Annotated in this window: 64 protein-coding genes, 6 pseudogenes and 2 riboswitches (2 of these 72 cut by a window edge); of the genes and pseudogenes, 58 read left to right on the plus strand and 12 right to left on the minus strand. The window is 34.4% G+C overall.

Annotation, left to right across the window (positions count from 1 at the left end):
- Together ACQKNI_RS00955 and ACQKNI_RS00960 are read right to left on the minus strand one after the other, a co-directional pair.
- Positions 1-11: the start of a DUF1292 domain-containing protein gene (locus ACQKNI_RS00955; protein WP_003271045.1), read on the minus strand. Its footprint begins 271 nt before the window's first position; 11 of the gene's 282 nt are visible here — the first part of the coding sequence; the start codon lies at positions 9-11; the stop codon falls past the left edge of the window.
- Between the two features lie 158 nt (positions 12-169).
- Positions 170-850: an NAD(P)H-dependent oxidoreductase gene (locus ACQKNI_RS00960; protein ID WP_088229720.1), complete on the minus strand. Its 681-nt coding sequence runs from the start codon at positions 848-850 to the stop codon at positions 170-172.
- A gap of 129 nt (positions 851-979) precedes the next feature.
- Here ACQKNI_RS00960 and ACQKNI_RS00965 point away from each other — a divergent pair, with 129 nt between their 5' ends.
- The gene (locus ACQKNI_RS00965; protein ID WP_088229719.1) at positions 980-1,363 is read left to right on the plus strand and encodes a winged helix-turn-helix transcriptional regulator; all 384 of its coding nucleotides are present in this window, start codon (positions 980-982) and stop codon (positions 1,361-1,363) included.
- A gap of 314 nt (positions 1,364-1,677) precedes the next feature.
- On the plus strand, positions 1,678-2,154 hold the full coding sequence (locus tag ACQKNI_RS00970; protein ID WP_098356804.1) for a hypothetical protein: 477 nt from the start codon (positions 1,678-1,680) through the stop codon (positions 2,152-2,154).
- Positions 2,155-2,233: 79 nt separating this feature from the next.
- Here ACQKNI_RS00970 and ACQKNI_RS00975 read toward each other — a convergent pair whose 3' ends face one another.
- Positions 2,234-3,547, minus strand: a complete 1,314-nt coding sequence (locus ACQKNI_RS00975; RefSeq protein ID WP_427282104.1) for a histidine--tRNA ligase — start codon at positions 3,545-3,547, stop codon at positions 2,234-2,236.
- A 343-nt stretch (positions 3,548-3,890) separates the two neighbouring features.
- On the opposite strand from ACQKNI_RS00975, the gene ybaK reads away from it, so the two are divergent.
- The 12 genes from ybaK to ACQKNI_RS01035 all read left to right on the plus strand — a co-directional run bounded on the left by ybaK (position 3,891) and on the right by ACQKNI_RS01035 (position 17,143).
- On the plus strand, positions 3,891-4,367 hold the full coding sequence (ybaK, locus tag ACQKNI_RS00980) for a Cys-tRNA(Pro) deacylase (protein ID WP_088229717.1): 477 nt from the start codon (positions 3,891-3,893) through the stop codon (positions 4,365-4,367).
- Between the two features lie 595 nt (positions 4,368-4,962).
- Positions 4,963-5,160, plus strand: coding sequence for a hypothetical protein (locus ACQKNI_RS00985; RefSeq protein ID WP_002096482.1), 198 nt, complete (start codon positions 4,963-4,965; stop codon positions 5,158-5,160).
- 155 nt (positions 5,161-5,315) lie between these two features.
- Complete coding sequence (locus ACQKNI_RS00990; RefSeq protein WP_000717614.1) at positions 5,316-5,618, plus strand: hypothetical protein; 303 nt, start codon at positions 5,316-5,318, stop codon at positions 5,616-5,618.
- A 622-nt stretch (positions 5,619-6,240) separates the two neighbouring features.
- Positions 6,241-7,860, plus strand: coding sequence for an S-layer homology domain-containing protein (locus ACQKNI_RS00995; protein WP_088229716.1), 1,620 nt, complete (start codon positions 6,241-6,243; stop codon positions 7,858-7,860).
- A gap of 330 nt (positions 7,861-8,190) precedes the next feature.
- Positions 8,191-8,294, plus strand: a riboswitch (purine riboswitch).
- A gap of 162 nt (positions 8,295-8,456) precedes the next feature.
- Positions 8,457-9,335 carry a 5'-methylthioadenosine/S-adenosylhomocysteine nucleosidase gene (locus ACQKNI_RS01000; protein WP_427282105.1) on the plus strand — a complete coding sequence of 293 codons (879 nt, stop codon included), beginning with the start codon at positions 8,457-8,459 and terminating at the stop codon, positions 9,333-9,335.
- A 260-nt stretch (positions 9,336-9,595) separates the two neighbouring features.
- Complete coding sequence (gene rraA, locus ACQKNI_RS01005) at positions 9,596-10,075, plus strand: ribonuclease E activity regulator RraA (RefSeq protein WP_088229714.1); 480 nt, start codon at positions 9,596-9,598, stop codon at positions 10,073-10,075.
- Between the two features lie 340 nt (positions 10,076-10,415).
- Positions 10,416-12,173, plus strand: coding sequence for a DUF4430 domain-containing protein (locus ACQKNI_RS01010; RefSeq protein ID WP_427282106.1), 1,758 nt, complete (start codon positions 10,416-10,418; stop codon positions 12,171-12,173).
- A gap of 56 nt (positions 12,174-12,229) precedes the next feature.
- A complete protein-coding gene (locus tag ACQKNI_RS01015; RefSeq protein ID WP_098253136.1) occupies positions 12,230-13,027 on the plus strand; it encodes a DUF4430 domain-containing protein in 798 nt (265 codons plus the stop codon).
- A gap of 22 nt (positions 13,028-13,049) precedes the next feature.
- Complete coding sequence (locus ACQKNI_RS01020) at positions 13,050-13,928, plus strand: energy-coupling factor transporter transmembrane component T (protein WP_088229711.1); 879 nt, start codon at positions 13,050-13,052, stop codon at positions 13,926-13,928.
- A complete protein-coding gene (locus ACQKNI_RS01025; protein WP_427282221.1) occupies positions 13,907-15,562 on the plus strand; it encodes an ABC transporter ATP-binding protein in 1,656 nt (551 codons plus the stop codon). The genes ACQKNI_RS01020 and ACQKNI_RS01025 overlap by 22 nt, the downstream gene beginning before the upstream one ends.
- The gene (locus ACQKNI_RS01030) at positions 15,535-16,236 is read left to right on the plus strand and encodes an ECF transporter S component (protein WP_427282107.1); all 702 of its coding nucleotides are present in this window, start codon (positions 15,535-15,537) and stop codon (positions 16,234-16,236) included. The genes ACQKNI_RS01025 and ACQKNI_RS01030 overlap by 28 nt, the downstream gene beginning before the upstream one ends.
- A 184-nt stretch (positions 16,237-16,420) precedes the next feature.
- Positions 16,421-17,143 carry a YwiC-like family protein gene (locus ACQKNI_RS01035; RefSeq protein WP_427282108.1) on the plus strand — a complete coding sequence of 241 codons (723 nt, stop codon included), beginning with the start codon at positions 16,421-16,423 and terminating at the stop codon, positions 17,141-17,143.
- A gap of 32 nt (positions 17,144-17,175) precedes the next feature.
- On the opposite strand, the gene ACQKNI_RS01040 is transcribed toward ACQKNI_RS01035, so the two are convergent.
- The gene (locus tag ACQKNI_RS01040; RefSeq protein ID WP_000554029.1) at positions 17,176-17,367 is read right to left on the minus strand and encodes a hypothetical protein; all 192 of its coding nucleotides are present in this window, start codon (positions 17,365-17,367) and stop codon (positions 17,176-17,178) included.
- Positions 17,368-17,490: 123 nt separating this feature from the next.
- Positions 17,491-17,589, plus strand: a riboswitch (SAM riboswitch).
- A gap of 99 nt (positions 17,590-17,688) precedes the next feature.
- Between ACQKNI_RS01040 and ACQKNI_RS01045 the strand changes: the two genes are divergently transcribed.
- The 3 genes from ACQKNI_RS01045 (at position 17,689) to ACQKNI_RS01055 (ending at position 18,979) form a co-directional block, all read left to right on the plus strand.
- Positions 17,689-17,949: a hypothetical protein gene (locus ACQKNI_RS01045; RefSeq protein ID WP_000171472.1), complete on the plus strand. Its 261-nt coding sequence runs from the start codon at positions 17,689-17,691 to the stop codon at positions 17,947-17,949.
- A 204-nt stretch (positions 17,950-18,153) separates the two neighbouring features.
- Entirely contained in the window at positions 18,154-18,591 is a 438-nt protein-coding gene (locus ACQKNI_RS01050) for an SWIM zinc finger family protein (protein WP_098253132.1), read from the plus strand.
- A 25-nt stretch (positions 18,592-18,616) separates the two neighbouring features.
- On the plus strand, positions 18,617-18,979 hold the full coding sequence (locus ACQKNI_RS01055) for a group-specific protein (RefSeq protein ID WP_427282109.1): 363 nt from the start codon (positions 18,617-18,619) through the stop codon (positions 18,977-18,979).
- Positions 18,980-19,148: 169 nt separating this feature from the next.
- Here the strand turns inward: ACQKNI_RS01055 and ACQKNI_RS01060 are convergent.
- Together ACQKNI_RS01060 and ACQKNI_RS01065 are read right to left on the minus strand one after the other, a co-directional pair.
- Positions 19,149-19,532: pseudogene (locus ACQKNI_RS01060) on the minus strand (TIGR00366 family protein); the annotation flags it as partial.
- Positions 19,522-19,671: a TIGR00366 family protein gene (locus ACQKNI_RS01065; RefSeq protein WP_170933744.1), complete on the minus strand. Its 150-nt coding sequence runs from the start codon at positions 19,669-19,671 to the stop codon at positions 19,522-19,524. The gene ACQKNI_RS01065 and the pseudogene ACQKNI_RS01060, both read right to left, overlap by 11 nt.
- Before the next feature lie 86 nt (positions 19,672-19,757).
- Between ACQKNI_RS01065 and ACQKNI_RS01070 the strand changes: the two genes are divergently transcribed.
- A complete protein-coding gene (locus tag ACQKNI_RS01070) occupies positions 19,758-19,883 on the plus strand; it encodes a hypothetical protein (protein ID WP_222127083.1) in 126 nt (41 codons plus the stop codon).
- Positions 19,884-20,166: 283 nt separating this feature from the next.
- A complete protein-coding gene (locus tag ACQKNI_RS01075; protein ID WP_427282110.1) occupies positions 20,167-21,918 on the plus strand; it encodes a GMC family oxidoreductase in 1,752 nt (583 codons plus the stop codon).
- A 485-nt stretch (positions 21,919-22,403) separates the two neighbouring features.
- Here the strand turns inward: ACQKNI_RS01075 and plsY are convergent, their stop codons facing one another.
- Both plsY and ACQKNI_RS01085 read right to left on the minus strand, forming a co-directional pair.
- Complete coding sequence (plsY, locus tag ACQKNI_RS01080) at positions 22,404-23,036, minus strand: glycerol-3-phosphate 1-O-acyltransferase PlsY (protein WP_427282111.1); 633 nt, start codon at positions 23,034-23,036, stop codon at positions 22,404-22,406.
- A 116-nt stretch (positions 23,037-23,152) separates the two neighbouring features.
- Positions 23,153-23,347 (minus strand): annotated as a pseudogene (locus ACQKNI_RS01085) (3-hydroxyacyl-ACP dehydratase FabZ); the annotation flags it as partial.
- A gap of 64 nt (positions 23,348-23,411) precedes the next feature.
- On the opposite strand from ACQKNI_RS01085, the gene ACQKNI_RS01090 reads away from it, so the two are divergent.
- The 3 genes and pseudogenes from ACQKNI_RS01090 to ACQKNI_RS01100 form a co-directional block, all read left to right on the plus strand.
- Positions 23,412-24,401 (plus strand): ketoacyl-ACP synthase III, encoded by a 990-nt coding sequence (locus tag ACQKNI_RS01090; RefSeq protein ID WP_070144492.1) that lies wholly within the window; start codon positions 23,412-23,414, stop codon positions 24,399-24,401.
- 175 nt (positions 24,402-24,576) lie between these two features.
- Entirely contained in the window at positions 24,577-25,944 is a 1,368-nt protein-coding gene (locus ACQKNI_RS01095) for a short-chain fatty acid transporter (RefSeq protein ID WP_098253127.1), read from the plus strand.
- Between the two features lie 96 nt (positions 25,945-26,040).
- A pseudogene (locus ACQKNI_RS01100) lies at positions 26,041-26,237 on the plus strand (IS4 family transposase); the annotation flags it as partial.
- Positions 26,238-26,683: 446 nt separating this feature from the next.
- Here ACQKNI_RS01100 and ACQKNI_RS01105 read toward each other — a convergent pair.
- From ACQKNI_RS01105 to ACQKNI_RS01115, 3 genes are all read right to left on the minus strand, one after another.
- Positions 26,684-27,943 (minus strand): serine hydrolase domain-containing protein, encoded by a 1,260-nt coding sequence (locus ACQKNI_RS01105; protein ID WP_427282112.1) that lies wholly within the window; start codon positions 27,941-27,943, stop codon positions 26,684-26,686.
- Positions 27,944-28,043: 100 nt separating this feature from the next.
- Positions 28,044-29,243 carry an MFS transporter gene (locus ACQKNI_RS01110; protein WP_088229697.1) on the minus strand — a complete coding sequence of 400 codons (1,200 nt, stop codon included), beginning with the start codon at positions 29,241-29,243 and terminating at the stop codon, positions 28,044-28,046.
- A gap of 15 nt (positions 29,244-29,258) precedes the next feature.
- On the minus strand, positions 29,259-29,675 hold the full coding sequence (locus tag ACQKNI_RS01115) for a MarR family winged helix-turn-helix transcriptional regulator (RefSeq protein ID WP_140417284.1): 417 nt from the start codon (positions 29,673-29,675) through the stop codon (positions 29,259-29,261).
- Positions 29,676-29,849: 174 nt separating this feature from the next.
- Between ACQKNI_RS01115 and ACQKNI_RS01120 the strand changes: the two genes are divergently transcribed.
- The 5 genes from ACQKNI_RS01120 to ACQKNI_RS01140 all read left to right on the plus strand — a co-directional run bounded on the left by ACQKNI_RS01120 (position 29,850) and on the right by ACQKNI_RS01140 (position 33,266).
- Entirely contained in the window at positions 29,850-30,767 is a 918-nt protein-coding gene (locus ACQKNI_RS01120) for an intracellular short-chain-length polyhydroxyalkanoate depolymerase (protein ID WP_140417300.1), read from the plus strand.
- A 60-nt stretch (positions 30,768-30,827) separates the two neighbouring features.
- Entirely contained in the window at positions 30,828-31,052 is a 225-nt protein-coding gene (locus ACQKNI_RS01125; protein WP_088229694.1) for a hypothetical protein, read from the plus strand.
- Positions 31,053-31,163: 111 nt separating this feature from the next.
- On the plus strand, positions 31,164-32,360 hold the full coding sequence (locus ACQKNI_RS01130) for an MFS transporter (protein ID WP_088229693.1): 1,197 nt from the start codon (positions 31,164-31,166) through the stop codon (positions 32,358-32,360).
- Positions 32,344-32,544, plus strand: coding sequence for an NETI motif-containing protein (locus tag ACQKNI_RS01135; RefSeq protein ID WP_000166302.1), 201 nt, complete (start codon positions 32,344-32,346; stop codon positions 32,542-32,544). Before ACQKNI_RS01130 ends, ACQKNI_RS01135 begins: the two co-directional genes overlap by 17 nt.
- A gap of 263 nt (positions 32,545-32,807) precedes the next feature.
- Positions 32,808-33,266: a VOC family protein gene (locus ACQKNI_RS01140; RefSeq protein WP_088229692.1), complete on the plus strand. Its 459-nt coding sequence runs from the start codon at positions 32,808-32,810 to the stop codon at positions 33,264-33,266.
- Positions 33,267-33,395: 129 nt separating this feature from the next.
- On the opposite strand, the gene ACQKNI_RS01145 is transcribed toward ACQKNI_RS01140, so the two are convergent.
- Positions 33,396-34,478, minus strand: coding sequence for an S-layer homology domain-containing protein (locus ACQKNI_RS01145; protein ID WP_088229691.1), 1,083 nt, complete (start codon positions 34,476-34,478; stop codon positions 33,396-33,398).
- Positions 34,479-34,844: 366 nt separating this feature from the next.
- Here ACQKNI_RS01145 and ACQKNI_RS01150 point away from each other — a divergent pair, with 366 nt between their 5' ends.
- From ACQKNI_RS01150 to ACQKNI_RS01300, 31 genes and pseudogenes are all read left to right on the plus strand, one after another.
- On the plus strand, positions 34,845-35,267 hold the full coding sequence (locus ACQKNI_RS01150) for a hypothetical protein (RefSeq protein WP_088229690.1): 423 nt from the start codon (positions 34,845-34,847) through the stop codon (positions 35,265-35,267).
- Positions 35,268-35,294: 27 nt separating this feature from the next.
- On the plus strand, positions 35,295-35,600 hold the full coding sequence (locus tag ACQKNI_RS01155; RefSeq protein WP_088229689.1) for a WXG100 family type VII secretion target: 306 nt from the start codon (positions 35,295-35,297) through the stop codon (positions 35,598-35,600).
- A 22-nt stretch (positions 35,601-35,622) separates the two neighbouring features.
- A complete protein-coding gene (locus ACQKNI_RS01160; protein ID WP_088229688.1) occupies positions 35,623-36,342 on the plus strand; it encodes a DUF5081 family protein in 720 nt (239 codons plus the stop codon).
- Entirely contained in the window at positions 36,342-36,665 is a 324-nt protein-coding gene (locus tag ACQKNI_RS01165; protein ID WP_088229687.1) for an MFS transporter, read from the plus strand. The genes ACQKNI_RS01160 and ACQKNI_RS01165 overlap by 1 nt, the downstream gene beginning before the upstream one ends.
- A 32-nt stretch (positions 36,666-36,697) precedes the next feature.
- Complete coding sequence (locus ACQKNI_RS01170; RefSeq protein ID WP_088229686.1) at positions 36,698-38,506, plus strand: ADP-ribosyltransferase; 1,809 nt, start codon at positions 36,698-36,700, stop codon at positions 38,504-38,506.
- Between the two features lie 48 nt (positions 38,507-38,554).
- Positions 38,555-39,334, plus strand: coding sequence for a hypothetical protein (locus tag ACQKNI_RS01175; protein WP_088229685.1), 780 nt, complete (start codon positions 38,555-38,557; stop codon positions 39,332-39,334).
- A 19-nt stretch (positions 39,335-39,353) separates the two neighbouring features.
- Positions 39,354-40,067, plus strand: a complete 714-nt coding sequence (locus tag ACQKNI_RS01180) for a pentapeptide repeat-containing protein (protein ID WP_088229684.1) — start codon at positions 39,354-39,356, stop codon at positions 40,065-40,067.
- Between the two features lie 186 nt (positions 40,068-40,253).
- Entirely contained in the window at positions 40,254-40,385 is a 132-nt protein-coding gene (locus ACQKNI_RS01185; RefSeq protein ID WP_255294744.1) for a DUF6572 domain-containing protein, read from the plus strand.
- A 105-nt stretch (positions 40,386-40,490) separates the two neighbouring features.
- On the plus strand, positions 40,491-41,147 hold the full coding sequence (locus tag ACQKNI_RS01190) for a hypothetical protein (protein WP_071759443.1): 657 nt from the start codon (positions 40,491-40,493) through the stop codon (positions 41,145-41,147).
- Between the two features lie 32 nt (positions 41,148-41,179).
- Entirely contained in the window at positions 41,180-41,752 is a 573-nt protein-coding gene (locus ACQKNI_RS01195) for an AHH domain-containing protein (RefSeq protein ID WP_249278310.1), read from the plus strand.
- Complete coding sequence (locus ACQKNI_RS01200; protein ID WP_070146731.1) at positions 41,749-42,243, plus strand: cytoplasmic protein; 495 nt, start codon at positions 41,749-41,751, stop codon at positions 42,241-42,243. Before ACQKNI_RS01195 ends, ACQKNI_RS01200 begins: the two co-directional genes overlap by 4 nt.
- A gap of 585 nt (positions 42,244-42,828) precedes the next feature.
- Positions 42,829-43,614 carry a recombinase family protein gene (locus ACQKNI_RS01205; RefSeq protein WP_088229682.1) on the plus strand — a complete coding sequence of 262 codons (786 nt, stop codon included), beginning with the start codon at positions 42,829-42,831 and terminating at the stop codon, positions 43,612-43,614.
- 156 nt (positions 43,615-43,770) lie between these two features.
- A complete protein-coding gene (locus tag ACQKNI_RS01210; protein ID WP_088229681.1) occupies positions 43,771-45,006 on the plus strand; it encodes an IS110 family transposase in 1,236 nt (411 codons plus the stop codon).
- A 258-nt stretch (positions 45,007-45,264) separates the two neighbouring features.
- Positions 45,265-45,546, plus strand: a pseudogene (locus ACQKNI_RS01215) (hypothetical protein).
- A gap of 18 nt (positions 45,547-45,564) precedes the next feature.
- Positions 45,565-46,263 (plus strand): SMI1/KNR4 family protein, encoded by a 699-nt coding sequence (locus ACQKNI_RS01220; protein WP_088229680.1) that lies wholly within the window; start codon positions 45,565-45,567, stop codon positions 46,261-46,263.
- Between the two features lie 384 nt (positions 46,264-46,647).
- A pseudogene (locus ACQKNI_RS01225) lies at positions 46,648-46,722 on the plus strand (AHH domain-containing protein); the annotation flags it as partial.
- A gap of 63 nt (positions 46,723-46,785) precedes the next feature.
- A complete protein-coding gene (locus ACQKNI_RS01230; protein ID WP_088229679.1) occupies positions 46,786-47,760 on the plus strand; it encodes a hypothetical protein in 975 nt (324 codons plus the stop codon).
- Between the two features lie 16 nt (positions 47,761-47,776).
- Positions 47,777-48,232 (plus strand): DUF6630 family protein, encoded by a 456-nt coding sequence (locus ACQKNI_RS01235; protein ID WP_088229678.1) that lies wholly within the window; start codon positions 47,777-47,779, stop codon positions 48,230-48,232.
- Positions 48,233-48,363: 131 nt separating this feature from the next.
- Positions 48,364-48,564 (plus strand): annotated as a pseudogene (locus ACQKNI_RS01240) (cytoplasmic protein); the annotation flags it as partial.
- Positions 48,565-48,684: 120 nt separating this feature from the next.
- Positions 48,685-49,395 (plus strand): SMI1/KNR4 family protein, encoded by a 711-nt coding sequence (locus tag ACQKNI_RS01245; protein ID WP_427282120.1) that lies wholly within the window; start codon positions 48,685-48,687, stop codon positions 49,393-49,395.
- 16 nt (positions 49,396-49,411) lie between these two features.
- Positions 49,412-49,879, plus strand: coding sequence for a DUF2004 domain-containing protein (locus tag ACQKNI_RS01250; protein ID WP_427282121.1), 468 nt, complete (start codon positions 49,412-49,414; stop codon positions 49,877-49,879).
- A gap of 28 nt (positions 49,880-49,907) precedes the next feature.
- Positions 49,908-50,363, plus strand: a complete 456-nt coding sequence (locus ACQKNI_RS01255) for an immunity protein YezG family protein (protein ID WP_427282122.1) — start codon at positions 49,908-49,910, stop codon at positions 50,361-50,363.
- Positions 50,364-50,431: 68 nt separating this feature from the next.
- Positions 50,432-50,899, plus strand: coding sequence for an Imm30 family immunity protein (locus ACQKNI_RS01260; RefSeq protein ID WP_088229674.1), 468 nt, complete (start codon positions 50,432-50,434; stop codon positions 50,897-50,899).
- A gap of 12 nt (positions 50,900-50,911) precedes the next feature.
- Positions 50,912-51,451 carry a T6SS immunity protein Tdi1 domain-containing protein gene (locus ACQKNI_RS01265; protein WP_088229673.1) on the plus strand — a complete coding sequence of 180 codons (540 nt, stop codon included), beginning with the start codon at positions 50,912-50,914 and terminating at the stop codon, positions 51,449-51,451.
- An 85-nt stretch (positions 51,452-51,536) separates the two neighbouring features.
- Positions 51,537-52,022 (plus strand): immunity protein YezG family protein, encoded by a 486-nt coding sequence (locus ACQKNI_RS01270; protein WP_088229672.1) that lies wholly within the window; start codon positions 51,537-51,539, stop codon positions 52,020-52,022.
- Between the two features lie 525 nt (positions 52,023-52,547).
- Positions 52,548-54,326, plus strand: a complete 1,779-nt coding sequence (locus ACQKNI_RS01275; RefSeq protein ID WP_427282124.1) for a VaFE repeat-containing surface-anchored protein — start codon at positions 52,548-52,550, stop codon at positions 54,324-54,326.
- A gap of 234 nt (positions 54,327-54,560) precedes the next feature.
- The gene (locus tag ACQKNI_RS01280) at positions 54,561-54,836 is read left to right on the plus strand and encodes a hypothetical protein (protein WP_088229670.1); all 276 of its coding nucleotides are present in this window, start codon (positions 54,561-54,563) and stop codon (positions 54,834-54,836) included.
- 177 nt (positions 54,837-55,013) lie between these two features.
- Entirely contained in the window at positions 55,014-55,484 is a 471-nt protein-coding gene (locus ACQKNI_RS01285) for an Imm30 family immunity protein (protein WP_088229669.1), read from the plus strand.
- A gap of 254 nt (positions 55,485-55,738) precedes the next feature.
- Positions 55,739-56,194: a YrhA family protein gene (locus ACQKNI_RS01290; RefSeq protein ID WP_088229668.1), complete on the plus strand. Its 456-nt coding sequence runs from the start codon at positions 55,739-55,741 to the stop codon at positions 56,192-56,194.
- 60 nt (positions 56,195-56,254) lie between these two features.
- A complete protein-coding gene (locus ACQKNI_RS01295; protein WP_088229667.1) occupies positions 56,255-56,752 on the plus strand; it encodes an ankyrin repeat domain-containing protein in 498 nt (165 codons plus the stop codon).
- Positions 56,753-56,843: 91 nt separating this feature from the next.
- A protein-coding gene (locus ACQKNI_RS01300) for an Imm30 family immunity protein (protein WP_427282125.1) crosses the window boundary here: on the plus strand, positions 56,844-57,245 show its 5' portion. 72 nt of this gene lie beyond the right edge of the window; 402 of the gene's 474 nt are visible here — the first part of the coding sequence; the start codon lies at positions 56,844-56,846; its stop codon lies beyond the right edge, outside the window.

A 57,245-nucleotide genomic window follows, 5' to 3' on the forward strand; every position in this document is an offset into this window, starting at 1 on the left:
GACATATTCATTCTCCTCCTGTTCGGCTCTAAAAAATAGAGCACTCAAACTGTATACATACTAACATATCTTTCCATGAAAAAACAAATTCATACGTAAGAAAACAACTGATTCTTCTTTAGTATGAGTATACAGCTATTAGGAGCATTATTTTTTGCGTGCTATATTACTAAATCCATTCAACAATTTTATCTGTAGTCTGTCTTGTTTTATCACGCTTTGGCTCTTCTTTACGGTAACCAAAGGCAACCATAACAGATACTTCAAGATTATCGCCCTGTATAATGCCTTCTTGACGAAGTAAAGAGTCTACTTTCTCTTTATCAAATCCTTCTATTGGACAAGAGTCAATGCCAATTTGAGCTGCACTCGTCATCATATTACCTAAAGCAATATAAGTTTGCTTAGATGCCCAATCAAATACAGCCCGGTCGGATTGTAATAAGTTAAAATCTGATTCCTGGAACTTTTTGAAGAATTCATATCTAATTTTTTGAGTGTCTTCAGGTAATCCAATAATATCGTTCATCATATATTTAATATACTCTGCATCATAATGCATATCTTTAATGTTTCTTGAAAGAACAATGACAAAGTGACTAGCTGTTGCAAGCTGCCCACCAGCGCCCCATGAATACGGTTGTAGTTTTTCTCTTAATTCTTTATTTTGTACGACAAGAAATTTCCAAGGTTCATATCCAAAAGAAGAAGGAGATAATCTTCCTGTTTCTAAAATAAATTTAAAATCTTCTTCTGAAATTTTCTGCATAGGATCGAACTCTTTACATGCATGTCTGAAATGAAAAGCCTCCATAATTTTTTCTTTTGTCATTTGTTTTGTATTTGTCATAAAAGTTCCTCTTTTCATTATTTTATTTTTGTAAGTAAATTATATTTTTAAAGTAACATAGAAACAAGTACGCACATTTATGTGGTATAGTATCAAAAAAGATACTATTGATAAGGGAAGGGATTTCTTATGGATTGTGCAAACGAAAATAATATAAATCACCCATTTTTAAATAAATATTCTTGTCCAGTCGAAGCGATGGTTGAGGTGATTGGAGGGAAATGGAAAGGGGTTATTTTGTATCATTTATTAGATGGTAAAAAGAGGTTTAATGAATTAAAGAGATTAAAACCTAATATCACACAAAGAATGTTAACACTGCAGCTGAGAGAACTTGAAGCAGATGGCATCATACATCGTGAAGTGTACCGTGAAGTGCCTCCAAAAGTAGAATATTCGTTAACTGAGCTTGGTGAATCACTTCGTCCAATGATTCTATTAATGTTGGAGTGGGCAACTCATAATATGGAGAAAGTTTTGGAGAGTAGGAATGCACAAAATAATAGTAAATAGTTGAATTTGGTATAGTAGAGAGAACGGATGAGAAGTGATGTTAAGAAATAACATTATTGCACTGCGGATTCATCTTTTTGTTGGCGTTTTCATGTGGTTATTATCAAATTTCACAACAGATATATTAAATACGCGTAGTTTTTAGTGGATTATAATTATTTTATGTAAACTGATTTTCGAGTTGCTCTCATCTATATAAAAACTTGTATACGAGATTCTATAATGGTAGGACGGCACTTTTAGTTTAACGGATAATACATCCATTGTTTTTAGGGAACAGTAATTCAAAACTTAAAACAATGGAGGTTATATTAATGAAAAAAGTGCTTTTTTCTTTCTTTTGTATATTTTGTTTCGTAATTGGAAGTTCTTTCACTGTTCATGCTTTTTCTCCAAAGCAGTTACCGATTTCTCAAACGTCAGATCGATGGAAAATTGAAATTAAGCAACCTGATAAAAAACCTGGCTTAGTGACAGCTAAAAAGGATGTTTTTAATACGTATGGTTTCGAGGTTAAGGATATAGGGAAGGACGCTTATCATGTAACTGTTGAAGTATTTCGAAATGAACCAGATTCCCAGACGAAGTATGAGCTTTTCACTTCTAAAAAAGATCATGTGTTAAGTAAAGAAGTTGCTTTTAATCATGCGAATTTTCCTATATCGGTTCAGTCTGATGAACTTGAAGTTATTATAACTTGGCAAGAAAAGCCTTCTAGAATGCTAAAAGATGGAGAAAAAGATTGTGAGGCGGAAAGAAAATATAAACAGACATTTATATTTAAACATTAATAAATAACAGTAAAAACTCCATTATTATTAAATGGAGTTTTTTAGCTTACATAGCTTATGTTTTAGGAAGGATTCACAGTTATAACTTAATGGGTATATTACAATAATTATTAAATGTATTATCTTTCAAAGAAGAAAGGGGAACCTTCACCTCACTACCTTCCTTCATATTCCGCAGCACAACAGTGTCTGTACTAAGTTCTTCTTCCCCAATAATAAGTACATAAGGGATGTTCTCTTTATTGGCGTAATTAAGGGCACGTTTTAATTTACGTCCTGCTAGTTCGAGTTCGACTTTTAAGGAAGTTGTAGAACGTAATTGCTGGGCGATTTGTAAGCATTGTAATTCTGTTCCGAGCGGGATGATAAATAAATCGGCTGTAGATGATGTAGTTTCTTTTTGTGATAGTGCTGTATAAATAACATCTAAACCGAATGAAATACCGACTGTTGGATAGTTCATATTATCACCACGGAATGCTCCGATAATATTATCGTAACGACCGCCACTACCGATGCTGGATGTAATTGATCCATCTTTTAGGAAGATTTCATACACGGTACCTGTATACATTGTGAGTCCCCGTGCTAAAAATGGATTGAATATAGCATTCTCATTTATTCCAAGAGCGATCAAATATTGCTGTAATTGTTGCAATTCGTTTACTCCATCTGTAACGAGTTGGTTATTGAAAGCTTCTTTAAAGTCAGCAATTGTAAGCTTTAGACAAGATAAAACGGTATTACATATCGTATCAGCCATTTCTTCAGTAATTCCGCGCTCTAATACATCTTTTCGTACACCACCTATCCCAATCTTTTCGATTTTGTCTAATGATAAAATGACGTCACTCATTAGTTCAGTAGGGATATTAATAGCCTGGAGAATACCGTTTAACAACTTTCGGTTATTATATTGGATCGTTACTTCTAAGTTTAACGTTCGGAACAGTTCAAACGCCATACTCATAAGTTCAGCTTCTGCCATGACAGACTCAACACCGACTATATCAACGTCACATTGTATGAATTCACGGAATCTTCCTTGTTTAATTGGGCCATCTCGAAATACTTTTCCAATTTCATAACGTTTAAAAGGGAGGCGGATGTTCGGATTCATTGCCACGACTTTTGCGAATGGAATTGTTAAATCGTAACGTAAGGCAAGTTCACGTTTTCCTTGATCCTGAAGTGTATATATTTCTTTTAATATTTCATCGCCACCGCCGTACTTGTAAGACATAAGCTCATACATATTTAACGTTGGTGTCTCTAACGGTTTACAGCCATAACGTTCAAACGTATCTTCACATGCTCTTTTAATTTTATTTCGTAGTACTTGTTCCTCTGGTAAATAGTCTTTCGTTCCTTTTACATTTTTCATTTCCATCATAATCACTCCTTTTTAAAATTAAAAAAAGCTATGCAGGTATAAAAAATACCCACATAGCTTTATGAACGCTTCGTGGGTCAACAGGAAAAGCCCTGTACCCACGAAGAAAAATTTTTCTTCGGATACACGGCGTTACGTATGATGATGAAGTTGGAAAGAAGTATTAAAATTTCGCATTACAAATCTCTCCTTAACATAAGTTTTTCCAAATTATATCAGATGTTTTTTGAATTATCAATATTTTTAGTTTTGAAATATACGTGAAGTTATGTAGGAGAAATGGAAAAGGGTGTATAATAAAAGAAAACTTAATAATATGAAATAACCTTTTAAGGAGACCACTATGAAAAAAGATAAAACAAATGCGATGCGAATATTAGATAAAGAAAAAATTGAATATTCGATGATGTCATATGACTCTGGCGATGGGAAAATTGATGGCGTATCAGTAGCTGAGAAAATTGGACGAGAAGTGAGAGAAGTATATAAAACGTTAATTGCTCAAGGGAATAGTAAAAATTATCATGTGTTTATCATTCCAGTAGATGAGGAATTGAATTTAAAAACTGCGGCAAAAGCAGTAAGTGAAAAGAAAATTGAAATGATTGCTGTAAAAGATATTACGAAAGTGTCAGGATACATTCGTGGCGGTTGTTCGCCAGTCGGAATGAAGAAGTTATTTTCTACATGTATTGATGAGAGTGCTCAATCACTTGAAACGATCATTGTAAGTGGAGGGAAAATCGGTATACAAATTGAGCTGAAAGTTGAAGACTTGGCGAAAGTGACAAGAGCGCAGTTTGGTGAAGTAACGAAGTAGATATACATAGGGAAAAGAAGTTTTAGTTTTATTGAATTTAGATAATAATTTATAGGATAGTTAGTCCATTGTAGGGCTGATCGTCCTTTTTATTTACATGCCTAGATTAAATCTGAAAAGATTGAATGTTCAGTTTAATTTAGGCGTGTAATATGAATCATTTGTTTGGTTTTGGGAGGACGACAAAATCTCGGTGCGAGGACTTTAAATAAACGAGCAGAGTTACTCTTAAAGATAGACAAGTGACGGGGGAGTGTTAATGGTGGTTCAAGAAATACCCATAAGAAAGCATGTATTGGGGGCCAGTATTTTGGGGTAATCCTACGCTAAGAGTATGCAAGATTTTATACAGTTTTTTGGCTAATCAAGTAACAAACAAGAACACTAAAACCGCGTTAGGATAGGGATGTATAAAAAATGTATAGATTCATAGAACTAAAAAAGAAGATTCCCTTGTGAGAGCAGGGTTCTCCTTTTTCCTTGCTACTGATAATAGGACGTTATGTTAACCTCACATGTATAGAATATACAAGAAAAACACGATACATCACTTTTTGTAAATGGTGTAATAAGGAAAAAACGAGGTGAAAAACTAATGGACGACTCTATGTTTGCGTTTCGAGTTGTTTTCAATGCACTAACATCATTCTTTTCCAACGGGGTCTGGGTCGTTTTGTTCTTCTTCTTGTTAAATAAAACGTATGAAAACAAAACTTTCAAAACAGCATCGAGTATTATTACTGTTGTTGTCTTAGTATTTTATTTGTTTTATTGCATTCGGAATAGCATGTAATGCCTTTCTTTGAATAAGGTAGGGAAATCCCCCAGTATCCAAGACTAAATTTTACCCATACATCATTTTTTGGATCTAGCTCTTGAAGATAAAAACTATTTAATTTTCAAGGAACAGTTATTAACTTAAAACTTATTATACGAGGAGGGTGTATCATGAAAAAAATATGCTTTGTATTAATTGTCGACGCTGGTATAAATTATGGTTCAATATTTTCTCTACCATTTTTAAGGAATCAGGATGATTTGAAGGAATATTTTTCTAAGTATTATGATGTTTCAATTAATTATATTAGGGATAAAAACTCAGTTGACTATTTGGTAGTTCCCAAACCGTGTCCACCTTTTGATAATGAAAATAATCTTCCAATAATTGAAGTACCAGCAATCTTATTTATGGAAAAGGATTTTGAAAAAATAAAGACTTATATAGACAATTATTTTTCTAATAACTCATAAAGAAAATAAAAGTACAGTAAAAAGAAGTCCAATAAAAAAACGAGTGGCGTAGAATATTTCTATTAATCATTCGTTTTTTATTATATTTACATATATTTTTTAAAAGAGGATTATAGACGTTCTGAAAAAAATTAATTATAACAAGAACAGTGTTCGTGCTACTATGGGGTTTACTTTACTTCCAATAACGATAATTATGTAAATAATCTATTCACCGGATTCTCATAGAAACCTGTGGTGAGATGAAATTTTTGATTTTGCAGCACTTCAAAATCTTAGCTAGATGGCTATGTATCGGTACCCACAATAAAGTTTCACTTTATAGAAAAGATTAAAAAAATGTGAATTTCATAGAAAAAGAACGACATATGAAGTAAAATGTTATGTATTGTTTTATCCATTTCGATGGTTGAAATGGATAAAACTATTTTAGTTTCTATCATTCTCTTTAATAATTGTTTGAAATGTTCTTACATATTGATTTATCTGGGAGAATGTATAGATTTCGATTGATTATATGTAATGAAAAATGAAGGTGTTATGTAACTATTAGGATGTACATTAGAAGAAGTGTGAGGAGGAAGGTATATCTATTAAAATAGCGAGATATACTAAATTAAATATGAGTATTAGATTGAATAAAAAAGTAGTAGCATTAACAGCAGGACTAACGGTATTATCCTCATCGATGGTATCGTTTGCAGAAGAACAACCATCTGTAAATAACAATCAATCTATAAGTGTTCAGGAACAAAGCGGGACAGATCAACTTCAAGTATCAGAAGAACAAGTTTTAAAAAGTATTGAAGAAAGTTTTGAAGGGGTAGATGGACGCGGTGGAGGTACTGTCAATAATAAGAAAGTGGACAGTCTTCAAAGTTCAGAAGGTATTTATGAAGAAACGGGTACATTAACGGTTCCTCACAATTCAGGTAGAACAAAGCGTAGTTTTGCTTTCTCAGCACCTACAGTTTCTAGTACGATAAACGGGGTTCCATTCACGGAATGGATTGTTCCAGCAGGTAACGAGAATATTCGCCCTCAAAATCATATGATTCCAAAGTATATTACAATTCATGAGACTGATAATAAAAGCGTAGGAGCAGGAGCTAAAAGCCACGCTCAATACTTATATAACCAAGCAGTAGGGGAAACAGACCGAGCTGCATCATGGCACTTTACAGTAGATGATAAAGAAATTTATCAACACTTACCATTAAACGAGAACGGATGGCACGCAGGAGATGGTGATGGGCCAGGTAATAGAGAATCTATTGCAATTGAAATTGCAGTTAATAGTGATGGTGACTACAATAAGGCAGTCGATAACGCAAAGAAACTTGCAGCTTATTTAATGAAAGAAACGGGTGTACCATTAAACAACATCGTAAAACATCAAAAATGGAGTGGTAAAAACTGTCCCGATATGATGATTAATAGTGGACAATGGGTTCCATTCGTAAATGGCGTTGAAGGATATTATAATAAATTTTATCAACCGACAGACGATATAACGGGAGGTTGGTATGAATCGGCTATTCGTGATTTGAATAGAAGAGGTATTATGGTAGGAGAAGGAAACGGCATTTTTGCGCCTAATAGATCTGTAACAAGAGCTGAGTTTGCGCAATTAATCTCGAATTCTTTAAGTCTTCCAGCTGGAGATGCGACGTTTAAAGATTTAAATGATGCAAATTCAACTTTACGAGATGGTATTAAACGTTCTGCAAGTGCAGGCATCATTTCTGGTAGAGGAGACGGTAATTTTGATCCTAACACACCTATTACAAGAGAAGAAGCAGCGGTCATTGTAAATAAAGCTTTACAGTATAAAGGAATAAATGGACCATTGGTAAACTTACCATTTGCAGATAAAGATCAAATTATCTATAAAGAAGCTGTACAAAGATTATACGGCTTAGGTATTGTAACAGGTATGGGAGATAACATGTATGTCCCTAAAGGAACAACAACTCGTGGTGAAACTGCAGCATTTATTTTAAACATGCTTCAAGTTATTGAAACTGGGAATGTTCAAAAAGGAATTGGTACGGTTGAAATAAATGGTATTGGGGTAAATGTTCGCAGCGGAGCAGGATCTAGCTACTCTGTTGTTAGAAAAGCAAGCAAAGGTGAAAAAGCTACAGTATACGAAGAAAAGAATGGTTGGCTAAGAATTGGTACAGATGAGTGGATTTATAATGAGCCTAGCTACATCGTCTATACGAAAGATAAAAATTAAATAGTTAAGAAGTAAGTCATACATCACATATTTCATGTATTCCCAGGCAATGGACAGCATTTTCTCCATTGCCTGTTTTTGTGTTTCAGTTTTTTAATAGTTATATAGAAATTTGAAATGGAGTTAGAAGGAAGAGTAATTGTCTGTAAAATATTGGACGTTTTAGGTTGGTTTAGTATATGGATATTTAAGTTTTTACGTGATTTTACATTTGTAAATGAGGGTTTTCGTTGTTTGATGGCGATAAAAACGAACGTTATTAAAATATTTCTGAAAAACATTCATATTTTAATTGCAAATATACAAAAAGTTTGTTATATTACCAATATAATAATTTTAAATAACATCACTCGTATATACTCGGTAATATGGTCCGAGCGTTTCTACCTAGTTCCCAATGAAAGAACTGGACTACGGGTTAAAGTATTCGGTCGCTCTATGCAATGTGCGCTACCGATTTATAATTTTGCATATGCTTAATTAACTTTGACTACCGTAGTTCTAGAAAGTAGAGATTCTTCTACAATTTCTAGAACTTTTTTGTTTGGACCAAAGCATCGAGTATAGAAAACAACAAGAGAAAGAGGAGATTATTTATGAAGAAGAATACGTTAAAAAAATGTGCTGCCCTAGTAACTACTGTTGCATTGTCATTCTCGATACTTGCGGGATGTAATGCGAGTCCGAAACAAGTTGAGGCAAAAAGCAATCAAAAACCAATCTTAATTCAAGGGCCAATGCCGATAGAAGCTGAAAATTTTGCAAAAAGATTAAAAAATGTGAAAGAAGAAAAGTCTGGAACTTTCGTATTTTATAAAGGAACTGTCGATAATTATCCTGTCATCGTAGCGAAAACAGGTAAAGGAATGGAAAATACAGCAGCCGCTACAGCAGTGGCTATTGAAAAATATAAGCCTCAGGCGATTATTAACCAAGGAACATCAGGTGGACATGATCCAAATTTAAATGTATTTGATATCGTTTTAGGAAAACAAGTAGCAAACATAGGTTCATTAAAAACAACAAATATGGATGAGAATCAAGGGATTGAGCCGACAAAATGGATATCTATGGACTTAATGGCTTCTGAAGGAAGTGCAGGAGAAGATCCAAATGCTGAGAAAGTCCGATACTACGAGGGAGATAAGGATTTACTTGCAGTAGCGAATGCGGTAAAAGACACATATACAAAAGGTAAAGTAGTTGAAGGTACGATTGGCTCAGCAGATGTTTGGAATAATGAAGTGGATAGAATTAAATGGTTCCATACAAAATACGGTACATCTGTTGAAGAAATGGAAGGCGCTGCAGCAGCGCAAATCGCAAAAGCGTATGACGTACCATTTTTAGGAATTCGAGTATTATCTAACAATAAAACGAACGGCGGAAAATACAATCCAAACACAGCAGCGGCAAATCAAGAATATGTATATGAAGTAGTTAAAAAGTATATCGATACGTTGCCAAGTAAATAACATTATTTCTAGTAAAGAAAGGCTAAGTAACCCCGACATGAACGACAAAAGTTGTTTGTTTCGGGGTATTTGCTGTTTTCTTATTCACTACTAAAGTAGTTCGTAACGTTTCAATAGTATAGAAGTTTTTGCTGAAGCAAATTGCAATCTAGTTTTCTAAGATCGTTCGTCTACATACAAATTATTGCAACAATAGACAGGGAAACGAAAATAATCCAAGAATAAGTTATATAGAAAGAAAAAGGAAAAGAGGGAAAAAGATGTGGAAAACTACGGATCTATGTGATGAGTTTGAAAAAGAATTACAAATATGCCGCCAGTCTTTTCGGTCTTTTGGGAAGAAAGAACAATTCCACGGGAAAATTGCAACGGTAAAAGTGAAGGATGATAATGTACTAGTGAAGGAAGGATTGCAAACATTACCAGAAGGAACGGTATTAGTTGTTGATGGAGGAGCTTCTACGAATTGTGCGTTACTCGGCGATAATTTGGCAGCTATTGCGGAAGAAAGAAAGCTGGCAGGGATTATTGTGAATGGATATGTTCGTGATTCTAGTGAACTAAAGAATATTAATATTGGTATTTTAGCGTTAGGAACGATGCCAAATAGAAGTGTAAAAGAAGGAAAAGGCGACAGGAATATTTCATTACAATTTGGAGGAGTAGAATGGAAGCCAAATGAATATGTTTATGCGGATGAAGATGGGGTTATTATTAGTGAAAAGAGTTTGCATAGTTAAGAGATTAGAAAGTTATTATTCTTACAAAATAAATCCGATAAAGCGTGGACAAAATCCTTTGTCAATAGTAAAATAATACAGAAATTTATAATTTACAGAATGTATAGGTTTATCGTTTTACGATAACTTAAATGGAAGTTAGTTTTGCCTAGAAAAGTGAATGTTATCACAATGATACGTTCATAAACGAAATTATTTTTCCTATACAAATATAGCCGCAAATGATGCGGGTAGGAGGTGTTGTGCATTTTTGTTCGGCACTTACAAAAAAAGAGTGTCAATCGCACGCCCTTGAAGGGCCTTTTTTTGTGTAAATGGTAGTAAGGGAGGAAATTTTGGGATGGCAACATTAAAAAAATGGCTGCTTACGTCGTTAATGGCAGTTACACTTGTATTTGTTTCTTTTGCGAATACAGTACATATTACGTTTGCTGAAGGAAATACAGCAAAACTTGCAATTATTGGTGAATCACAAAAAGGCATTATGTTATGTCCGAAAGAAGAGCAAATTGAAGATGGGGAAACAGCTTTAAGTTTGCTGCAAAAAGTCATGGGGGACAAAGTAACATCTGAAACGATGTCGTTTGGAACGTATGTAAAAGGCATTGACGGCTTAATGGCTGGGGACACAAGCGGTTGGTTGTATGATGTAAATGATAAAGCTGCACAAGTTGGGGCAGATAGTTATAAATTAGAGTCTGGAGACGTTATTGTATTCCGCTATGTTTCAGACTGGAGCAATATGAGTCAAGAAACATTACAACAAACATTAGATAAATTTGGAACTTGTAAAACTGTTGAAGAACCAAAGACAGATGATCCAAAGCAAGAAAAACCAGAAGAACCAAAGACGGATGATCCAAAGCAAGAAAAACCAGAAGAACCAAAGACGGATGATCCAAAGCAAGAAAAACCAGAAGAACCAAAGACAGATGATCCAAAACCAGAAGAACCAAAGCAAGAGAACATTCAAGTTCCTGCAGCACAAGTAAACGAAGCAATTTCTAAAACGTCTGAAAAGATGTTACAAGATGGAATTGAAAGTGATTGGGTAGCTTTAGGACTTGCTCGTTCTGGTAAGAATGTACCAATTGAGGCGCAATTAAATTACGTTAAAGCAGTAACAGAAAAAGTAGAAAAGCGTGTGAATCGTTTTTCAGCAACAGATTTAGCTAGAACGATTATTATGATGAATGCAATGAATGCAGATCCTAAAAAGGTAGGAGAACATAACTTAGTTCAAAAATTGTATGAATCAGATAAAGTGAATTCTGTTACAGGTTATGCATTTGCTTTACTTGCATTTGATACGAAGAAATATGAGATTCCAGTTGAATCAAAATGGAATCGAGTTGCGTTAGTAGAGTCACTTTTAAACACGCAACACACAGATGGTGGCTGGACTTATGATAGTGCAAGCAGTAAAGAAAGTGCTAGTAGCGTTGATGTAACGGCTATGGTGTTATCAGCATTAGCTCCTTATCAAGAGCGACCAGATGTGAAACCAGCTGTGCAAAAAGCTGTTGCGTATTTATATAAAGAGCAGCTAGAAAATGGCGGGTTTTCTGCAGATGGACAAGAAAATTCAAATAGTACTGCGCAAGCAATTATTGGATTATCACTTGTTAAAGATGTAGATCAAAATCGTCTTCACAAGGCAATGCAAAATCTACTGTCATATCAACTTCCAAATGGTGAATTCAAATGGTTACCAAGTGATCAAAACGGTAGTGGAATAGCTACAGAGCAAGCATTATTAGCTTTAATTCAGTTTAAAGAGCCTGGGAAATCGATTTATGATTGGTCAAATGTATCTGTCACTGAAATAGATACAAAACCTAATGTGGATTCAGAAAAAGTTGTAGTAGAAAAAGAAGTTACTGAACAACCACAAGAAGAAAAACAAGTGCAACAAGAAACAAAAAATGAAAATGTAAAAGTTGTTGTAGATAACGAACCGGCTAAAAATAAAAAATCCGGAAATGATAACATGCTACCAAAAACAGGAGCATCTTCTCATAGTGCGGCTGCAGAAGTAGGTATGGGTGTATTATGTATTGCTTCTGCATATGTATTATGGAGACGTAAAGCAGCTTAACAAAAATTAGGAGCAATCATTTGCTCCTAATTTTCGTATGAAAGGTGAGAGATAAGATGAGTAAGGTGAAATGGTTCATTTCTTTAATGCTTTCGCTCGGGCTACTTGCCGGATGTGAAGAGGCGGCTGTACAGCCAGAGAAGAAGGTAGAACCAAAGCAAGAAGAGGTAGCGAAACAAGAAGAACAAAAAGATAAAGTAAAACCGGAAGAAAAACAGGCTGAACCAGAGCAAAATAAGCAAGAAGAGCAAAAAGAGAAACAAGAACAAAAAGTAGAAGAGAAGCCTCAGGAACAACCAGAAGTAAAGAAAGAAGAAAAGCCTCAGGAACAACCGGCTGCTACGAAACAACCAGAACAACAAAAAGCACAAGAAGAGAAACAACAGCAACCGAAAGCGCAAGAAGTAAATGAAGAAGCGAAGGTTGTGAATCAGCCGAAAGAAACACCGAAGCAGGAGCAAAAGGTTGATCCGAATAAAGAGGAGAAAACGATACCGACTCCGGCAGTACCAACTCCTGAACCAAAAAAACCAGATCCAATACCAGAACCTAAAGCAAAACAAGTTACTATTTCCGTAAAAGGTAATGAAGGATACTTATTAGGTGCGAAAAAGATTGATGTACAAGAAGGCGATACTGTTTATAAAGTATTGCAGCGTACAGGATTAGATGTGGATGCGATGGGCTCTAAAGACGGTATTTATGTAAAAGGGATTAATGATTTATATGAAAAAGATATTACCGCTACTAGTGGATGGAAATATCGTGTGAACGGTTCGTTTCCAAACCATAGTGCTGGTGTAGTGACAGTAAAACCAGGAGATACAATCGAGTGGGTGTTTGTATTAAAATAAGAAAGGCATTCGGTAAAGGACTATGAAAATAAGTTTTTCTTCTTTACATCCTTTTGTGAATTTTTTCTATTATATCGGGGTGATGATACTATGTATGATGTGTCTTCATCCTCTTTTTTTAATTGGAGCAATACTATTAATCGTTATGTTAAATGTGATGCAAGGGAATAGCGAAAAGATAAGAAAAATGTTACCGGGCACAATCGTCTTCTTTTTTATGGTGATTTTATTTAATTCGTTATTAACGCATAGAGGCCGAACTACGTTATTCTGGTTAGGTGATAGCCGTATTAAGCTTGAGGCAATTATGTTCGGACTAGTAATGGGATTATTACTAGTTGCGATTATGTTCACGTTCGCGTCGTATAATGATATTATTTCAAGTCATAAATTTTTATATTTGTTTTCTAGAATTTCACCGAAAGTTGCATTGTTAACGATGATTACAGTAAGGTTTGTGCCGTTGTTTATTAGGCGGTTGCAGAAAATTACACTCGTACAAAAAACGAAAGGTGTACAAGTTGATGCAGGTTCCATTATTGAACGCGTGAAAAATGGTATGCAATTGTTGCAAGTGTTATTAATTTGTTCGTTAGAAGATGCACTGCAAACGGCCGATTCTATGCAAGCTCGTGGATTTGGTGTAACGAAGCGTACAACGTATATTCGATATAGAATGGAAAAACGCGATTGGTATATGCTCAGTTATTTAATAATTCTATTTATAGCTGCTGTCATCTTTAGTAATTATGGCGGAGGAAAATTAATTATTTATCCGAAAGTCGAATCTATGCTATTTCAGCAATACGACGGGATGATGTTTGTAGTATTTACGATGTTTATTAGTTTACCAATTATGATGGAAGGAAGGGAGTGGATATGGTGGCGCATGCAGAAATAAACAATTTATCATTTGTATATGCTGATGAAAACGAATACGCGTTACAGCATATTTCTCTTTCTGTTCAAAAAGGTGAGTTCATTACACTTGTGGGCGGATCGGGTTCTGGGAAGACGACTTTATTAAAACATTTTAAAAAGGAGTTACTTCCAATCGGTACGCGTTCGGGAGAGTTGTTTTATGAAGGTGTTTTATTAGAGGGAGTACCAGATTTATTATCTGCACAAGAAATTGGAATGGTGTTTCAAAATCCAGAAAACCAGCTCGTAATGGATACAGTGATTCAAGAATTAGCATTTTCTTTAGAAAATATCGGGTTACCATCTCATATTATTCAAAAACGAATAGCTGAGCTTATTAGTTTCTTAGGATTTCAAGATTTATTGCACCAATCTGTTCATACGCTATCTGGCGGGCAAAAGCAACTTGTCAATTTAGCTGCGGTATTAGTTATGCAGCCGAAACTACTATTATTAGATGAACCGACAGCGCAGTTAGATCCGATTGCTGCAAAAGAGTTTTTAGGATTGTTAAAGCGTATTAATGAAGAGCTTGGAATTACGATTATTTTAAGTGAACATCGTTTAGATGAAGTAATACCACTCGCAACGCGCGTCATTTGCATGAATAACGGCCGAATCGTGTATGACGGTAGTCCGAAAACGGTTGTATCGAATATGTGGGAAGTAGAAAAGTTCCGTCCATTTATTCCGCAAATTCCAAGATTGTTTTTAGAGTGGAATGCGAAAGATATTCCGTTTACAGTGCGAGAGGCGCAAATGAAAATGAATGATTTTTCAGCAATATCATATGTATATGAGCCAATAGCACAAAGTGAAAAGCAAGAAATTATTTTAAGTGCAGAGCATATATCTTTTCAATATGAAAAAAATAGTCCGCTTATTTTACGAGATTTAACAGTATCGATCGAGAAAGGAAAATGGGTAGCTCTTGTTGGAAAAAATGGTACAGGTAAGTCTACACTTTTGATGATTTTAGCGGGGTTACAAAAAGCGAGAAGAGGGAAAGTAAAGTGGAATGGGAAAGTGATACATAAAATTGATTCGAAAGAACGGTTTAAAAGGATCGGGTATGTATCGCAGCATCCATATTATCATTTTACATTTGATACAGTGTGGGATGAAGTGTATGAACGTGCACGGGAATTATACGGAGAACAAGGAAGAGAAATGGCAGAACAACAGCTTAAAAAGTTTTGGCTATATGCGCTTAAAGAACGCCATCCGCATGATTGTAGCGGGGGAGAGCAACAATTACTCGCGTTATGTACAACGTTATTGTCAAAGCCAACGTTATTATTACTGGATGAACCGACAAAGGGATTGGATCCATGGAAGAAAGAGAGAGTAGGAGAGCTATTTAAGAAGCTGCAAAAAGAAGGTACAACGATTGTAATGGCAACGCATGATATTGAATTTGCGGCGAAATACGTGGATCAATGCATGATGTTATTTGATGGAACAGTTATTATGAATGATGCACCGAAAGAATTTTTTAGTGGTAACTTCTTTTATACAACATCTATCAATCGATTCATTCGAAAAGAATTGCCATATGCATTAACGTGGGAGGATGTGTACGAAGCGTGTCCAAACGATATGTTGCATTCATAATATGTATTTTTGCGCTACTAATAGGTACATTACTCTTTACAACACTTATTATGGACGGTTATTACATGGTAAGTAGTTTGTTTGTATTAGCTATTATTATGTTACCATTCTATATCCGCTTTGAAAGAAAGGCGTTTGTTTCACGTGAAATTGTTCTCGTTGCCGTATTAGCGGCAATAGCAGCAGTTAGCCGCGTACCATTTTCGATTTTACCGAGTGTACAACCGACTTCTTTCGTTATTATCGTTTCTGCAATTGTGTTTGGGAGTGAAACTGGTTTTATGATCGGTGCAACAGCGGCGATTGTGTCTAACATCTTTTTAGGACAAGGTCCGTGGACGCCGTGGCAAATGTTTTCGTGGGGTATGATTGGCTTCATAGCAGGATTACTCCGAAATACATTTTTGATGAAAAAACTATGGGGACGACTCATATATGGATTTGCCGTTGGATTTCTATTTGGCTGGATTATGAATTTTTGGGGTCTTCTTGGGTTTATACAGGAAGCAACGTGGGAAACAGTTATTGCTTACTATACTGCAAGTTTTTATTTCGATCTTAGTCACGCGATATCGAATGTTATTTTTCTACTACTATTTAGTACATCTTGGATTACGATTCTTACAAGATTTAAAAGGAAATATGGCATATTAGATAAGCATAACATGGCATAGAAAAGCATACTCTTATAAGGTAGGGTCGCGACTTACATATTCGTTTGCCTCTTTCATGCTTCTTACATATTGTAAGGAGCATTTTTTGTTGTCAAAAAATAGATCTAATATATATCCGTTATTATATAAAATTATTTGTATAATAGTAGGTGAGAACTATTTTCAAAAGGGAGGTGTATAGTTAATGAAGTTAGTTATTCCGAAGCAACATGGTGCATGGGCCATGCTTGTTATACCGTTTCTATTAAGTGTCATACTTGGGAAACCTACCATTTATCATATTCCATTGTTTTTAGCGTGGTTCTTTATCTATTTAGCAACGTATCCATTTCTCATGTACATAAAGCAAAGACGAAAAAAAGAGTTTTTACACGCTGCAATTGTGTATTTTATGATTGCATTCATATTTGGAATGATTTCTTTATTATATGAATGGCGAATTCTTTTATTCGTAGTAGTCATGATTCCATTGTTTATTGTAAATATGTATTACGCTCGTCAAAAGAATGAAAGAGCATTACTAAATGACATTAGCGCGATTATTGTTTTCTGTATCGGTGGTTTAGTCAGTTATTATTTTTCAATGAAACTCATAGATACAACAGCATTATTCATTGCGCTTATTTCATTTTTATATTTTTTAGGAAGTACGTTTTATGTAAAAACGATGATTCGTGAGAAAAATAACCCGAAATATCGTCTTATATCTTGGGGGTATCATATTGTATTAACGATTATCATTTTTACTATGAATCCGTGGTGTTCTCTTATTTTTGTACCAAGTGTTATTCGAGCAATTGTGTTGTATGGCAAAAAAATCTCTATCATAAAAGTAGGAATTTTAGAAATTGTTAATTCTGTATATTTTCTAATCATAACGGCAATAATAATGAAGTATGCCATTTGAAAAAGCTTCCCACCGTATGATGGGAAGTTTTTTCAATCTTGTTCTAAAATGTGAACGGTGTAATCGCAGCGTTGAATAGCTTGTTCGATCGCATAAAGGGATTGTTCAATACGAGCGCGATTAAAATCTTTTTCAACAGTCTGTAGTGCTTCTTCTAAACAATGTTTTGCTTCTTGTAATGATTGAAAAGAATCTTGTACATATCCACGGGCGTTTTGATGCATTTCATACTCCTCCTTGAATGTTCATATATGTATAGTATGAACAGTAAAAAAGAAAATATAATTTGTTATATTTGTTTGACAATTAAAGTGAAATTACGTATAGTTAATTTTAAAGTGAATATTTTCTTATCCAGAGAGGTGGAGGGACTGGCCCGATGAAACCCAGCAACCGCGATGCAGGTGCTAATTCCAGCAGAACATATTTGTTCTGGGAGATAAGACGAAGATATACGTAACTTCTTCTTATCGGAGAGGTTTTTTTGTTGCAAAAAAAACCGATTACGAAAATTTATATTAAGAAGAAAGGGGTTGCGCATTACTGTGACACTCGAAAAATACGTAAAACTGCGTAGTACAGTTTATGAATATATGATAGAGCAAGATAAGCCAATATCATTGTTAGATATTCAAGAACATATCGTTTCGCATCATGAAGGAAAATTCACGAAAAAGATGTTACATCAATTTTATTTATCAAGGCTATTAGACGAACTAAAACTGGATGGGAAAATTACTTTAGCTGATGATGAATATCTCTATGCTGAAAAAGGGGTATTTTATAAGGCGAGAAAAGGGAGCTAGGCTCTCTTTTTTTTGAAGTATGTAGTGTAAAAGACTGCTAAAGCAGCCTGATACAGGGAATGGTGTTGAGTGTGTAGTGTCAAAGATTGAATGTGCCTGAAAGAGGCACTTCGTATCGGCTGCAAATGAAAAGAGACACCTCCGCCGAATAGGTGTCAGTCGTTTTGTCATATAGACTCGCTATTTGACAGTTATTAGAATAACATGCAGGTTTTTTTAAGTCAAAAGGGAATTAAAGGAAGAGGTGCAAGTATGTACGCTTACTTATTAAAAGATATAACGAAATGGATTCCAAAGTATATTATAGATAGAGGATATGAATATTACGAAGATGGGCATGTAGAAGATGTTGAAATACACGATAAGAAAGTATTTGCTTTTGTTACTGGAAATGCAGGAAACTATGAAGTAATTATTGATCTAGAAGATTTCGCAGAAAGTAGCTGCGAATGTCCGTATGAGAATCTTTGCAAGCATATGGCGGCAGTTGTTTATGATATTCAACATGTAGGTGAGAGTACAGTTAAAGAGAAACTGGAAGATTTAGAAAAAGAGGAGTTACTTACAGTATTAAACCGATTGTTGCAAAGTTCGAAAAACGTGCAAGTTGTAGAGAAGATGTTAAAGAAGGGGAAGCTTTAACTATGAAAGAAAAGGCTCGTACATTATGAATGAACTTGATCGTATTATAAAGTGTTGTCAGTATGATGATGAACTTTTTCGGACGTACATTACATGTTTACTTCAATTGAAGAAATGTAGCGAAGTGTTCGGGCAAGTTCAAATACAATTAAGAAATGATTATTTAATACGAGGCATTTGTGAAAGAGAAGTGGATGAGGTGGTACGGGGAAGTAAAGAATATGAAATGTATTTTCTTCCTAAAGTGTTACGGTGGGATTTCTTAAGGGGAAATCCACATCTAATTGAAAAAGTATGTGAAGATTTTTTTGCATTTGAGTCATTACATCTTACGGAGATAGGGTGGGAAACGATTATAAATTGCATGGGAAATAAAGTGAAACTTTAATCAGTGGGGGTTTTGTTCTTCCCACTGATTATTAGTTGAACCAATCGGGCATTTACGGGCAGTTGATCTCACACCTAACTGCTTTGCGTATGGATGAGAGTTTACTGCCCGTTAATGCGGGGTAAATAATTTATTATGTAAAAAAGCTAGTATAAAACTAGCTTTTTATTTAAATAAATAAGAAGCATAGACTAATGATAAAACCAGCATATAGTAAGTTAACAACGCAAAATCCCATAATATCACGAGCACCTAAACCAGCTATCGCTAATGCTGGTAATGCCCAGAAAGGTTGAATTAAATTCGTCCAAGCATCGCCTCGCGTAATGGCCATCGCTGTTTTTGCAGCAGGTACACCAAGTTCAGCGCCAGCTGGAATCATAATTGGTGCTTGTACAGCCCATTGACTGCCACCAGATGGAACGAAAATATTAACGATGCCAGCACTTAAAAATGTAAAGAGCGGGAAAGTCGTTTCGTTTGAAATGCTAATAAAGAAATTAGAAATAGCTCCGCCAAGTGAAAGTCCTTCACTATTTGCCTCAATGATTAATCATCTCAACCGGTGTTTGGTGCGTTGCAAACATGCCGAAGAAGATAACGAAAACAGTTAATAAACATGATAAAATAAACGGTTCTGGCAAGAAGCGTTGCACTAAGGCGACGCAACCATTTGTAAATGAACGAAACAAAATAGATCAACCTCCTTATGTATGTCAATTATTCGAGGTTGGTTAGGTGATAATCTTCAATAGATTGAAAATTCGGGTATTTAAAGGTGCTTGAAGTTACAGGAACAGACGTTGTTGCTTTCTGCGATGGACTGATTGAAGAGGTGAAAACTTCGGTTGATCTCTATCAAGAAACGTTCGATCAAAATGTCGATAAGGCTATGAAAAAATAGAAGGAGTAAACAATCTTTCAAATCGGCGGATGGTTGCAATGATTTAAAAACAAAAATCTATAAATGTCTATATATGGATTTTTATAGGCTAGCTACATCGCTATCAAGCTAAGTTTATGCAATATGATATTCATGTAAAGTTAACATAGCATCCTATTATAAGAGCTAAGCCATTTCTAAACTATTAATCTACTACATAAGTACAGGCAGCCAACCCGATATGTTAATAGTATATTGTATAGGAATTTATTGTTTTAAATTTTATACTGAAAGGAATAATAGGATGTCAAAGAAATATATTTTTGATTATATTGTGATTGGTGCCGGTACTGCCGGAGGGGTAATTGCTAAAGAATTAACGGATGATAAATGTACTTCCGTGCTTGTTCTTGAAGCAGGAACAAATATGACAGAGGAATTAAGCAGTCCTAATCTTATAGTTTCTATTTTAAATGCTGCTGATAATAGACATTCATTTCATGTCACTACTATAATTGAGCAAACGTTAGGTCGTCAGTTGATAACACAAAGTGGTCGTGTCATTGGTGGAAGTTCTGAACATAATCAGATGTTAGCTGTACGTGGCAGTCGTGATCTTTATGATGTATGGGCACAATTAGTTGATAATAACGCATGGAATTATGATAGTATTCGCTCATTATTTATTAAAAATGAAACGTATACAGGAATGACGCAAAGTCCTCAAGAACGTGGAAGTAACGGACCTATTTTTATTAGACAACAAAACATTCCTGATCAAGGATTAATCCAAACTTTAGCACAAGCCGCTTCAGAAGTTTTTAATATACCAATTGCAGAGGATTACAATACAGGGATAAGAGATGTTACAGCCTTAAAAGGCCAATATATTCAAAAGATGGAAAATGGAAAATTGGTTCGTTCCTCGACGGCAACCGGATATTTAAACAATCAAATTGTTACGCAAGGAAATGAATTCCAATCAGATGAATTTGGAGTTGATCAGAGAAAATTGGTCATCTTTTCAAAAACAACAGTAGATAAAATTCTATTTAAAGAAAAAAGAGGAGTTAACATTGCTGTTGGCGTTCAATATGTTAAGAATGGGGTGTCACAACGAAGTTATGCCCGAAAAGGAATCATTGTCTCTGCAGGCCAATTTTCCTCCGTCATACTTCAACGCTCAGGTATTGGTAAGCCTGAAGATTTAGCTAAAGCTGGCATATCGCCTTTAGTAGAAAGCCCTCAAGTCGGATACAACTTCCAAACACACTATTCTGTCGGTATGGGAATTAGAGTGGAAACAGGAAGACTTCTTCAGGTATTGGCTGCTGATCCTAATCAGCCAGGAGCATTTGGAGCATTTAAAAAAGTCAATAACCCTATTGGTGGCCGGCGCCTTCAATTATTAGGCCTTCCATTTCCGTTTTTTGTACCCAGTCAGGAAATTGCGATAAATGGTTGGGATTTTAATGAGACAAATTCTAGTAATATTATGAGTATCGGAATTGCAGATGTAAATCCAAGCAGCCGAGGTACTGTCATGGTTTCTCATAGTGACCCAGAGGCATATCCAACTATTGATTTAAACCCGTTGGCAAATCCAGATGACCTAAATTTCATGGTGGATCAATATATTGAGACGTATAATATGATTGTTAGAGCACGTGAACTCGATCCGGAAGGCATCTATCAAGTAGTCTTTCCTGATGAAAGTATATTTAAAATTTTGGACGATAATGAAAAGCGGGCTAAATTGGCTGGTTTTGTCAGAGCTTCGTATTCCCTTTTCACTCACTTCGGAGGGCAATGTAAGATGGGGAAAAATATTAAAGAAGGAGTTCTTGATGGATTTTTGAATGTCTTTGGGACCAAAAATCTTAAAGTTGCTGACCTTTCTATCTCTCCGATTTTACCGGATGGTAATACGTCAATACCAGCCCAAATGATAGGATTAAATGCAGTACGTTTTATTCGAGAGGATCCTTGCCCATATGTGGTGGATGATCAGGAAATTAAAGATTATGAATGTAAATCGATAAGAAATAAAAAATGAATTCTATATATATCAATAGTTAACTTAACATAAAGAATATTTTGTATTCAAATAGAATAATTTAGCTTGTGTGCTTATCCAATAAAATTTATGGTGTATATTCTATACACGTCAGGTTAACGTGACACATCATTATTAGTAGTCAAAGAACCATAAAATTTTAGTTTGATGGGTATGGGATAGCACCACATCGCTATCAAGCTAACAAAACAAAATACCCCCTAAAATAAAAAATACGCTATTCTTTCTGTAGAATCATAGGAAAGGATAACGTATTTTTTGATTTCTTCTATTCAATGTGTACGTTAATATTTACGCATGATGTGATGACTTATATTAACCCTTTATTGCTACTAAGGTAGGAGATATACCAAAAATAGGATTATAAAGTACATTTTTCTTGAGTGGCTCCAAAAGTAAAGAATCGTTGCCGTCCCCCTTAAACGGTTAACTAACCCCAATTTTTTTCTATTTTGACGACATGCTCAACGCCGTGGAAAAATAAGTTTATTTTCTGTTCCTAAAAGCAGCCTTTGTATATTTTCCATATGCCTGAAAATAACCATAAACGCCATTAGGAATGCAAATATATAAAAATATAAGGTATTCCCAAAAACAGGAATAAATGAAATGACCGCAACAAGCAATGTAGCACATATTGTACCTAAAGAGACATAACGGGTTAAAGCTACTATTATCACAAAAAAGCCAAGGCATAAAAGGGCCATAACCCAGTCAACCATAAACAGTACAGCCACTGCTGTAAGTGCTCCCTTTCCTCCTTTAAACCCAAAATATACCGGCCAGTTATGCCCTATAACCGCTCCTGCGCCCGCCGCTAAAAGGCTTACGCAATCTTTAGCCTCTCCCGAATAAAAGTAAACGCTAAGGAACAAGCCTATATAACAGGCAATTACCCCTTTTAATATATCTCCCGCAAGAACAAACACCGCAGCAGATTTCCCAAGTACCCTCAGAGTATTGGTAAGCCCGGCGCTTTTGCTTCCATGGCTTCTTATGTCCTTGCCATATATTACCCCTACAATTACCGCTGTATTAAGGCTTCCTAAAAGGTATCCCAAAACTAAGGCCGCAAAAATCTTTAAAATATCAATCATCACTCTTCTCCCTTTATATTATTCTGAATTTCTTTTTTCTACATCAATACAGGGTTTTAGCATTGTTCTTCTCGAGAAAATTTTTCAATAAACTTCTACGGATTTATTCATGTTAAAAGGGCATCTACAATAAGGACGTTAAATATGACTGAATAGCCAGAAAAAATACTAGTAAAAAATCCTTCATTAGTTACAACATTTTGGATCTAAACTGCACGCTTTCCTTCTTCTACTTCAATGATCCGATCAATTAATAAAAGGGGATAACGATGGGGAATAATTTCTTCTATTTGTTGAATATTGACAAATATTAGTACCTAGTACTATTATTTGATTATATAACTAAGTGTAAAAATAGTAAAGGGGGATAAATGTATGCAATCAAAAGCAAGAATTACAGCTATTGGTACCTATGTACCTGAAAAAAAGCTGACCAATGATGATTTAGAAAAATTAGTAGATACAAATGATGCATGGATTGTACAAAGAACTGGGATGAAGGAAAGAAGAATTACTGGTGATAACGAATATGCCTCTACATTAGCTTTTAAAGCTATTGAAAACTTAGTGGAACGTTATCATAAAAGTCTTGTCGACGTGGATTGTATTCTCGTTTCAACAACTACGCCTGACTACACTTTTCCAAGTGTAGCCTGCCAAATACAAGAGTATTTTAATATTCAACATACAGGTGCTGTTGATTTCAATGCGACTTGTGCTGGTTTTACATATGGATTACATCTGGCGAATGGTTTAATTACATCTGGCCTTCATCGCAAGATTTTAATTGTAACGACAGAAACCTTATCTAAGATTACAGACTATACAGATCGAACTACATGTATCTTATTTGGAGATGGAGCCGCAGCTGTTTTAGTAGAGAAAGATGAAGAAGAGTCTAGCTTTATAGCTACCCATATTGGGACAAATGGGGAAGGAGGTATGCATGTATATCGTAAAAATTTATCTACTACCATGTTTGGAAATCCTTTAAGAACACATGGGAAGATAGTTCAAAATGGAAGAGAAGTATATAAGTGGGCAGCACGGACACTACCAATTGGTATTAAAGAATTGTTATGTCAAGCAGAGTTACAACTGGAAGAGGTGAACTGGTTTGTTCCACATAGTGCTAATTTACGAATGATTGAATCTATATGTGAAAAATCAGGTTTCCCACTGGATAAAACGTTAACAAGTGTAACATACATGGGAAATACTTCTTCTGTCTCCATTCCATTAGCATTAGACATAGGTATGAATGAAGGAAAGGTGAAAAAAGGGGACACTCTCTTACTCTATGGGTTTGGAGGAGGTCTTACACACGCTGGACATATCATTAAATGGCATTTAGCAAAGGAATAGGAGATGAAATATCCAATAGTAACATAAACGTATTTGAGAGATTGAAAGTAACGGCATTTAGATATTCGAATGTAGATCTAGTTGATTCGTGTGCAGCAAGTGTAAAAGGATTTTATTTTCTTTTGTGGAATGTTATTTATATTTACCTTATTAAAATTTAGAAAGGAGAATATTTATGAAACATTCCTTATTGGAGACAAATCCAGAGCCAGGAAAGAAAGAATCATTGCTTACACGATGTGCAAATGTATTTTCGAGATGGTCTCAGAAATATGTCCCAGATGCCTTTGTTATTGCGGTGCTGCTCACTTTATTTACTTTCATTATAGCTTTGTTGATGAATCCCTCAGATCCGTACAAAATCGTAAAATCTTGGGGGGATGGATTTTGGACTTATTTAACGTTTACAATGCAAATGGTATTGCTAATGGTTACAGGGATGACGCTAGCTTCTGTCCCGTTTATTAATAGAGGCTTGCAGTCTATTGCAAAGTTAGCCGATACACCTCAAAAGGCTTATACGATGACATTTTTGATCAGTGCAATTGCATACTATATCAATTGGGGACTAGCTGTAGTTGTGGGAGCGATCATTGCGAAGGAAGTAGCGAAAAAGAATCCGAATGCACATTTTCCATTACTTGTAGCAGCTGCTTATGCTCCGACAGCCTTATATAGCGCAGGTCTTTCAAGTTCTATTGGCCTGACAATTGCCACAAAGGATCATTTTCTTGTAGATATGATTGGAATTATTCCTACCTCACAAACAATCTTTAGTTATTCTACTCTAATTATTTTTTTCGCTCTACTCATCACGATGCCAATTATTATTGTACTTATGGCTCCAAAAAGTGGGATTATCAGCTATAAAGCACCCGAAACTGATACAAATTCTTTTGTAAAACCTCCTCAAAAGAATTTAACTGTTGCGGAAAAACTAGAATGGACACCGGTTCTAGGAATAGTATTAGGTGCAATTGGCACGTTGTATTGTGTTTATGAATTCGTGAACGGTCGTAGTTTAGATTTAAATATCATTAATTTGTTTTTCTTGTCACTTGGTTTGCTCCTGCATGGTTCTCTTGGTAACTTTGCACAAGGATTCAAAGAATCTGCGCAATCCATCTCTCCGATTATCCTACAGTTTCCATTTTATGCGGGGATTATCGCTGTTTTAGGTAGTTCAGGGTTGGGAAGCTCAATCATTGAATGGATGGCATCCATTGCGTCAAAGGATACATTTGATATATTTACATATTGGTCAGCGGGATTGGTGAACTTATTGGCACCATCTGGCGGGGGACAATGGGCTTTGCAAGGGCCACTGCAGGTTCCGGCAGGATTGAAGTTAGGTGTAGATCCGGCTACTATCGCTATGGCGGTAGGCTGGGGGGACGCATGGACAAATTTGATTCAGCCGTTCTGGGCACTACCTCTTTTAGGTGTGCTGGGATTGAAAATTAAAGACATTATGGGGTATTGTTTCATTCTCTGCATTTGGGTTGGGATAGTTACAAGTTTATTGATGTTATTTGTATATTAGCTTTCATAGGAATACACATCACTATCAAGTAATACCATTAAAATGAAAAAAACGCTATTCTTTCTGTAAATACATAGGAAAGGATAGCGTTTTTTTATGTCTATTTCTGTATCTGATGAATTACAATTATTTGCTCAAGAATTTTAAAGATTCTTATCTCCAAATATCTTACGAGATATTGCTAGAGATGTTGGTTTTGTGCAACAAACAGGTAGGTACCAAGCAAGTATTTAGTTACTTTATGTGCTTGGGTGAGTCAAAATGCCACTAAAACTTCTTTCACATGTATGGAATATACAGGGGTTTTTATCCGCAAGCTGTTCTTTATCAAGCTCAGCATGATGACCACCATCAACACCGTGGTTAAAAGTATTCAATATGGTATGGCAGAACCGGGAGTGTTGGAAGTACTACGAGAACTGTTGGACATTATGAATAAGAGACAATAAAAAACTCTTCTTGGATGCAAGAGGAATTTTTTATTGGGAATAGTAAGGGTGAAGGGAGGGATTACATATGGGAAAAGGTAGAAGTAATAATGCTGGTAAAAAGCAACCGAATTTCGATGATTCATCTAATTTCGCTAAACAAAGCCAACCGACAGAAAAGAAAAAGAAATAAGAAAAGAATCTCTCTTTATCAAGAGAGATTCTTTTTTAAATGGTATTTCTTGTTGCAGTATCTTCTAATAACTTATAGGTTTGGTGTAAATAAAACACTCCAATAAAAAAAGCTTCCACTACTGTGGAAGCTTCTCCAAATGATGCGCAATATCAATATACATATTGGAGTAAACTGAATGGATTTCATTACTTGGCGTAGCGTTAGAAGAGAAGTGGACAATTACCATATTTGCTTTCGGATCGATGTAAAGTGTTTGTCCGTAACTACCTAACACTTCGAAAGCATCTTGTTCATTGTGCGGAATCCACCATTGATTATGATAAGAAATGGAAGATCCAGGGCCAACCTCAAGTTCACCTTCTTGGACATTTTTTATATCTTCAGTAATAGAAGAGGGGAGGATTTGCTTTCCATTATATTCCCCGTTGTTTAATAGTAATTGTCCAAATCTAGCCATATCTCTAGCAGTTGCATTTAAGCCAGCGCTTGCTTGTTCTACTTTTGTTTCATCTGTAACGTAATACGCGTTTTCTTCCATACCAATTTGAGACCAAATTCGTTCACTTACATTTTCAGCTAGAGATTTACCAGTAATGTTTCGAATAATCCAAGCGAGCGTTTCAGCTGATCCGTCATCGTAAGAAAAAGTAGAACCAGATGGTGCAGTTTCTTCCGCTTCTCGCAACATATCATAAATGCTCATCGGACCGTCGTAGTTTTTACCTCGAGGTAAAATATTGCTAGCTAAATATAGTTGCGCATCTTGATTTTCTAACGCTGGATGTTCATATCCGTGAGTCGGGTATTCTGCAGAAACTTGCATGTCCATTAATTGTTGCAGCGAGGCATTACCGAAAGGTGTGTTTTTTAATTCTTTTACGTACGTTTCAGCCGTTTTCTCTACATCAATACGATTTGCTTCAGCGAGAGATTGTATAATTGCCCCGGTAAATACTTTTGCTAATGATGCCATACCATGAGGTTCATTCTCTTTATATCCATTGAAATATCGTTCATAAACAAGTTGTCCATTATGTAAAACGACGAAAGCATCTGTTTTGTTTTCGTCTAAAAGTTTTTTTAGAGGCGTTGTATTTCCGAATCTACGCTCCACAGCAAAATCGTCTAAGTTTTGTAATGCAGTAGGGAAGTGGGAAATTTGATTAGGGTTATTATGTACCTCGTTAATTAAGGTGAATTCTTTCATATGCGTGTACGACCAACGTAAGTAAGGATCGTCTAACCAATTTTTCTTAGTGACATTATCTTTAGATGGAGTCATTTTATTATGTTTGAAGTAAGTAAAACCAAGCCCTGTAATTACAAATATAAATGTGAGTATGAGTAAGAGTAGGGGAGATTTTTTTAGTTTCATATAGGTCCCTCCTTGTTGATGCTATTATAAGTATACGCTTCTATTGAAAGAAATACAAAATAAGGAAAGTAAACGGAGAAGTTTACTTTCCTTATTTATGTTAAGCGGATACTTGTCCGTCTGTACGTTGTTTCTTGAATTTTTGTTTTCGTCCGTGTAATCCATAATATAGAAGTAAAGTGAACGCAACGATAATAGCCGCGATAAAATACATATTATGATAACTTGATTTCGCAGCGACTATACCTAAAATGAAAGAACCAAAGCCAATGCCGCTATCAAAGAACGAGTAGTAAGTAGCTGTCGCAGAACCACGTCGATGGTTTGGAGCGGCAGAAATTGCAATCGTTTGGAAGCTAGGAATTAATGTTCCGTAGCCTAAACCGATTAATACACCTGCGCTTAGGAACCAAAATGGAGTTTGCGCTTGACTTAAAGCGAACATTCCAATTGTGAAGATAATAATAGCTGGATAAATAAGTACATTTTCACCGAAACGATCAAAGATTTTTCCTGTAAATGGACGAGAAATTACAACAACAAGTGCGTATACAATAAAGAAGTAACTAGCAACCTCTCCTAAACCGAGTTCTTTTGCATAAATAGGAATAAAGGATAAAATACCACTATAAGAAAAGGCTAAAACAAATCCTGTTAGAGCGATTGGAATAGAGGATGGTTCAATTAAGTCTTTCCAGTTCATTTTTTCTCGTTTTTGTTTGCTTACCGGTTCTTCATGAGGAATATTCACTACTAATCCTAATAAAAATGCGAGTAATGAAAATACGGAACAAACAATAAATAGTACAGTAAATGAAAAATGGGAAATAATTGTTAAACCTAAAAAAGGACCAATTACCATTGGCAGACTCATAAATACGCCGTAATAAGCAAGTGCTTCACCACGTTTATGAATTGGCGCAACATCAGTTACAATCGTACCAGTTGCAGTAGTTGCCATCCCGAACCCAATGCCATGTAAGAAGCGAAGGGCAAGTAATAAAAATAAACTTTGCGCACCGAAATACATAACAGTAGCGGCTAAAAATAGTGAAAGTGAAATAAATAATATTTTCTTTCTTCCTAAATCATCGAGCCATTTTCCTGTGAATGGTCTACATAAAACAGATGAAATAAGAAAAACAGTTGCAACTAAACCAATTTCCTCAGGTTTTCCTTTTAGGCCGTCTATAACGTAGACGGGTAGAGTAGTCATAAGCATGTAAAATGTTAAAAAGAGAAATAGACTACTAAAACAAGTTCCGAGGAAATCCTTCGTCCAAAGTTTTTCACTTTGCATCGTCATCCCTCCAATTTAATCTAAGTTTTTAATAATTTGTTGTAACACTTGAAATGCTTGATGTAAGTCAGCTTCATTAATACCTTCTAGCGCCTTTTCTTCGAAAGCATCAACTTCTTCTTGCCATAGCGGAATCATTTTTATCGCTGTTTCTGATAAAGAAATGAGCTTCTCGCGGCGATCTTTTCCTTCTGTACGAATAATCCAGCCCATTGTTTCCATACGTGTTAACGTACGAGTCATCGTTGGGGATTCAACATTTAAATACTGGCACAATTCTGTTTGGGTACAAGATCCAGTTTGATTAATGCGAAAAATTACAGCCCATTGTGCACTAAACAACCCAGTTGGAGATACGCGTTCATTAAACTTCTTCGTAAACTTTCGAGAAGTCTGGCTGACAATGTGAAAAAAATGTTGTTTTTCGTCCATATAGTTTGATCCTTTCAAATTAGTTACCTAGCTAACTATATACCTTTTTATTCTTATTGTCTAGTAATAGACATGTTGATTTATGTAAAAAATTCGTAGAGGTTTTATGTTGAGAACATATATTCTACATGGTATTCTTTAATTAAGTAAAGAATTTTCTTTCTATTGAAAAGAATGGGGGAACTTGTGATGATTAAGCCTGCAACAATGGAGTTTGTTTCACTATCAAACGGAGAAACGATTGCGTATCAGGAAGTTGGAAGGCAAAATACAGAAATTCTTGTACTCATTCATGGGAACATGACATCGTCACAACACTGGGATTTAGTCATTGAAAAATTGCAAGGTCAATATCATATTTACGCTCTTGATTTAAGAGGATTTGGAAAATCGACATATAATAAGTCGATAGATTCATTACAAGACTTTGCTGAAGATGTAAAACTCTTTATCGATCAATTAAAACTAGAGAAATTTTCATTAATGGGATGGTCAATGGGCGGTGGTGTTGCGATGCAATTTACAGCAAATCACCCGGATTTTGTAGAAAAGTTAATCTTAGTAGAATCAGTAGGGATGAAAGGCTATCCAATCTTTAAAAAAGATATTAACGGGCAACCGATCGTATCAAGTTTAGTAAAGACAAAAGAAGAAATTGCGCAAGATCCAGTACAAATCGCTCCAGTACTAGATGCGATAAAAAATATGAATAAATTATATTACCGTACAGTATGGAATCTATTAATATATACAAATAACCAACCCGAACCAGATCGTTATGAAAAGTATTTAGATGATATGTTAACGCAGCGCAATTTCGTAGATGTGAATTATGCGCTCATTACATTTAATATTTCGGATGAACATAATGGAGTTGTAGAGGGAAATAAACAAATTCATCATATTAAAGCTCCTACACTCGTCATACAAGGTGACAGAGATTATGTCGTACCGCAAGTCGTCGGTGAAGAGTTAGCAAAGCATTTGCCGAATGCGGAATTGAAGGTGTTAGAAGACTGTGGTCATTCACCGTTTATTGATTGTTTAGATGTGTTTATAAAGCATGTAGAGGATTGGTTAGAACAGAAATAATCCCCGAAATGAACAGTATTGCATATACTATAACATTGTAAGTAAAAGGGGAGAACATCCATGCATCAACCAGTCTTAATTGCACAGTCACCATATAATCATCATTTATATACAAAAATAATGATTAATCCGATGTATATGCAAGTTTCACCAGCTGTAGTTCCTATGCAAATGCAGCAGCCAACAGCTCATGCTCATCATTATTTATATGGACCATCATTTTATGTAAATCCATATTTTAAGCACTTTCATTACAATGTGAAAGCACAAGTTTGGGAAGGGTAAGAAGCTAAAAGGTCCATTCTTTTAGCTTCTTTTTTTATTATTATGAATATTTTGTACACGCATTTGCAGAAACAGTTTATAATGGAAAGCGGAAGAAGGTGAGGGAAGAGGATGTCAATGCGTTTTACATTTTGGATTATGGCTGGGGTTGCAGCAATTTCTGGCTTATCGCAAGGAATGCTACTACCTACAATCGCCATGATTTTTGAACAAGAAGGAGTTAGTTCAAGTATTAACGGTATTCATGCGACGGCCTTATACATCGGGATATTATTTATTTCACCGTTTCTTGAAAAACCGATGCAAAGGTTTGGAATGAAACCAATTATCGTAATTGGTGTTTTTCTCGTTATTATTTCATTATTCTTTTTTACAAAAATATTTTCATTTTGGGTATGGTTTATTCTTAGATTTCTAGTTGGCGTTGGAGATCATATGCTTCATGTCGGAACACAAACGTGGATTACAACAACATCGGACCCTAGTAAAATAGGCAGACAAGTATCGATATACGGCGTATTCTGCGGAATTGGTTTTGCAATTGGTCCTTATTTGGCAAGTACAGTTCAGTACGGTCTAGCAACGCCATTTATCGTATCTACTATACTTTGCTTAATAGGGTGGATTTTACTATTACCAACGAAAAATGCATTCCCAGCACAAGATAAAACGAATACGGAAAGTGAATCATCATTTTCTCGTTATAAACAAGTCGTTGGATTAGCTGGGATTGCACTTATTGGTCCACTTGCATATGGTGTGCTTGAAGCGATGTTAAATAGTAACTTACCAGTATACGCACTTCGCCAAGGGTGGTCTGTATCAGATGTTTCTTTCTTAATACCAGCATTCGCGATTGGAGGTATTATTACACAAATCCCGCTCGGTATATTGAGTGATAAATATGGAAGAGACCGTATATTAACGTGGACGTTCAGCATAAGTACGGGTATTTTCTTGCTTGCGGCAGTATTTGATCAATATTACTGGATCGTCTTTGCCTGTATGCTTTTAGCTGGTATGGTCATTGGATCGTGCTTCTCTTTAGGACTTGGATTTATGACTGATTTATTACCGAGACACTTACTACCAGCAGGTAATATATTATCTGGAATCGCCTTCAGTTTAGGAAGTATTATGGGACCTGTATTAGGAGGCGTATTTATAGAAAAAATACAGTATACAAGCTTTTTTATTGCGGTTATGATTATAATGGGAATTCTCGCAATGGTATATATAATCTACATGAAGAATCAATTCGCATCAAGAAAAATAGAAAGTAGGTTAGGTCATGACAAAACAACCTAATAAAAAGAAATTTGAAGTACTCGAAAACGAAACAATTACAGACTGCTTAGCACGTATGGAACAAGAAGGCTACGCACCGTCTCGTCGCATGGAAGAACCAATCTTTCATGAAGTGAAGAAAGACGGCAAAACAGAAGTGGAACCGTGCGGTAGAAAAATTGTTTTTGAGGGGAAATTGAAGTAATACGAATAGCAAATTTTCTTTCTGGTATAGAGCCATCCAATTCATTTGAGTTGGGTGGTTTTTTTACAATTCAAAAAAAACAAGCTCATGCGGAAGGGTTTGCTATACAAAAATGTAAAAGTAAATTGAAAAGTCCGTAATGGATAGAATTTCGGCGCTGGGACATATTTATACCTTTGTAGGAACGAACAATTATACAAAAGTAGGATGATTTCAAATATATGTATTTGTATTATAAAAATATGAAAGGGGGGATGAATATAATGATACAAAGCATATATGAAACTCATTTACATGTAAGAAATTTAGAAAAGGCGATAAATTTCTATCAAAATAAATTAGGTTTAACATTAGCAAAAAGACTATCGAAAAGACGAGTTGCATTCTTTTGGGTAGGAGAAAACAAAAAACAAATGCTCGGATTATGGGAAGTACATACAAATGTAGATTTTGAGACGAAACACTTCGCTTTTCGTGTAGATTTAGAGTTTTTAAAGACTTCTAAATTGTGGTTAGAGAAACGTGGAATAGAGGTAGTAGGGAGTCAGGGAAAAGGAGATCGAGAACCAATTGTCCAAAGGTGGATGCCAGCTGCAAGCGTATATTTTTTAGATTGTGATGGAAATAAATTAGAGTTTATTTCTATACTAGATGATGATCCAGATGAACTAGAATATGCAACGTATTTAAGTGAATGGGATGCGGAGCATCAAGAAAAATAAAGTTTAATCAGTAGGAGTTTTATAGCTTTGTATTATGTTAAATAGATAGAGACAAATAAAATCCCTCAAGAAAAGGCATGTTCTTGAAGGATTTTTTATGCTTTATATATTTATATTATTTGTAACTTATTAATTATATTCATGATTAGATATTTCAGCGCGTTGAATATAACCATCAGAGAAGCTGAAATAAAGATAATAGCTTCCTCGATTATATACAAAGCCTTCGCTAGTCATATCCCCTCCGATTTCATCGGGTTCACCAAACCACTCTTTTAATTCATTGATAGTTATATCCATTTTTACCCATATATGTCTTGCGTCCGAAGGGTACATGTCAATATTATAATCGCCGTATACTGCTATATTAGGTGCATCACATTCTGTACATGGTGCTTTTTTCAAAACATCAGGCACTCCATATTCTTTTTTTACATCAGATAGATCTTTACCCAATGCATTTAATGTAAATGGACCAAACGTTCCATTCTGTAAAGCTGTTGTTAACATTTGTTTCATTTCTTCTTTTGAATTGATGTTGAAATTATAATCTCTGTTTTTTGCTATTGCATTATATAAAAATTGTGCATACTCCTCACGTTTCACAAGCGTGTTGCCATTGTAATTACCTGCCTCATCACCGTAGGATATTCGGTTACTACGTAGCGTATTTACAAATTTATAGGCCCAATGATCTTGAGGTACATCTTTAAAGTTACTTTGGCCTTTTGATTGTAATTGAAATGCTTTTTGTAATACTACTGCCATTTCATACCGAGTTAATGCATCATCTGGACGAAAAGCACCTGTTCCATCACCTGTCATAATTCCAGCCTGTACAATAGCTTTAATATCCTTTTCAAACATATGATTTTTAATATCGTTAAACATATTGCTCTGTTCATTGTTTGCTGTTAAACCTAAATGACGAGCGATTAAAGAAGTTACCTGGCCTCTAGTAATATTATCCCCAAAACCAAATTTGCCATTTCCATATCCGTTAAAAAGTCCTGCTGCTGCTAAGTAATCAATAGCAGTTTTTGACCAGTGGTCCTTTGGTACATCTGTAAATACAGTGTTCGCATTGCCAGCTACTTTATAGTTATTTGTAGTTGTTTGTGCGTTTGCTGTGCCTACCATCATTGTAGTTGCTAGTGCTGTGGTGATCACGAATCCGAAAATTTTTTTAGCTTTGCTTGTTTTCTTGCCCATTAGCGAAAGCCTCCCTAGTTTAATCTAACTTTATTAAACATACGTATTACACATATACATCTAATACAATTAAATGTATACATCGCAATTATAACATGTTAATGATGATCATTTGTCATTGATTTCCTTAATGTGGATAAAATTTCAATAATCTATATGAAACTATAATTTTTAGATGATAAATATTCATTGCTATTTAATTGAAGAAAAATACGAAAGCTTTGTATAAAATATGGAAATGTTAAAATTGCTTTGATAAAATAGCGATATGCAAAAATAATTATTTGTTAATTCTTAATGTAATGAATATTCATGTTTAAATATACGAATTTAACTACGTAGTTATTGTACTAAAGGGGGAGAAAGATGTTAGATGAATTGTACAATGCTTTTTTAAATGCATCTGGTTTTACAGAAAGTGCGAGAAAACGAGATCAGTATGATAAACTGCATGATGAATTAAAAGATGCAGAAAGAGAGTTACAACAATTAATTCAAGACGCTGAATCGGCGAAGAGAGATTATGAGAGTAAAAGCAATGGTTTAGAAGCTAATAAAATTCCGGCAGTGGAATTTGAACAAAAACGTCATGAAAAGGATGAAAAATTAAATACATTAGTATCCTATTTTAAAAGTGCATTAAGCGATGTTGGATCTGCAAAAGGTACAGCTTATGCAAAGTATTTGGAATATAAAGCGAAAGCAGAAGCGGAGAAAGCAGCCGCATATGATGCTGCGACCAAGGCTTTTGAAGAAAAGAAAAAGGAACTTGAAAATCTTATCCATTAAGCATACAAAGAATGTGGGGGAACTAACATGAGTGGTAAAGAGGTTGAAATTATAGGAAGTAACACGACAAGTGCCATTTCTTACGCACAAAACATTGAAAATGGTATGAAGGATTCTTTAAACCAAGCGAAAGACTTAAAAGCATATGTCACAGGTGCGAAATGGAATGGAAAAACGAGAGATGCCTTTTTAAGTTATCTTGATTTAATCATTCAATATAACTCAGAAATGGTAGAGGCATTTGAAGGGCATACGAAAGCTTTGAAAGAGTTAGATAAAAGTATTCAAACGTACGGCGATATACCGAAAGTAAGGGCGATAAAACAATTGTGATGGAGAAACGAGGGATAAAAGAATGGGGAAAGAAATGAGTTTTGCACCTGCTGAATTATATGTTCTCGCAGGTGCAGCTGGAGTTACGGATATATTTGGATTGCCAAATCGTGACGTAATTATTTTACTTGATGAAGAATGTGTCACGAAAGCAACAACGAGCTTAAAAGAAAAAGGCTTACTTACAAGTGAAAATGGAATTACCCGTGCAGCTTTTCAAATGATTGAACTATTAAAGGAATATGAGAATTGTCACGATTACACGAGAATTAATAATTTGTTAATTGGTTTTTTGAAAGAGGATAAAGATCGAGTGGCTGTATTAACAGAAATAGAGCCAAATAAAAAATACGAAATCGACTACATACCAAAGCCAGACGTATATTTTTCATTATTAACACGCATTCCTTTCTTATTGAGAGAACCGAGGGAAATAGAAGATACATTTTTCTCAAAGAGAATGACAGAGGCAGAACAACAAACATTTGAGGAAAAAGATTTATCAAATAAAGACGTTATAGCGATAGAAACGTATACGAGGCCTCGAAGTAATAGAGGAGGAAAATGGGAATGTTTCTTATATTTCACTGAAGGAGAAGATTTCGTTCAAATAGATGTAGATCGTAATCGATATGACTGGGTGAGCCTCTATGCGGTTAATAAGAAATTGTATGACGTGTTAAAAATGCCATATAAAAAGTTAATTGACCCGAGACAATTCTCGTTAGGAGGTATTCAATAATGCAAGTATCAATGGGAGATAGTGGTTCTGGTGGAGAAGAAGTATTAGTTAATTTTCAAGAACTACTTGATATAGTAATGAAATTAGAAAATATATATAAAATCCATTTAGACGTCATTGGAACGAATATTGAGAGTTTATTAAGTAGTGATTTTTATCAAAAAGGTGAAGCGATGAGAGTAATTGAAAAATACCCTGATATATTACACAAAACACTTGAATTGTCTGAACACTATTATAGGTCGGCGACAGTTGTAAGGGACGCATGTGTAGAAATGTTTGAAAAGGACGAACAATTACGTGAAATATTAAGTAAGTTGTAGAAATCACCATACGGCTGGGGGATGAAAACGAAATGGATGTGAAATATAGACCTGAACCATGGCAAAACATGGGGGATGGTATGAATCGAATTACAAAAGATGCACTCATGAAATTACAGAAAGCAAATGAATTATTAAAAAGTGTAGAAGGAAGTATACGAGGTTTAGACTCGGATGGTAGTATACATTTTAATCATAAAGATCAATCGGAAAAAATAGGGGAATTACTTGAAAGCTATACGACATTACAAAAATATTGCGGAGAAGCAGGGGGATTGGTCTCTGAACATATAGATAAACCTTTTTTAGTAGAAATGGATAAATTTGCTCAAAAAATGAGAGATACATCTATTCTCAGTTTCAAAACAGATAACCGAATTGGCTCCACAACAACGACAGTATTACCAGGTGCGCACGCGGGGTACGGAAGTGTACCACAAACAATAAAAACAAAAAAAGATAAAATAACAGTAGAAGATATTTTTAGAGATTCACCTGCATTTGATAACGTACTGAGAGCGGAGTACAAAGAACTAAAAAAACAAAACCCAGATGCAAAACTAAATTATGAAGAATACAAGAAAGTAGTCCCATCCACACGAGGATTCGAATACAAATCGATAGAAGATGAACAGAAAAAACTAGAAATGGTGCGAGACATAGGAATAGGCTTAGGAATCATCATCACAACAATCCTTTGTCCACCACTTGGGACCGCTGCCGCAGTAGTATACGGCGCTGTACAAATAAAAAGCGGTATCGACGGAGAAGACTGGGGAACACACCGGAAATTGAGCCAAGAAGAACGCACAGCAAACATCATTTTTGGCGGATTAGACGCAATTCCAGTTGTTGGAGCAGTAGGAAAAGGAGTAAAAGCATTCAAAGGCACGAATGAATTAGCTGATTTAGCGAAATTATTAAAATTCAAAGAAGGAATGCCTGGTTTTAATCCAAATTTGGGTAAAAATGTGGTACAATCGCTTAAGGAAAATAAGAATTTAAAAAATGCACTAGATGCGATGAAAAATACTCCTATTCCAGTAGCAGTTAGGATGGTGGATACTGGAATAGGAATGAGGCTTCCTTATATAGAATCTTCAACTGTTGGAGAAGTAGCTGGAAAGTTTTCAAAGGCAAGTACGGCAGCTAAGGATGACGCTTATCAACTTGCTAAGGGTAGTGGTGGTAGTAACGCAAACCCAAACAAAATTAAACTAACCCCAGAAAGAGAAAAATACTATCGAATAAAAATAGATGAAGCCAAAGCACGGGGGGATTATAAGGAAGCAGATAACATTAGGTATAATCGTCATTGTGAAGAAACAAAAGAGCCTTTAGAACGTAAAGAGTGGGATGTTAAGCGTGAAAATTTAAAGAAAAGTCAAGAGCGTGGAAGAGAAGAAGAAATAAAAGGGAGAAAAGCCTTGGGAGAACACCTAAATCGTACATTAGAGGACAATAACTCTGGCAAGGTTGTTACGTATACATCCAGTGAAGGGCATCTTACGCGTCCAGATAGTATAGGTCGTAATGCTAAGGATGAAATCGATTTAGTTCATGATCACAAACACAAAATAAGTGACAAAGAACACGTTATTCATAATGACAGTCAAATGCGAGCTGAAAGAGAGATGCTCGAAGATAAAAGTGGAAGTCATATTGTGACAATATCAAGTGATAAACCCGATTTGAATGGAATTCCTCCTAAACCAAGACCAAGTGGGCCTTTAGCGAAAGAGAGTGACATTTTCTATACTGATCCAAATAGCGGTAAAGTGACTCATAAATGGGAGAACAATACACGTTTACCTGGTGGAGGTAGGTGGAAAAAACTGTGAATAAAAATTATTATGTGACTATATTTTTTAATATTAAGGGGGATATACATGAAACCAGATTTTTTCACAATTACAATGTATCCTACAGTATCTTTTAACGAAGAAGAAGTATTAGGTCGTCTTTTGGATGTGTTTGAGTCAAATGAAAAATTTGCTCCTACTCATTGGGGCAACTGTGAAACGGTACGGGTAGAATATAACCGTCAGGAAATTCTGGAAAAAGTAGTTTCAGAGCGTATAGTATCAGAAGTTTACCTGTATCGTGATAAATCTGTGAACTACACAGGACGTTTTCAAGTTAACTGGAGCCATCGTTCATTTTTAGAGTTTGAGTTTCATAAATCAATACCTAAAAAATTATGGTCTGCTTTTTTTGAGTTATCTGATCAAATCGCAGAAGCTGCGAAACCAAGTTACGGAGTAACTCAAATTTTTTGGCCTTTATCATATCCGTGGAATACCGAACGTGAACGTTTACAAATGTGGATGGAAATATCTTCCCAGCCAATACCGGTTAGGTTTCTTCCTAACGGTCCCTTAGGGATAGGCGCTAGAACATACTTTAGTGGTCATATTTTAGAAATGTTTGATAAGGAATTATTACAAAATAGTCCAGCTGTGGTATCTGAGCTAGATTGGGGTGGCCTTTGTATTGATATTTTAAATAATCCATTAGGGAGTGATAGTGATACATTACTTGATAATTGGCTACAAGTAATGAAGTATTTGGAACCAGCACAAGTAATGGCTATACCAAGTTTTGATGAAGATCAAATGGGTGTAACTTATTCTCCAAATATTGCTTGGAAGGACTATCTGAAAAGCTAAATGAAAGGAGATCGTAATAATGAATGAGAATGGTAATGATAGAATAAGAGTCATGGAAATATTAAATAGATCTCAATACAATGATGAGGTTATAGATGGGCTAGATATGAGCAATTTAGATCTTACTTTTTCAGATTTGTCAGAGGTGATGGCAGAGGGTATCATGGCCAAACAAGTCCATTTAAGAGCTTCTTCACTAATGAGAGCATCTTTTTTTGATTGTGATTTTGAGTTTGCTGATTTCAGAAGCTGTAATTTAGAGGAAATACATATTGCAGATTGTAGATTTGGTGAAGCTAATTTCTCTAAAGCCAATATGAAATATGCAAAGGTAAATATAAGTAGTTGTTTTGAAACATGTTTTGATGAAGTTGATTTTTCATATGGAGAATTAGTTGGAACAATATTAAATCATGCTACTTTTCGCCATGCAAATTTATCAGGAATCAATGCGGAACAGGCCGACTGTACGGGAACAAATTTCAGCAACGCGAATCTTACAGAAGGTAACTTTGAAAAAGCATATTTAGAAGATGCTAATTTATCAGAAGTAGATGCTAGAAATACAGATTTTACAAACGCGGATTTAACAGGAGCGAACCTTTTAAATGGGAATTTCACGGATGCGAATTTTACCGGTGCCAAACTAGACAATGTAGTTTGGAAGGGAGCACAGGTAGAAGGAGCCAAGTTTGACGAAAATGTGAAGGAACAAATCTTAAAAATGATTTAAATATGATGGGAAGTATATACATTTGAGCACTCGAAAACCTATTATTGGTAGCGAGTGCTTTTTTTGTAGAGATATTAGAGATTACTAAATTAGTGAAAATCAATATAGATTATTTTTAAGGATTATTAGATAGATTAAGTCGGGAATATTATATAATTGAAATTAAACTAGTATAGGCTGCGGAAAATGCAACTGTCTTCAGTAAATAAGTTATCACTAATGATTATAGATCATTTAGATTGGGAAAATACACTTCAGCATTTAACGTTGTTACAAGATAAAATTAATGCCTATGTATCTTTTATAGAAAATGGATAAATTATAGTATTTATCCGGATGTTAAGTTAGTAGATGGATTTATATTTAATTTAAGATGCAAATGTAAATTAATTGGAAATTACAAGGAATTATTGGAGGTGTAATGTGAAAGCTAATAAAGCATTTGAATGCGTATGTAATCTAATATCTGAAAAGTATTTAGATAATGGTTGGAAATATTCTAAGTCTGGTCATTGGATGAGTAAAAAAGATAAAAATTTCATTTATAAGGTACTCTTTTATACAAGTTGGAATAATATATCTGATAAAAATGTAGTATTTTATGGTGAATGCGCAATTCTTCCTTTAAAATCTAAAGATAAAATATTTCATATTAATACACGTCAGTGCAATGTACCAAGCGGTCAGTTATATTGGAACATAGCAAATGAGGAAGAGTGGGAGCGGACAGTTAACGAATTCACTAATTGGTTAAATAGTGTATTTATGCCAATTGTAGAAAGGTGTACGAATGATTTGAACAACTTTGTAAAAGAGGTTGTTGAAAGGGGTTTTTATCCTCAAAAGGGTTATATGGTAGATATTAATTTTATATTAACGCACGGGTCGCGTGAATTGGCAGAGGAAGCTATCAAAAGATACTATGACAGTTTGGAAGAGTCAATAAAAAAAGAATTTAAAGATAACTATGAAAGTATGGTGTGTGGTAATGAAGCAGTTAGTGCATATGGTAATAATATGATGAGAAATTACACCAATTTTAGAACTATCATAGATAATAAAATAATTGTTACTTTATAGTACATCAAATGGTTTGACTTAGTAAGCGATAATTGGTAACCCAATTATCGCTTTTGGTTTTAAATAAGGGTACGGGTGAAGCTACTAGACTTATTCCAGGTACCCCTGGAAAGGTTACAGGAGGTAGTTCTACAAAATTAGGGCAAAATTTATTGGAATCCATGGGGCTTCCACGTTCTGCATCACGGAAAGGATATCAGGCGCAACATATAATACCTAAAAACTTAAGAAATCATCCGGTATTAAAGAAAATTGGAATGGATATGGATCATGCTGATAACGGGATATTTTTACCGATACCAGCAAAAGATCCAAGTGCTTTGTCTAGGCATAGAGGATTTCATAGTGTATATAATAATGTGGTTAAAGATCAGTTAGATAAATTAAATATCAATCAAAGTATTAAGGAGTTGGAACAACAAGTATTTGAATTGCAACAAAAATTAAAAAAAGGTACAGAAAGTGGCTTGCCATTATACAAATCAAAGGTATTAGAAATTGGTATTGAGAAGTTTTACAAGACAAAATTAAATGAAGAAATAAAGATTTGGCAAAGAGGTGGCGGCGCTACTGAAGAACTTTGGGAAAGGTGGATAAATAAATGAAGTACGGAAAAAACACTCAATTAGTCGAAGAGGTTATTAATTTTATTACAAATTTACAACTTTTTCATTATGAAAACCTTCTAAATCGTGATGTTGTTATGGTTAATGAGTATGAAAGAGCACAAGAATTGGCATGGTCTCAAGATTTGGATGAGGTTGAAAACGTTTGGGAAGATATTAAATCCTCAGAAGGTGGGGAAATAATAGGACAATTATATGAGCATGATTTAAACTCTATGGAGCGTCCTATAAGGGAGATTATTCAATCGTCCGAGAACTATTCAGGTGATTTTGTATTACAATATATTGATATTTTTGAAGAAATAATTGGAGATTTACATATGTGTGCACTAAATCGTTTAGTAAATGGAAAAGTTGATAATTTTTATGAAAGAATCTTTGAGGTTTATAAGCTTGGGGGATGGCCATGTGGATGGGAAGGTGAATATCCAGAAGGGAGAATAATTGTATATTCACCAGATAAAAAATAAAGTATATTTGCAGTGGAAAGAAAAACAATAAGTGGTTTAAAAGTAGAGACTCATGATGGTTGTACCATCATGGAGTATTACGTACAATGATAGAACAGAAAACGAGGTGCGAGCTTAGGCGAGATGACATTTTAACGAAAGATGAATATAAACGCATGGAAGAGACATAAAATTAACGAACTCGTACAAGCTCGTTAGTTTTAAATTAATATTTGTCACGATATATATAAGGTGTCATACTATTATTATAAAACTTATAAATTAAAGCTACTTAAAAACAGATGAACTTAAAGCGCTTGATTGTCAATTATGGCAACAAGTGCTTTTTTGCATTTTAGCGTAGAAATAAGTTGGTAAACGTATAATTTTATAAATGTATTAAGTGTTAAATTTTATAAACTGTAGTGGCTTTGTACAGTGTACGACACTACTAGAGAAAAAACTATTGTAAAAATAAAGGGTTGTATTATGTTTTGAAGTCATCGTAAAGTACGTTTTAACGGATTTACGTTACGAACACGTTATCCGCAAAAAACAGGTAAACGTTACAGGGACTAAAATTACTGTAACGGGAGGGAATTTATAATGGGAGAGAAAGTAGTTGGTTACATACGAGTTTCAACGGAAGGACAAGTACGTGATGGGTATAGTTTAGCGTATCAAGTAGAAGAGATTGAACGTTACTGTAACGAAAATAATTTAGAACTACTTCGTGTGTATGGAGATAGAGGATTAAGCGGAGCGATTGTTGATGAAGAGGGATTAACAGTTGAACGTGATGGACTACAAGAGCTATTGTCGGATATGGCGTATAAACAAGTAAGCTATGTTGTTGTGTTGAATACATCACGATTGTGGCGCTCTGATATGGCGAAAGTATTGATACAACGAGAATTAAAGAAACATGAAGTAGATGTGAAGGCAATTGAACAATCAAGCTATAGTATTTACATACATGAGCCAAATGACTTTTTGGTGAATGGCATGTTAGAGCTATTAGACCAATATCAACGACTTGAAATTGCATTGAAGCTAAGTAGAGGTAGAAAGAAGAAGGCTGAACAAGGTGGATATGCAGGTGGTGGTGTATTGTTTGGCTACAAGGCAACAAAAGGACAAAAGGTGTTAGAAGTAGATGGTGAGAAAGCAGTAGTTGTACGTAGACTATTTGAATTAAGACAATTTTTTAAACATTGGTCGCTAACTCAATTGGCAGAACGACTAAATAGGGAAGGGTATTGTACTGAGAAAGGAAAGTTGTTTACGAAAGTGCAAGTGAAACGTATGTTAGACCGAGAGAGCTTTTATCGAGGGATATATACATATGGACAAATACAAGCAAATGGGAAACATCCAGCAATTATTTTATAAACTCACTTAAAAAATTAGCTCATTTTACTATACATACTACTAAAGTTATGAAAAATGGATAGGCTTGCGTACCTATGCGCATCGAAAGATGAACGCTCGAACTAAGGTTGCCGACATTTTTATATATGACTAAATCATTGAATAGAGGGATGAGTTATGCATAATAGACAGAACTATTTGTATGTAGGAGTAGATTTACATAAGGAGCATCATACGGCTGTTATTATTAATTGTTGGCAAGAGAAACTAGGAGAAATACAATTTGATAATAAACCATCTGCATTTTCGAAGTTCTTATTAGAAGTAGAGACATATGTGAGTGATGGTTTATCAGTTGTATTTGGTTTAGAAGATGTTGGTGGTTATGGAAGAGCGTTAGCGAAATATTTAGTAGATCACGAACAGGTAGTAAAAGAGGTAAACCCAGCTTTATCATTTTTAGAACGAAAAAGCCAAGTGATGATACACAAAAATGATAGTTGGGATGCGGAATGTGTGGCACGCATATTGATAAACAAATTTAATCAATTACCAGATGCAAAGCCAAACGATTTATTATGGTCAATACAACAATTGGTTTCAAGAAGGAATGCATTAGTAAAAGCACAAAGTGCATTAAAGAACCAATTACATATTCAATTAAACCACCATTATCCAAGTTATAAAAAGTTTTTCTCAGAGTTAGATGGAAAAACAGCATTAGCGTTTTGGCAGCAATATCCGTCACCCTCTTGTTTAGAGGGGGCAAATATAAAGCAATTAACAGCTTTTTTATTAGATGTTAGCAACAATACATGTTCAGTAAAGAAAACAAGCGAAATATTAAAACTTGTAAAAGAAGATGGACATACAATGAAGGAATATCAAGAAACACGAGATTTTTTAGTAAGAAGTATTGTACGGGATATTGAGTTTAAAAAGAAAGAAATGAAATACATCGAGAGAGAATTAAAACAGCTAGTAAATCTACTAGATTATCAATTAGAAACGATGCCGGGAATAGAACTTGTGACGGCATCAGCATTAATTGCAGAAATTGGAGATGTAAGACGATTTCCAAATGCCAACAAATTAGCACGATTTGCGGGGATTGCGCCTGTTTACTTTGGTTCTGGTGGGAAAGGTAAGACACACAAAAGCAAACAAGGAAACAGGGCGCTACACGCTTTATTTTATAATTTAGCAGTGCAGCAAGTGCAAGTAGCAAAAGGAAGTAAGATGCCACGAAACCCAGTGTTTCATGCGTACTATCAAAAGAAACTTAAAGAGGGAAAAACAAAAGGACAAGCATTGGTATGTATTATGAGAAGGCTTGTAAACATTGTATATGGCATGATGAAATATAAAACAGCTTATGAATTGCCGATAGTGGAAGAAAAAGAAGTAGTTTAATAAGGTTTTACAGGGGTTGCTTTTTTATTGTTAGGGTTTAAGATTACAACATAGGGTACGGGTAATATTGGAACACCGCCTCGATACGGGGAAAGAAGAATCTCAAAGGAATTATATGATGAATTAAGAGATGGAACGCCTACTGCAAAGCTACGGGAAAAAGTTAATGAGGGCATTGAGGATAAAATAGGAACGCCTGACCCTGCTTTACCTGGTAAGTATATTACAGATAGACTTCAAGCTGATCATATCGTATCAATGAAAAATATAGAAAAGATGGAAAATTTTATAAATTAACGAAAGAACAACAACTTAAGGTTTTAAATAATGAAGAGAATTTTCTAGGATTAAGTGAAGCAGCCAATAAATCTAAGGGGTCTAAATCTTATTCTGATTGGACAATTTATAAGAAAGAAAAAATTGAAGTTGATCCTAAGTTTAGAGAAGAAATGATAAAGAAGGAAAAAGAATTAGAAATGAAATTACAAAAACAAATTGATGATTTTGTTGAAAGGAAATAAAAAGGATATAGATAAATAAAGGAGATGACATAGCATAATGGAACAAAAACTTGGGTTTTTAAGAAAATATAAAAGAAATGCACAACTTATATCATGCCATGAGATTAATAAACTTGATTGTGGGAAAATACCAAATTCATGGTATGAATTGTTTCAAGAAGAAAACGTAGACAAGAGAGTTGAGAGTATTTTATCGATATGGAAAGAGCAAGTAGGAGTGGAATTAAGAAACACTATTTCTTATTTGTCTAGGCACCTTGAAGAAGTAGAGTTTATGGACAAAAATGGTAAATATTCAATTTTATACACTATTAAAACAGATAATGGTGAAATTCTATATTATGAGGGGGGAAATCCCAAAGATGAGTTTAATAATGAAGAACTAGAAAAATCTTGGGATAAGATTCCTTCAACAATACGAAATTTTTATCGAACTGTTCATAATGGTTTCTATTTTTATGCGAGCCAATCTATGGGTTTAGTTCCTTTAGAAAATGTAACTTTTTTTGATGATGATGAATGGGGTATTATTGAGGAGTTAGAAGAGCCTTTACAAATTGATTTACAAACTACTTTTGGTTTCTTTAAAAGTGGTATGGGTGGTTATGTTGCAGTAGATTATAAGAATTCTAATAATGATAATGCGACTTTATGGTGGACGAATAAAGAGCCTAGATATAATATGAATTTTTGGGACATAGTTGATGAATGGATAGTAATTGGATTTGAAGTTTAGTTTCAAGGTTCTGTTGCAAAGTTTTTATATAAACAAAAAAATCCTAATTTAGTAGGTAGAGTTTATACAACTTTGAATAGGTTCTCTAATTCATTGTACGTCGAAAAAACGAAGTACGAGCTTAGGAGAGATGACATTTTAATGTGCGACGAATATAAAGACATGGAATGGACATAAAACTAATGAACTCGTACAAGCTCGTACTGTTACTATAAAACTTACAAATTCATGCTACTTAGAAATAGATTAACTTAAAGCACTTGAATGTCGACTAAAGGCAACAAGTGCTTTTTTTATAGATAGGCATGCTATGAATGTATAAAAATTATTTTATGAATTAAGATTAACAGAAATTACTAATATTATATAATTGAAAATACATAAGCCAAAGGTGTGGACTCCGTATCCCCATTCGTTAAAGGTGTAGAAATACTGCCAGATGGAAGTGTCGTTAGAACTTGTTGATGAGTTAAAGGTAAAGGACTGGAATAAGAAAATAGATTAATTCATAGGGAGGATGCAATGATGAACCCCAGAAAGTTAGAAATGGCTTTTAAAAGATATAGCAAAAATTTTGTGGATGGAATCAAATTTGAAGATGTTAAAGATAAATATAATGTCAGTAGAAGTAAGGTTGAGAAAATTGTTGAACAAAATGAAACAGAGAAAGATCACATCCTACTAATCAATTTAAGCAAAATTTTCTCATATCACTTGTCACTATGGAAAAACGATGTATTGATAAGCGGTGGAAACAATGTAGAAGGATTAAAGAACATGCAGAAAGTCTTATTTTACCAGTGCATGGGACAAGATCTTTATAAAATCAGATATCCAAAGATGATTTTGGGGTATACGTTTAGAGAAGTCGTCCTCACATTAGTTCATTTTGCAATGTATGGATGGGAGAAAGAAGAAAATATATTATATGATTTTATGGTTCATCACTTCGGTGGACATTTAATAGATGCTAATGAAGAGAATAGACATATTTGGTTTTTGCTAGAGCTATACTCGCAGTATAGAAATAAAACCATCATGGGGACAAATGAAAAATTGCATCTAGTCGTGAAAAATAAGTTTAAAGAAGCTGAACTACGATGCGATTTAATCCCTGAAGACCTAAATATATATGATGAAGTGTTAGGACGTTGGTCGACTCGTGACTTAGAAGAAATAGAATATCTAATTTCGATAATGTCTCAGTATCATTCTGCGTTAGCTTCTGAAATCGGACAGCTAGGTGAATTTGATGATTTCAGATACGGATTTTATCCTTTTGAAATATTATTTTTAATCCATGTAAGGAAACAACTAGGGTTGCCAGTACCTACTCAAATCGATAATTTTCTGATGAATACTCCAGAAGCTAGAATGGTATTTGGGGAACATGAGTCATATCCTGAATGGGATCCCGTACTTCAGATGATTGATCAATTTTATCATGAAAACTATCCGGAATATATTCCTAACAAGCATGGAGAATTATTTCAATAAAAGGGAGGAAGCTAATATGCATGATCAAGGGATAGCGCAGATTATATTTCTTGATAGCAAGGATTTGGAAACGTTTTTGAAGGAGCAAGGAGGTTATGACTTACATGAAGACCTATTAAAATATGGATTGACGACGAAACAGTTTTTATACGTTGACTATAAAGGTGAGCAATACCAAGAAATTGTCAATTTTATTCTTGATTACGAATTTGCCCACCAAATTGAATTAGCAAGACAAGAGGAACTTGAGAAATTAGAAGCATTTAATTATGAATTTTTACCTGATAAGATCGAGATGGCCAACAAAATACTGTCACCAAAGGGATATGGTCTATTTTTATATCCAAGTTCGGGCGACTTTTACGCATTATTCATTGCGAAAATAGAGAATGTAACAAAGATTCTGCAAGAAGAAGTGCTGCTCGATGATAAAATCCCTTTTCAAGAAAGGTGTATCAAATATTATAGATAGGCCTAAGGATTGTACGCCTTCAACCTTGAATCCGGTCAAGATTTCCTTATAAGTTAATATCAAGATTGCATAACCATCTAGAATGTGCTATTTTTGGCCACGTACGATTTTTATAACACCATGTGTTACTTATTTCTATTGATCATATAAATATTCTTGAAGAAGTAGAAAGAGACCTTGAGATGTGTGCACTAAATCGTTTAGTAAATGGAAAAGTAGATAATTTTTATGAAAAGGTATTTAAGGTTTATAAAATGGGAGGATGGCCCTGTGGATGGAAAGGTGAGTACCCTAAAGGGAAAATGATTGTTTACTTACCAAATGAAAAATGAAAGCTTACATACCGATATACTTTATAAATTTAATGAAATCTATAGTGAAATGATTATAGAGAGATGACAGGGAGTAATCGATACGTATAAATATCTTGATAGTTTAGGAGGGATTATCAAATGATTAATCTATCGAAAATTCCAGATTCGATAAAAAGTTCGGCAGCGAGTGATATTGAAATTCAAGCAGTAGAAAATCGCATGAATGTTACATTACCCAATGTATATAAGGAATTATTGAGATGTACAAATGGCTTTTCAATCGGTGGTGGGTTACTTATTTATGGCACGGAGCATATTGCAGAAAGGAACGAGGTTTGGGAAGTAGATGAGTATGCAATGGGGTATGTCGCAATTGGTGATGACGGTGGCGGTAATGTATTTTTAATGGCTCAACATGCAGAGGAAAAAGAGATGTTAGTAATTGGTTCTGGGGATATGAATCCAAGCTATGCTACTGTAATTACCGCTGATTTTAAAAAATGGGTAAATAATGGTTGCGTAAGTGAAATAGAACAGAAAACGATAAATAAGTCGTCTGATATATGTAATATAGTGTTAGTGAAAACTCCTAGTGAAGGTTTGAAAGATTTAATAAAAATAAAGAACATATTAGGGCTTGAGATTTCCGCGGTAGATTTGCTAAAGGGTTCAAAAAATCTGCCTTATATATTAGTAGAAAGATTTCCATACGGTAAGGCGAAAAAACTAATTGGAAAATTAGCAATTGATAGTACTATACTGAGTATAGAAACAACTGGAAAAAAACAGTTAAGATTAGAGGGTAACTTTCATACGAATAGAGAAATCGATATGGATCCAAGGGAGTAAATAGGGAGAGTTAAAAATGATTATAAATGATGCAGTTTTTGGTGAGATTGAGTATACATATGGATGGGTTAAGGACATTACCGTTGAATTTTGTGGAAAAGAAGTTGAAATAGCATTGATAGTGAAAGGTGAAAAAGACGGTAAGTTTGATGAAGAACAATATACTGCTTATAATTCATTATTGCAAAATTGGGAACGACTGCAGCAAGTTTTTTTACAAGCGATTTTAGACTATTACAAGCAAGAGCGTCAACAACTAGGATATGATATTGAATTTAATGAAAATTACCCGCATATCGAAACAATTGATCAATTACTTAAGAGGATCACTTTAGTTGGAATTGTAGTCCCATATGGAGATATTCATGAAGAACGAGATATTGGGATAACTTTCGATTGTACATGGGATGCAGAGAATGGACTCGGGCTACGTTTATTAAATGAAAAAGTAACTGAAGTGGGGTATCAAGACGTTGCCATTTAACTTTTAATTTAAGGAGTGAAAAAGTAGTATGAAAGAATTTGAGGAAAAGTTTAGTGAATTGCAAGCTGATATGATATCCATATGTATGGAATATGTTGAAAATAGAGCTGATAAAGTATATGTTTACGCTTCATGTGAAGAAGATATGATTTCTAGTAGTTTCTTTTATTTAATTAACAATAAGTATGTAGAGTGTCACAAGGTTAATAATGCATTGAAAAATGGGGGAAAAAGATATGATGTATCTCCAGAACGAATGTTTCAGGTTCTACAAATTATAAGTGAAGATATTGAAGGAATTGAAATGTTATGCAAAGAATACGAAAAAGATATGCCAACTGAGATGAAATTAATATACGATGCTAAGAGTGGTAAGTTTAGAGCTGAATATGAGTATGATTTAATCCATACAAATGATGATATAAAAACGGCTGATGATTTTGCTGATGAGTGGTTTGAGGTAGTGAAAAATAATAACCTTTAAAAGGGGTACAGTAATAGTTATATCTTAGTTAAATAGATAATGAGTGGGAGTAGAAAATGGAGAAATCGATGGATTTTAATGAGCGAATAGCCATTTTATATAAAATGCGTTTTCTAGAGAATGAAGGGGATGATATTGAAGTTTTTGAGAGTATTCTTACTGAATTAGCGAATAAAGGGACAAATGATATAATTCCTGATCTTTGTATAATTTTTGAGGATGATATTGCTGAGCCATCAGCGGGTGACTACCTTATTGAAACGATTTTTTATATTGCTGAACATTCCGGGGTAGAGGAAGGGCTATACAAATTAGCTATTAGTATTCCTAAAATGTTACCTCATGCAGAATTCTGGGCGGAAAGAATTCATCGGACTCTTTTACATTCAAAAGGTTTAGTCGTATCGTATATGAATGTTTTAGAAAATATAAATAATTCAATAAAGCAAATAATTAAAGGGATTCTTCTTGAGATAAGGGAGGACGACCCAGATTTATATTTAGAAAAAGTAAATTCAATCTTAGAGAAATTGTGATAAGGGGATACTATGGAAAAGATAAGTGATTTTATATGTTTCGAAAAGCCGTCGCAAGAGATTGTTGAAAAGTATATAGGTAAAGTTCCTGAACAAATAATAGATTTATGGAAACAATATGGATTTGGAAGTATGTTAAACGGATATTTAAGGTTGGTAAACCCAGAAGAATATTTAGATATATTAAAGGAAAGTTATATCCGTTATGAAGAGGCTATCCCGGTTTTTACAACAGGTATGGGAGATATTCTTGTGTGGGAAAATAACTATTTATTATTACTTAAGTATCGAAAAGGTACAGTAGATGTAGCGGGTGGGAAATTTAAGTTTTTCTTCAAAAATATGAAAGATGACTATTTTCTAGAGAAAGTATTGGATTGGATGCCTTACAAGCAGGCAATACACAGGTACGGAAGTCTTGAAATTGATGAATGTTTTGGTTACACACCGTTACTTCCATTAGGTGGATCAGAAAAAGTAGAAAACTTACAAAAGGTTAAACTTATTGAGCATGTTTATTTAATTACTCAATTTATGGGCCCAATAGAATAATGAATGAAGAAACTGGATGCTAGATAAAGGGGCTTTCAGTTTTATTATTTTGAAAAAAGGATATTATTGTAATGGAGGAAAGTAAATGAATACAGAGAACGTAGAAAGTATTTATCAAAAAGTAGCTATACAGTTAAACAGTATTATTCCAGAAACATGGGAAAAAGTAATGGTATATTCAGAAGTTGATGAATATAGTGATTCGACGGTATTTTTCTACTTTCCAAAAAATAAGCGGGAACCGATATACAGTTTAGATATTGAAGATATGGAAGGGATTGATGAAGACGAGACTGAACGTCAATTAAATCTTCTCGACAGTATCTTCAGAGAGTTATGGGAAGAATTTAAAAGAAATAAGCAGGAACCTTGGACCAATTTAACATTTGAGTTATATTCTACTGGTAAGTTTGATGTTGAATTTGATTATACTTTACTAGAGGAAGAAAATAATTATAATCATTATGAGAGATTAATTATATGGAAGTATAAAAAGTTAGGAGTTTCTCCTGATGAAAAGAGAGAAAGTGATGTGAAACTAATTAGAGAATATATGAATACACAAAAATAATCTCTACTAGAGTTATAGATATAAGGTGTTTGAAAATACATACTCCATGATGGTTGTACCATCATGGAGTATTACGTGCAATGATAAAATAGAAAACGAAGTACGAGCTTAGGTGAGATGATATTTTACTGGATGATGAACATAAAGCTAATGAACTTAAAGCACTTGATTGTCAATTAAAGACAACAAGTGCTTTTTTAATGTAAGTGTCAAATATTCCCCACGCTATTTGTGAGCAGTAAACCTCCCACCTTAAAATTCAGCTAGAGAAAAAAAGTTAGGGGAGAATCGGGCTGCCCGTAAAAGTCTGATTGGTAAAGGCTGATAATTAGTGAAGGATGAACAAAAAACCACTAATTAAAGTTTCACTTTATTTTAAAACAAGTTATGGATAAATCCCTATAATTAAAATTTAAAAAATCAAAAAAATGTTAAAGTATGTAATTTTTTATTTTATAATGGAATTGCAGTTTGGTAAGAATATTTTAAATGTTTGTAATGTAAATCAAACAGGAGGTTGTAAATATGGGGAGGAAATATGTAATTAGGATTCTAGCTTTACTCTCTGTCATATCTCTTTTCTTTAACTTAATGTTACCAAAGGCTAGCGCAGAAATTGAAAAGATTCCATCAGTGAAAACAACAGCTACAAACAAAGCTGATGGCGGAAAAGAGATGCATGCAAAGGAGTCTATCACGATCCAAGACAAAGTTGAGTACACCAACTTAGTTGTTGGTAAAGAGTACACTGTAAAAGGTAAACTAATGAACAAAGTTACGAATAAGCCGTTATTAATTGATGGAAAAGAAGTAAAGGCTGAGACAAAGTTTACAGCAAAAGAAAAGAATGGTTTTGTAACATTAGACTTTCCTTTCGTTGGTGCAGAACAGCAAGGTAGAGAAGTAGTAGTGTTTGAAGAGCTGTATCAAGATGGTGTCTTAGTGGCAACTCATGCTGATATTAATGATGTAGGGCAAACAGTTCGATTTGTAGAACCGACAATCAAAACAACAGCAACAAATAAAGCGGATGGTGGAAAAGAGATGCATGCAAAAGATTCCATCACGATTCAAGATAAAGTGGAATACAAAGATTTGATCGTAGGAAAAGAATATGTTGTAAAAGGTAAACTAATGAACAAAGTTATGAACAAACCATTATTAATAGATGGAAAGGAAGTAACAGCTGAGACAAAGTTTACAGCAAAAGAAAAGAACGGTTTTGTAACATTAGACTTTCCTTTCGTTGGTGCAGAGCAGCAAGGAAGAGAAGTGGTAGTGTTTGAAGAGGTATATCAAGACGGTGTTTTAGTGGCAATTCAATCTGACATTAACGATGTGGGGCAAACGGTTCGATTTGTAGAACCAACAATCAAGACAACAGCGACAAACAAAGCAGACGGTGGAAAAGAGATGCATGCAAAAAAGTCCATCACAATCCAAAATAAAGTGGAATATCAGGACTTAATCGTAGGAAAAGAATATGTTGTAAAAGGTAAATTAATGAACAAGGTTATGAACAAACCATTATTAATAGATGGAAAGGAAGTAACAGCTGAGACTAAGTTTACAGCAAAAGAAAAGAATGGTTTTGTAACATTAGACTTTCCTTTCGTAGGTGCAGAACAACAAGGAAGAGAAGTAGTAGTGTTTGAAGAGGTATATCAAGATGGCGTTTTAGTGGCAATTCAATCTGATATTAACGATGCAGGGCAAACAGTTCGATTCGTAGAACCAACAATCAAAACAACAGCAACAAACAAAGCGGATGGTGGAAAAGAGATGTATGCAAACGAATCTGTCACGATCCAAGATAAAGTGGAATACAAAGATTTAATCGTAGGTAAAGAATATGTTGCAAAAGGTAAACTAATGGATAAAGCAACAAAGAAGCCTTTACTAGTTGATGGTAAAGAAGTAGCAATAGAATCTAAGTTTACTGCAAAAGAGAAAAATGGTTCTATCACAATTGATTTCACATTTAATGCTTCTAAGCTACAAGGTAAAGAAGTAGTAGTATTTGAAGAGCTATATCAAGATGATATTTTAGTAGCAATCAATGTTGACATTGAAGATGCGAGCCATACAATGAAGTTTAAAGAGAAAAAATTAGGAAAACCACAGCCAGAAAAGCTACAGTCAGAAAAACCGCAATCAGAGCAACCTAAAACAGGAAAAACATCAAAAGCAGGAACATTACCAGCTACAGGTGGAAATACGTTCTTTATGTGGTTCTCAGTTGGAGCCGGTCTTTTGTTATTAACTCTTGGAGCCATATTATTTATGAAACGTAGAAATGCATAATAAATAGTTTTTTAGGCAGAAGATATGGATATGAAATAAAGTCATAAAGAAAGGCTCTCTTTTGATTCGTTTTTTCAAAAGAGGGTCTTTTCTTAGTAACATGCTGGTTGGTAAACGAAATGTTACTAAGGAATATATGTATAGAACTAGATACAAGTAATAGTTGAGGAAAGGCCATTGTTGGAGTGGTGAAAAATAGAAATAAAATTTATGATAATTAAATAGGAGGACATAGTGAACAAGAAAAGGCAGTTAATTCAACAAGTAAAAGTCGTGATACATAAGTTGGAGAAAGACTATGTGAAAGATATTAATAGTGGCATTTTACAACTAATATATATAAGATATAAAAAAGCATTAGAAATATTAGAGAATAACGAGGATATTAAGGGAATAACCATTGTGGGTGGTGTGCATGCGTATATGGACAGTTACAATGACTATCCGCATACGCTATTAGAAGAATTACATAAGGCTGAAACGATAATTAAAGAATTAACTAATAGATAGTGATAGAGAAAAAACAAGAAGTGATAAAATAGGGGAGAAGTTTTTTACGAAAAGAAAAATATAATTCTTGCAATGTTAGAGAATAAGGAGAGCTATTATGAAGTTATGGCAACTTATTAAACTATAAATTTTTTGAAATTTTTCAATAAACTCTACTCAAAGTATGGAGGGAAATAAATGTCATTAGAAAAAAAGATATTTATTTTAAAAAGAATACGTTTTCTGGAGCATGAAGATGATAGTATTGAGCTATTTGAGGAAATCTTAAATGAAATATTGCAAACGGCAGATAATAAAGTAATTATTGATTTGTGCAGTGTATTTCATGATGAAATAGATGAACCTTCGATTGTTGGTGATTTAATTGAATCGATTTTTTATATAATCGAAAAAAATGGAGTTGAAGATGGTTTAAATAAAATTATTGAAGGGATAAGCATTGTTTTGCCACAAGCTAAATATTGTGCTAAAAGGTTCTATAGAAGTCTTCTAGCTTCAGATGATTTTATTATTCCATTTATTAATGTGTTGAAGAAGGCTAAAACTACAAATAAAGAAGACGTTATTAAAATTTTGAAAGAAATAAGTGAGAAACAACCACAACAATATTTTGAAAAAGTTGATTTGATTTGTAAAGGGGTTATTTAATACTTTAATTATAAAATAACTCTAAAGTTTGCGTGTAGGATCATGAAAATAGCTTTAATATGTTTCATTAAAATATCAATCTAGATAAATCATATGGTTAATGCTATCTAGAGTGGTTTCGAAAAATATTTGAATAGCACGCCAAAAGCAATGGGCAATTTGAAACCAATTCTTGTAATGGGGTGTACTATTGAGGATTACTTTGTGTAATTCTAGCCTAGAAAAGGATTGAATATTTATTAGAAGGTGAAGTTATGTGGAGAGAGAAGATTAGTCATATATCCAAAATAAGAGAGAAACGAAATCGAAAGCTCAATTTACCTATCAACGAAAAGGAGTTATCAAAAATTCGTAAATCTGTAGTGAAAAAATTTGGTGAAGATGTCCTGCCACAGCAGTACTATGAATTTTTACAAACAGTTAATGGAATTGAATTTAATGGATTAATAATATATGGGATTGACCAAAGTTTTTTAGATTTTAAGCCAATAAATCAGGTAGATAATTTTTTTGATGCTAATGAAGTATGGGAATCAATTAAAGACGAAGATGAGCTGATTTTTTTCGGAGATTCAGATATAGCTTGGTATTGCTATAATGTGTCCAAAAAGAAATTTGTTGAGCTAGACAAGCCTTCAGGCGAGCATATGGAAACTTTTTGCGATTTTGATACTATGCTTAAATCCGCTCTCTCAGTAGCACTTAGCTAAATGTATCCGTAGTCAATGTCTAACTGTTTAAGCTAGATGAAAATAATGCAGGGGGATTCTATGGAAAGTAAGGAAAAAGCGATAAAAATCTATGATTTAATTGACAATGGTGATATAGAACAAGCGAAAGAGATCATTATTACTGATAAAAGTTTACTTGATTTTGTAACGCCGTTTGGAACTTGGCTACATGTTTCGGCTAGAGCTGGTGAACTGGATATGATAAAATTTCTTGTTGAATCTGGTATGGATATTAACCGTAATGAAGGTGTACCAAAGTCAGCGCCTATTGCACATGCAGCTAGTGAAGGTGAAATTGGTATTGTAGAGTACTTATTTGATAATGGTGCAATATTAGATGTTAGTGATCCAAATAGAAATCCTCTATTCTCAGCGATTTATGGTGGGCATCTTAATATTGTAAAGTATCTTGTTCAGAATGGTATTGATAGTACTGTAAAGTATACAGGGGATACTATGAAAGAGATGGGAGCTTACGAATTTGCTATTGAAAGAGGGCAAGTAGAAATTGCTGAATATTTAAAAATGTACACTTGAGATGGCAGCCATATATTGATGTAATAGAAAAGTTGAAAACTAATGGTCATATTAATTTAATTACCCAATTCATTTAAAAGGAGAAATTTATATGGACTCTCAATCTGAGGTTAAGAGATTATATAGTTGTAGATTTTTAAAAAATCAATTGGAATGTGAAGAGTTTGACAGTGTATTAGAAAACTTAGCAGATTGTACTGATGAGAAGCTTATTAAAGAATTGTGTATAGTATTTGAGGATGAAACACAAGCGGAAGAGGTTATGTTTGGTCTAGTTCATTGTATTGAAAGTTTTGAAATGGAAAAATATTTAACAGAGATGCCTAAAGCTTTACCAAAAATGGTTGAGAGTGCAAAAGAGTGGGCAATGCTACTAAACAAAAGAATTTTAAATAGTGATTTATGTAGAAGTGAGTATGCTAAAGTACTTGTAGGAATGAATCATGATATACAACTAACGGTAATTAATTTACTTAATGAAATTATTGCTGAT

This window comes from Bacillus sp. NPDC094064, assembly GCF_050279585.1.
Lineage (GTDB): Bacteria > Bacillota > Bacilli > Bacillales > Bacillaceae_G > Bacillus_A.

Coding starts and splice junctions, on each gene's coding strand:
- ACQKNI_RS00960 (WP_088229720.1), bottom strand. CDS start 850: ATGACAAATACAAAACAAATGACAAAAGAAAAAATTATGGAGGCTTTT.
- ACQKNI_RS00965 (WP_088229719.1), top strand. CDS start 980: ATGGATTGTGCAAACGAAAATAATATAAATCACCCATTTTTAAATAAA.
- ACQKNI_RS00970 (WP_098356804.1), top strand. CDS start 1,678: ATGAAAAAAGTGCTTTTTTCTTTCTTTTGTATATTTTGTTTCGTAATT.
- ACQKNI_RS00975 (WP_427282104.1), bottom strand. CDS start 3,547: ATGATGGAAATGAAAAATGTAAAAGGAACGAAAGACTATTTACCAGAG.
- ybaK (WP_088229717.1), top strand. CDS start 3,891: ATGAAAAAAGATAAAACAAATGCGATGCGAATATTAGATAAAGAAAAA.
- ACQKNI_RS00985 (WP_002096482.1), top strand. CDS start 4,963: ATGGACGACTCTATGTTTGCGTTTCGAGTTGTTTTCAATGCACTAACA.
- ACQKNI_RS00990 (WP_000717614.1), top strand. CDS start 5,316: ATGAAAAAAATATGCTTTGTATTAATTGTCGACGCTGGTATAAATTAT.
- ACQKNI_RS00995 (WP_088229716.1), top strand. CDS start 6,241: ATGAGTATTAGATTGAATAAAAAAGTAGTAGCATTAACAGCAGGACTA.
- ACQKNI_RS01000 (WP_427282105.1), top strand. CDS start 8,457: ATGAAGAAGAATACGTTAAAAAAATGTGCTGCCCTAGTAACTACTGTT.
- rraA (WP_088229714.1), top strand. CDS start 9,596: ATGTGGAAAACTACGGATCTATGTGATGAGTTTGAAAAAGAATTACAA.
- ACQKNI_RS01010 (WP_427282106.1), top strand. CDS start 10,416: ATGGCAACATTAAAAAAATGGCTGCTTACGTCGTTAATGGCAGTTACA.
- ACQKNI_RS01015 (WP_098253136.1), top strand. CDS start 12,230: ATGAGTAAGGTGAAATGGTTCATTTCTTTAATGCTTTCGCTCGGGCTA.
- ACQKNI_RS01020 (WP_088229711.1), top strand. CDS start 13,050: ATGAAAATAAGTTTTTCTTCTTTACATCCTTTTGTGAATTTTTTCTAT.
- ACQKNI_RS01025 (WP_427282221.1), top strand. CDS start 13,907: ATGGTGGCGCATGCAGAAATAAACAATTTATCATTTGTATATGCTGAT.
- ACQKNI_RS01035 (WP_427282108.1), top strand. CDS start 16,421: ATGAAGTTAGTTATTCCGAAGCAACATGGTGCATGGGCCATGCTTGTT.
- ACQKNI_RS01040 (WP_000554029.1), bottom strand. CDS start 17,367: ATGCATCAAAACGCCCGTGGATATGTACAAGATTCTTTTCAATCATTA.
- ACQKNI_RS01050 (WP_098253132.1), top strand. CDS start 18,154: ATGCAGGTTTTTTTAAGTCAAAAGGGAATTAAAGGAAGAGGTGCAAGT.
- ACQKNI_RS01055 (WP_427282109.1), top strand. CDS start 18,617: ATGAATGAACTTGATCGTATTATAAAGTGTTGTCAGTATGATGATGAA.
- ACQKNI_RS01075 (WP_427282110.1), top strand. CDS start 20,167: ATGTCAAAGAAATATATTTTTGATTATATTGTGATTGGTGCCGGTACT.
- plsY (WP_427282111.1), bottom strand. CDS start 23,036: ATGATTGATATTTTAAAGATTTTTGCGGCCTTAGTTTTGGGATACCTT.
- ACQKNI_RS01090 (WP_070144492.1), top strand. CDS start 23,412: ATGCAATCAAAAGCAAGAATTACAGCTATTGGTACCTATGTACCTGAA.
- ACQKNI_RS01095 (WP_098253127.1), top strand. CDS start 24,577: ATGAAACATTCCTTATTGGAGACAAATCCAGAGCCAGGAAAGAAAGAA.
- ACQKNI_RS01105 (WP_427282112.1), bottom strand. CDS start 27,943: ATGAAACTAAAAAAATCTCCCCTACTCTTACTCATACTCACATTTATA.
- ACQKNI_RS01110 (WP_088229697.1), bottom strand. CDS start 29,243: ATGCAAAGTGAAAAACTTTGGACGAAGGATTTCCTCGGAACTTGTTTT.
- ACQKNI_RS01115 (WP_140417284.1), bottom strand. CDS start 29,675: ATGGACGAAAAACAACATTTTTTTCACATTGTCAGCCAGACTTCTCGA.
- ACQKNI_RS01120 (WP_140417300.1), top strand. CDS start 29,850: ATGGGGGAACTTGTGATGATTAAGCCTGCAACAATGGAGTTTGTTTCA.
- ACQKNI_RS01125 (WP_088229694.1), top strand. CDS start 30,828: ATGCATCAACCAGTCTTAATTGCACAGTCACCATATAATCATCATTTA.
- ACQKNI_RS01130 (WP_088229693.1), top strand. CDS start 31,164: ATGTCAATGCGTTTTACATTTTGGATTATGGCTGGGGTTGCAGCAATT.
- ACQKNI_RS01135 (WP_000166302.1), top strand. CDS start 32,344: ATGACAAAACAACCTAATAAAAAGAAATTTGAAGTACTCGAAAACGAA.
- ACQKNI_RS01140 (WP_088229692.1), top strand. CDS start 32,808: ATGATACAAAGCATATATGAAACTCATTTACATGTAAGAAATTTAGAA.
- ACQKNI_RS01145 (WP_088229691.1), bottom strand. CDS start 34,478: ATGGGCAAGAAAACAAGCAAAGCTAAAAAAATTTTCGGATTCGTGATC.
- ACQKNI_RS01150 (WP_088229690.1), top strand. CDS start 34,845: ATGTTAGATGAATTGTACAATGCTTTTTTAAATGCATCTGGTTTTACA.
- ACQKNI_RS01155 (WP_088229689.1), top strand. CDS start 35,295: ATGAGTGGTAAAGAGGTTGAAATTATAGGAAGTAACACGACAAGTGCC.
- ACQKNI_RS01160 (WP_088229688.1), top strand. CDS start 35,623: ATGGGGAAAGAAATGAGTTTTGCACCTGCTGAATTATATGTTCTCGCA.
- ACQKNI_RS01165 (WP_088229687.1), top strand. CDS start 36,342: ATGCAAGTATCAATGGGAGATAGTGGTTCTGGTGGAGAAGAAGTATTA.
- ACQKNI_RS01170 (WP_088229686.1), top strand. CDS start 36,698: ATGGATGTGAAATATAGACCTGAACCATGGCAAAACATGGGGGATGGT.
- ACQKNI_RS01175 (WP_088229685.1), top strand. CDS start 38,555: ATGAAACCAGATTTTTTCACAATTACAATGTATCCTACAGTATCTTTT.
- ACQKNI_RS01180 (WP_088229684.1), top strand. CDS start 39,354: ATGAATGAGAATGGTAATGATAGAATAAGAGTCATGGAAATATTAAAT.
- ACQKNI_RS01185 (WP_255294744.1), top strand. CDS start 40,254: ATGCAACTGTCTTCAGTAAATAAGTTATCACTAATGATTATAGATCAT.
- ACQKNI_RS01200 (WP_070146731.1), top strand. CDS start 41,749: ATGAAGTACGGAAAAAACACTCAATTAGTCGAAGAGGTTATTAATTTT.
- ACQKNI_RS01205 (WP_088229682.1), top strand. CDS start 42,829: ATGGGAGAGAAAGTAGTTGGTTACATACGAGTTTCAACGGAAGGACAA.
- ACQKNI_RS01210 (WP_088229681.1), top strand. CDS start 43,771: ATGCATAATAGACAGAACTATTTGTATGTAGGAGTAGATTTACATAAG.
- ACQKNI_RS01220 (WP_088229680.1), top strand. CDS start 45,565: ATGGAACAAAAACTTGGGTTTTTAAGAAAATATAAAAGAAATGCACAA.
- ACQKNI_RS01230 (WP_088229679.1), top strand. CDS start 46,786: ATGATGAACCCCAGAAAGTTAGAAATGGCTTTTAAAAGATATAGCAAA.
- ACQKNI_RS01235 (WP_088229678.1), top strand. CDS start 47,777: ATGCATGATCAAGGGATAGCGCAGATTATATTTCTTGATAGCAAGGAT.
- ACQKNI_RS01245 (WP_427282120.1), top strand. CDS start 48,685: ATGATTAATCTATCGAAAATTCCAGATTCGATAAAAAGTTCGGCAGCG.
- ACQKNI_RS01250 (WP_427282121.1), top strand. CDS start 49,412: ATGATTATAAATGATGCAGTTTTTGGTGAGATTGAGTATACATATGGA.
- ACQKNI_RS01255 (WP_427282122.1), top strand. CDS start 49,908: ATGAAAGAATTTGAGGAAAAGTTTAGTGAATTGCAAGCTGATATGATA.
- ACQKNI_RS01260 (WP_088229674.1), top strand. CDS start 50,432: ATGGATTTTAATGAGCGAATAGCCATTTTATATAAAATGCGTTTTCTA.
- ACQKNI_RS01265 (WP_088229673.1), top strand. CDS start 50,912: ATGGAAAAGATAAGTGATTTTATATGTTTCGAAAAGCCGTCGCAAGAG.
- ACQKNI_RS01270 (WP_088229672.1), top strand. CDS start 51,537: ATGAATACAGAGAACGTAGAAAGTATTTATCAAAAAGTAGCTATACAG.
- ACQKNI_RS01275 (WP_427282124.1), top strand. CDS start 52,548: ATGGGGAGGAAATATGTAATTAGGATTCTAGCTTTACTCTCTGTCATA.
- ACQKNI_RS01285 (WP_088229669.1), top strand. CDS start 55,014: ATGTCATTAGAAAAAAAGATATTTATTTTAAAAAGAATACGTTTTCTG.
- ACQKNI_RS01290 (WP_088229668.1), top strand. CDS start 55,739: ATGTGGAGAGAGAAGATTAGTCATATATCCAAAATAAGAGAGAAACGA.
- ACQKNI_RS01295 (WP_088229667.1), top strand. CDS start 56,255: ATGGAAAGTAAGGAAAAAGCGATAAAAATCTATGATTTAATTGACAAT.